Here is a 55,225-nt window from a genome sequence, read left to right as displayed (position 1 = left end):
CGGGCGGCGCGCTGGCCGTCGGCGGGCAGTACATGCCGGCCAAGACGGCCAAGGGCTCGACGGCGCTGGCGCACACCATGGGCTTCCGGCAGTACCTGTTCTCGGGCGAGCTGGGCGACGTGCCCGAGCAGCACAGGGTGGAGCTGTTCTCGCGCTACCTGCCGTACGCGGTGATCTTCGACGGGGTGGAGCACTGGTCGCGGGTGGTGGCCTCGGTCACCGGCAACGGCCACCAGGCCGACAACCTGTACTGGTACCACGGGCCCGCGGAGTGGGACCTGTCCAAGTTCGCCGGGTCGATGCGCACGTTCACCACCACGACCTCGGGCGCCATCTCCGCCACCCGCCAGTTCCGCACCCTCTAACGGAAGCGGAGCTCGCCCACTGGCCGCCCTCCTCCGAGCACCGGCGGGGCGGCCAGCTCGTCCAGCTCGGGCGCGTCCAGGCCCAGCGAGCGCAGGGCAGCGACCGTGACGGGGACGCGGGCGCGCTGCGACCCGTCCTCGATCTTGACGGTGCCCGCGCGCCCGTCCTCGAACGCGAACGCGTCGAACGCCTCGGCCCCCGCCTTCAGCATGAGACCGGGCAGCGCGCGCATGAGCTTGGCCTCCGGCCGGTCGGTCCCCGAGGTCCACTCGGGGTAGGTGCTCATGGCGTCGAAGATCTTGCGCTCGTACGAGTCGGGCGAGGACATGGGGAACGCCCTGAACGCCTTGGTCACCCCGAGCATCGACACGAAGAACAGCGGCGCCCCGCACCCGTCCACCCCGGAGGCCGCGATCCGCTCCCCTGTCAGGTCCTCCACCGTCTCGCGGATCGCGCGCTGGAGCGGGTGCTTGGGCTCGAGATAAGAGTCCGTGGGCCAGTCGTTCAGCACGCAGGTGGCCAGCATGGCGGCGTGCTTGCCGGAGCAGTTCATGTAGACGCGCCCGCGTTCGGTCACCGTACGGTCGGACGGGTAGTCCTCGGGGCACCCCAGCGCCGACTCCTCCAGGCCGGCGCCCGCGAGGATCTTCCTGACGCCGTCCACGTGGAACGGCTCGCCCGAATGGGAGGCGCAGGCCAGCGCCAGCAACTCATGCTCCAGTCCCAGGCCGGCGCGGAGCATGCCGAGCGCCTGAAGCGGCTTCATCGACGACCGTGGGGACGCGGGGACGTGCACCGCGCCCCTCGCCGCGACCGGGCGTCCTTCCGCGTCCACGGTCAGCATGCGAGCCTGATGCGTGGACTCCACGAACCCCGACCGGACAACTTCCACAATCATCGACATATAAATCCCCTTTCGGCATGAGTCTACGGATCGTCGCCGCTGGTCCAGAATGGATTGCCATGCGAGCAGTGGTGCAGAGAGTGAGTTCGGCGTCGGTCGTGGTCGACGGGCGCACGGTCGGGGCGATCGAGGAGCCCGGGCTGCTGGTGCTGGTGGGCGTCACGCACACGGACACGCGGGCCTCGTCCGCCAAGCTCGCCGCGAAGCTGTGGGGGCTGCGCATCCTGCACGGCGAGAAGTCCTGCTCGGACGTGTCGGCGCCGCTCCTGGTGATCAGTCAGTTCACCCTGTACGGCGACGCCCGCAAGGGGCGACGGCCCACGTGGCAGGCCGCCGCCCCTGGGCCCGTCGCCGAGCCGCTGGTGGACGCGGTGGTGGAGGAGCTGCGCGCGTTGGGCGCGCACGTGGAGACGGGCGTCTTCGGTGCGGACATGAAGGTGTCGCTGGTCAACGACGGCCCGATCACCCTCATCGTCGAGGTCTAGGCGGCCCTCAGCGGATGCGGCGGCGAAGCGATGGGTCGATGCTGACGTTGCGGCCCGCGTCCGGCGGCACGACGACCTCCTGCGCCGCCGCCACCCCGCCGGCCAGCAGCGGCGCGTCCAGCGGCACCGTGCGCTTGATCACGGCCAGCGCGATCGGGCCCAGCTCGTGGTGCCTGGCGGCCGAGCCGACCTCGCCGACCTCCTGGCCCTCGAAGACCACCGGGGCACCGTGCGGGGGCAGCGTGTCGACGCTGCCGTCGAGGTGCAGGAACACCAGGCGGCGCGGTGGATGCCCAAGATTGTGCACCCTGGCGACGGTCTCCTGGCCCCGGTAGCAGCCCTTGCTCAGGTGCACGGCCGAGCCGATCCATCCCACCTCGTGAGGGATCGTCTTGTGGTCGGTGTCGAGCCCCAGCCGCGGCCGGTGCGCCTCGATCCGCAGCGCCTCGTACGCCCACAGCCCCGCCAGCGGCCTGCCCAGGTGCTCGGGCAGCTCGTCGCGCGGCACCAGGAAGTCTTCTGTGGCCGTGGACAGCACCGCCAGCTCGTCGGCCCGCGACACCTCCACACGGAGCATGAACCGCATCCGGTCGAGATAGTCGATCAGGCTCTGCGCGCTGCCCGGCTCGACGTGAGCCAGCACGCTCTCGCCGTCGTCGACCAGCGTCAGGTGGTGCTGCACGTGACCTTGGAGGTCGAGGTCGAGCGTCTGGGTCCACTCGCCGGGCCGCAACGCGTCGAGCTTCTGCGAGGTCAGGTCGTTGAGCCATTTGAGCCGGTCGGTGCCGGAGACGCGGACCACCTCGCGGTTGCTGCGGTCGACGACCGCCTCACCCTTGGCCAGCGCGCGCTGCTCGGCGAACAGGTCACCGTAGTGCGCGGCTACGTCGGAGTCCGGCACGTCGGCGGCGACGGCACCGGGGAGGTCGAGCAGAGGGCTACGCATGCCATCCAGGCTATCGGCAGTCGCGACAGTGCCCGAAGACGGGAGGCCGGGCACCTATCGGCAGTTGCGGCACCTGCCGAAGACCGTCAGGTGATGCACGTCCGCGATGAACCCCAGCTCCTCGTCCAGACCCTTGACCAGCCCCTCCGCCAGCTCGGGTCGCACCTCGAACACCTCGTCGCAGCCCCGGCACACCAGGTGCACGTGATCGGCCTCGGCGGCCAGGTGGTAGGTCGGCGCGCCGTGCCCGAGGTGGGTGTGGGTGACCATGCCGAGCTCTTCGAGCAGCTCCAGCGTGCGGTAGACCGTCGAGATGTTGACGCCGCGGGCGGTTTCGCGGACCTTGACGCAGATCTCCTCCGGCGTGGCGTGCTCCAACGACTTGACCGCCTCAAGGACAAGCTGACGCTGGGGGGTGACCCGGTAGCCCTTGGCGCGGAGTTCCTCATGCCACTGCGTCTCGGTCATGTCCTGAGTTTAGGCGCATCGTCCGCACCTTGCGCTGGGGCCGCCGGCCGGTCCACCGATATTCACTTGCCCCCTCCGAGCAGGAGCGCATAGCTTCTTTGGTACGCGGAAAGGAGGTGGTCCAAACAATGGTGATTCATAGTTGGACTAGCGAGGTGGTTGTCCGCTAACGCCGCGGACTGTTGTCTCGTCTCGTGACGTACGGCGAATTCGAGGCAACCACCGGGGCCCCTGGCAGCCGGAGGGCGGGATCCTATCCCGGCCTTGGTCCATCCGGCCCGCCTGCTCGGCAGGCGGAGTAAGCCTGGGGCCCTTCTTCATGTTCGCGGGTCAGTGCTCGCCTCGTGCCGCGATGCCGAGCTTGCCGCACGCGTCCCGGTAGAGCCGCACGACGGCCTTACGCACCTGGGCCCGCTCTGTGAGCGTCTCTCCCCAGGGCACCCGCACCCGCTCCCCGCCGTCGACGGTGAACTCGATCGCCTCGGCGTCCACGCCGCTCGTCACCGCCGAGGTGGCGGCCGGGCGGCCGCCGAGCCCTCGCACGATGATCAGCGCGTCTTCGGCATGGTCGTCGTTCATGTGGCGTTTGATCGCCTCGACGACGTCAGCGGTGAAGGGCGTGCTCATAACGGGTCAAGCTACCTTCTTCAGCTCCGCCGACATATGGTCCGTGAGCGGGTGACCCATGGCCGCCATCTCGTACGCCCACATGAGGTTGCCGTTGACCAGCCCGTACAGCCGGTGGCCCGCGGTGTATTCCTTGGCCGAGGCGGTGCGGGCGACGACGTCCGTGCGCAGCTCGATCTTGTGGAAGACCACCTCGCCGATGTAGATCTCGACGATCCCGGTCGGGTGCGCGAGCACCACCTCGATCTGCCTGTCGGGCTGGGCACGCCAGTATCCCGACTCGGTGGCCAGCGGCTTGACGCGGTTGCCGTCCTGGTCGAGCAGCCAGGTGCGGCTCACGTAGGTCAGGAACGGCTTTCCGTTGTGCCCGAACTCGATCTCCTGACCGAAGTTGAAGCTCTCGATCGTCGGGTAGCCGCCCACGCCGGCACCCTCCCACCGCCCGAGCAGGAACGCGATGTGCTCCAGGTCGGGGTGCACCTCAGGTTCTTCCATGCTCCCCAAGCGTAGTGGCCCCGGCCTGCCGTACGGCCTCGATCCGCGTGGTCCTCCTTCGCTCGATATCCATTCCGATATCGATGAAGAAGGCATATCGGTCTTGGACAGCAAGAATGGCCCTGTGCTGTCATGACGCCCATGTCCCCTTCGCGCCCTTTGTCGAGCCTTGCCCGTCTGATCGGAGCGGCCGTGTCCGCCGGCGCCGTGGTGGCCGCGCTCGCGCTGCCCGCAGTAGGCGGCACGGGCACGCTGGTCGTCTCGGCAGCCGAGACGCTGGATCTCAAGCCCGCCCAGCTCGAAGAGCCGCCCCTGACCCAGACCTCCGTCGTGTACGACGCCAAGGGCAACCGCATCGCCCAGTTCTACGCCGAGAACCGCAAGGTCGTACGCCTGGACCAGATCGCCGACGTGATGAGGACGGCGATCGTCGCCATCGAGGACTACCGCTTCTACGAGCACGGCGCGATCGACTTCGAGGGCACGATCCGGGCCTTGGCCAAGAACCTCAGCTCGGGCGGCATCGCCCAGGGCGGCTCGTCGATCACCCAGCAGTACGTCAAGCAGGTCCTGCTGAACTCGGCCGGCACCGAGGAGGGCAAGAACAAGGCGCTGGAGGCCAGCTACGCGCGCAAGCTCAAGGAGCTGCGGTACGCGATGGGCGTCGAGCAGAAATACACCAAGGACGAGATTCTCCGTAGATATCTGAACATCGCCTACTTCGGGGCGGGCGCCAATGGCGTGGAAGCTGCGGCGCGGCGCTTCTTCGGCGTCTCGGCGGCCGACCTGAGCCTGGCCCAGGCCGCGACCCTGGCCGGAGCCGTCCAGAACCCCAACAGCACCGACCCCGAGCTCGGCAAGCAGGCTCGCAAGCTGCTGCTCGAGCGCCGGAACGTGGTGCTGGACCGGATGGCGCAGCTCGGCCGGATCACGCCGAAGCAGGCGGCGCGGGCCAAGGCGGAGAAGCTCGGCTACAAGGGGGTCGACGCGCCCAATGGATGCCAGGCCAGCCCGTATCCCTACTTCTGCGAGTACGTACGCTATGAGCTGCTCACCAACCCCGCCTTCGGCAAGACGCAGCGGATGAGGGAGCAGCGGTTCCAGCGTGGCGGCCTGAAGATCTACACGACCCTGGACCCGAAGGCGCAGCGGGCGGCGGAGACGGCGATCAGCAGGCACGTGTTCGCGTCGGACCACCCCGTCGCCGCCGAGGCGCTGGTCGAGCCGGGCACGGGCAAGATCAAGGCGATGGCCGCCAGCCGGCCCTACGGCCGTTCGGCCAAGCGGAAGGAGATCTCCTACAACCCGGTGGCGGACAAGCGGCACGGCGGGCTGATCGGTTTCCAGGCGGGCTCGACCTTCAAGACGTTCACGCTGATTACGGCCCTCGAGCAGGGCATGAAGATCGACGACGGGATCAGCGTGACCAACGCCTACACCGCCCCCGGCTATGCCTCGTTCAAGAACTGCAAGGGCCAGAACATGGGCATTCCGTCCTGGACGGTCACCAACGACGAGGGCTCGCCCGGTTTCAAGACGCTGGCGACCGGCACATGGGGGTCGGTGAACACGTTCTTCATGGCGCTGGAGCAGCGGGTCGGCCTGTGCGAGACGGTGGAGACGGCCAAGTCGCTGGGCATCAGACGGGCGGACGGTGGCCCGCTGCAGGAGTACGAGACGTTCACGCTCGGGATCAACGAGATGGACCCTGTGACCGTGGCCACGGCGTACGCGGCCATCGCGGCGCGCGGGACGTACTGCGCGCCCATGGTCATCACCAAGGTGACCGACGCGAGCGCGGACACGGCGGGCTCTTACGAGCCGTCGTGCCGCAAGGCGCTGGACCCGGAGGTGGCCGACGCCACCGCGCACGTCCTGTCCGGAGTGTTCACCAAGGGCACGATGAGCGGGGTCGGCGGCATCGGCCGCCCGGCGGCGGGCAAGACGGGCACCACGGACGGGTACGCCACGGCCTGGTTCGCCGGGTTCACACCCGACCTCGCGGGGGCGGTCAGCCTGGGCGACCCACGTGGCTCCCAGCGGTACAAGCTGACCGGGGTCACGATCGGCGGCCGGTACTTCGGCGCGGTGGCCGGCGCCTCGGTGCCCGGGCCGATCTGGAAGGACACCATGGTGGCGGCGCTGCAGGACGTGCCGGCCTCGGACTTCACCCCGGTGAACGCGGCCCGCTTCAGCGGCTGTGACCAGAACTGCGCACCGGCCCGCGAAGACCGTCAGGAAACGGCGCAGGACCGGCCCGGCGCGCTTCCCGAGTGATCAGTGTTCCGCGGAGTCTCCGATCGGAGTCCTTCGTCGCGGGCCGGGGCGTTAGGGTGGCGGTATGGGACGATCACTGGTGATCAAGGTGACCGCCGGGGCGGATGCTCCTGAGCGGTGCAACCAGGCGTTCACGGTCGCGGCCGCCGCGCTCGCGAGCGGTGTGCCCGTTTCTCTCTGGCTGACCGGCGAGGCGTCGTGGTTCGCGCTGCCGGGGAGGGCCAAGGAGTTCAGCCTGCCGCATGCCGCGCCGCTCGCGGATCTGCTCGATGCCGTGCTGGCGGGAGGGCGGGTGACGCTCTGCACCCAGTGCGCGGCCCGCAGGAACATCACCGTGGACGACGTGGTCGAGGGGGTGCGCATCGCGGGCGCTCCGGCGTTCGTCGAGGAAGCGGTCAGCGAGGGCGCGCAGGCGCTGGTCTACTGACCCGTCACCAGATTGCCGGGGTGGGCGTCGCGTACGGCGTTCAGCTCGATGCCCCGCTCCAGCAGGGCCTTCGCCGCGCACAGCACGATGGTGAAGCCACCGACCGAGGCTGCCACGTGGGCGACGACCTCGTCGCCCGTCCCGCTGTGCCCGCTCTCGGTGACCTCGGCGAACGTGGCGTCCTCCCCGTACGGCGTGAAGCGGAACTCCACGGTCAGGGGCTTGTCGTCGTTCCACTGGAAGAGGATCCTGCGGCCCTCCTCCACCTCCTTGACCAGGACCTTCGTGGAGGCGCCGTACATCTCCCAGGTCCACTGGACCTGCGCGCCCGGCGTCAGCGTGCCGGTGCTCTTCGTGAACCAGAACCTGGTCGTGACGTCCGGGTCCGCGAACGCCTGGAACACCTCGGCGGGCGGCCGGCGGATCAGCATCTCCGCGTGCGCGACGGGGGCCTCGGTGAGGGTGAGTGCGTCAGTAGTCATGATCATGCTCCTTTCTCGTCTTGCGACTCCCAGCGAGCCGTCTCGGTGATGGTCGGCAGCGTCTTTCCGGTTTCCAGGAAGGTCTTGAGGTTGGAGATCAACTCGGGCCAGCCGCCGCTGACCGACTCCCGGATGAAGCTGCCGGGCTCGAACCCGCCGTGCACGATGGTCAGCTTGACCATCTCCCCCACCTGCTCGATGTCGAACGTCACCTTGGACCTGGGCTCGGCGGCCGCCCGGGCGAGCGCCTCGTCGCTCCAGCCGACGGACTTGGCGAACTCCGGCGTGAAGGTGTGCCAGGAGTAGGCCAGGCGGCGGTGGGGCTCGGACTCGAGCACGACCTGCTCGGGGTCCTCGATCGTGACGCCGCCCTGCTTCCAGACCATCGTCGAGCCCACCTTCCAGTCGGACTCGATCTCGACGCCCCAGTAGCTCCGGGTGAAGGCCGGCTCGGTCAACGCCTGCCACAACCGTTCCGGGGTGGTGTTGATGTACGTCGTGTAGACGAAATCGTTGCTGGTCATGGGACTCTCCAATGCCGTTTTGAGGTCGGCGAGCGCGCCGGCCCGCCGGCGGTCGTACTGGTTGATCCAGCGCTCGGCGATGGCGTTGATCGGCACGGCGTTGAGGTAGTGCAACTTCTCCCGGCCGCGCCACACCGTCGTCACCAGGTTGGCCGCCTCCAGCACGGCCAGATGCTTGCTGACCGACTGCCTGGCCATGTCCAGCCCGGCGCACAGGTCGCGCAGGGTTTGCCCGTTGCGGGCGTTAAGGCTGTCCAGCAGCCTGCGGCGGCTGGGGTCGGCCAGCGCCTTGAACACCTCGTCCATTTACCGCCGTCCCAATGTGCAGCCGTTTGGCTGCATGTTGAACGATAGGCAGCCAAACGGCTGCATGTCAACTGTTCGCTCTTTTGGTGGTGGGTTACACGTCTCGCCGCACACGTTGCGCCGAACTCCGCCGCACCACGTCCCACCGATCCGGCGCCGGGCTGGACGGTGGCGGGTTGGCGATGCCGGCCGTCCACTGCGGCGCGCGGCCACTCAAGCCGCGCGGCGGCGCTCGTCTGGCGCGGGCCGGGTCCACGCACGGCGGGGCACGCGGCACGCCTCTGAGCGCGGTGCGGGACCACGCACAATGCGCGTCCACGTGCGGCGTCCGGTCGGCGGACCGCTCCACGGCCAAGCCCCGAGAACGGGCAAACGACGCGCCACGGTCGACCCCGAGCCCAGGCCGGACGGGCGGCGCGCCACAACAGAGCCGGCCCCTGGGCCAGGTCGGACGGGCCGGGCGCCGCAACCGAGCCGACCCCTGGGTCGAGGCAGGGCGGGCCGTAACCAGCCGTCGGCGAGGGGTCAGCTGGGCAGGACGGCGGCCAGGCGTTCCTGGCGGAGGGCCTCGTAGCGGGAGTCGTCGAGCGGCACCAGCTCACCCACCCGCCACGACAGCAGCAGGTCGGCCAGCGCCGGGTTACGGGCCAGCGCGGGCCCGTGCAGGTACGTCCCCACGACGTGACCCGCGTAGCACCCCTCGAACCCGTCGCCGTTGCCCACGCCCACGACGGTCCTGGACAGGGGCTTGACGCCGGGGCCCAGGTGGGTGACGCCCATGTGGTTCTCGAAGCCGGTCAGCGTGGGAAGGTTGAGCCCGGCGTCCACCTCCGCCACCAGCTCGCCCACCGCGCGCGCCGGCCCGCGGGAGCTGGCGATGTCGAGGAGGCCGATGCCGTCCACCGGCTGGCCTTCCTCGCCGCCGAACGTGCTGCCCATGATCTGGTATCCGGCGCACACCGCCAGCATGGCGGCGCCGTGGGCGATCGCGCGGTGGAGGCCGCCGTCCCGGCGCAGGCGCTCGGCTGCCAGGATCTGCGGGCGGTCCTCGCCGCCGCCGATCAGGTAGATGTCGCCGGTCTCCGGCACCGGGTCCGCCGAACGTACGTGGATCGTCTCCGTCTCGATGCCCCTGCGGTGCGCACGCTGCTCCAGGACGAGCACGTTGCCCTGGTCGCCGTACGTGCTCAGCAGGTCGGGGTAGATCCAGACGATGCGCAGGGCGCTGTCAGACGGCACGGCCGAACTCCGATCGGATGTGCTGGAAGGCGGTGTAGTTGGCGATCACGTCGACGCGGCCGGGCGGCTGCATGGCGAGGGCTTCGGTGAACGTGCCGCACAGCGCGAACGGCACGTCCGCCACGTCGAGCCTGAGCGCCAGGTCGAGGCGGCGCTCGCCGGTCACGAACACGGGCCGCCCGCGCAGGATGCGGTAGTCGACGTCCCACAGCCACGAGGTGTCGCGGCCGTCGGGGCCCTGCGCGTTGACCGAGAGGATGATCGGCAGCTGCGGGTCGGCCACATCGAAGGCCTCCAGCCACCCCGCCGGGTTCTTCGCCAGCAGCAGCCGCGCGTGGCGGCCGTCGCGCTCGACGGTGGTGTAGCGGCCGGCCACCGAGGTGACCTCGCGCAGCCGGGGCAGCGCGCGCTCCACCGGCAACCCGAACGCTTCGGCCACCGCCAGCGCCATCACCGCGTTGGAACGGTTGGCCAGGCCGGGAAGCTGGATGTCGAGCAGCCAGCGCTGCCCGCGCGGGTCGACGGCCACGTCGTCGTCGAGCGCCCACTGCGGCTCCGGCCGGTGGAACGTGCACTCCCGGCACGCCCAGAAGGCGTCCTTGCGGTCGAGCGGGCCGCCGCACTCGGGGCAGCACCAGGAGTCTTCTTTCCACCGCTGTCCGCCGGCGACCCACGTGACCTTGGCGGCCGTGGAGGCGCCCCAGGTCACGAGCGGGTCGTCGCAGTTGGCGATGACGTGGGTGGGCTTGCCGGACAGCGCCCTGCGCCACTTCTGCGCGAGCAGCCAGATCTCGGCGGCACGGTCCATCTGGTCGCGGCTGAGGTTCATCAGGCACACGACGCTCGCGCCGGTCGTGTCGAGCACCTCCGGCAGATACTTCTCGTCCACCTCCAGCACGCCGTACGGGGCGGCCTTGTGCTGGGAGAGCGCCGAGACGTGACCGGCGGGCATGTTGGCGCCGAACGCGTTGGTGGCGACCTCACCGAGCTCGAGCAGCGCCGACGTGATCAGCCTGGTCGTGGTGGTCTTGCCGTTGGTGGCACTGACCAGGGCCAGCTTGCGGTCACGGGCCAGCTTGCGCAGGAGATCGGGCTCGAGCAGCAGGCCCACTCGCCCACCGATCACCGAACCGTCTCCGCGCCCGGTCATCCTGGACAGCGTGGCCGCGCTGCGGCCCAGGGCGCTGGCGAGCTGGGCCCGCAGAGGAAGCTGGGTCATGCCCAAGGATCCTAGTCGGCGTTGGCGGATAGTCTGGAGATGCACACGAAAACGCGGCCCGGTCGGTAGCCCGGGCGAAGCTTCACCGTATCCGCCCTTCCACGGGATGTCCGGTGTGCCGGAAGCGGCCTCGTCAGGCCGGCATTTCGGCATGCCGCATGGAGGGCATCGTGGTGACGCTGTCGGTGTATCTGGACGGGCCGTTCTGGGTCGGCGTCCTGGAGATCGTCGAGGACGGCACGGTCCGGGCGACACGCTTCACGCTCGGGTCCGAGCCGACCGACCCGGAGCTGTACGAATTCCTGCAGCGGCACGGGATCGCGCTCCTGGAGCGGGCGGCCTCCTCGCCCGCTGTACCGTCGGAGGGACGGGAGATCAAGCGCGTCAACCCCAAGCGCGCCGCCAAGCTGGCGGCCCGGGCCGCGGCCAAGGTGTCCAGCCGGAGCACGGCCTCCCAGGAGGCGCTGCGGCTGGAGCTGGAGAGCCGCAAGGCGGAGGCCGTGGACGACCGGCGGGCTCGGCGGCGCCAGGCGGCGGACCACAAGCGCGAGGTGGCCCGCCGCAAGCGCATCGAGCGCCGCCGCGACCGGTGAAGCCCGGCCGAGGAGTCAGGCGAGGCTCGGGGCGGAGTCCGCGAAGGCGATCTCCGGGGCACCGCCCTGGTCGAACGGCAGGACGAAACGCCGAGGCCAGGACAGCACGCCCTCCAGCCACCCGGCCCCCATCGTCTGCCCCACATGACGCACCCGAGCCGACGCCTCGATCCCGATCGCCACCGTGGTGATGTCCCGCTGGACCCCTTCGCTCTCGTCGTCCCCCAGGATCACCCGCCACGCGAGCGCCCGGTTCCGGTCTATCTCCATCGAGAGCGGGTGGTGCCGCAGCGCCTTGGCCCGGTGGCCCAGCAGCTCCGTATGGACGAGGTCCGGGGCGGAGCCGTTGCCGTTCGGCGGCTGGCGGAAGAGGGCGTACTCCATGGGAGGCGCCGGGCTGCGCAGGTTGGGGGCGGGCTGGCCGTACGGGAAGAGCCTGTCCACCTCGTGCAGCCACCGGACCTGCGGGATCACCCACGACGCCCCCGGCCGCTCCCCGCCGCCCTCGAGCCCGGCGAGCAGCCGTGTAGCGGTCTCGGCCGCCTTCTCCGTGAGCAGCGAAGGATCGAACCAGCTGCGCAGCGACCACGCGCGCCGCTGCACCGAGCGCTCGATCAGGGTCGCCAGCAGGCATTCCCTGCGCCGCGCCGGCAGGTCGGACCAGGCGGCCGCGAGGACGCGCGGCACCCCCGGCAGCGGCCGGTTGCTGACGAAGGCGAGCACGACCGTGTCGCACCAGATCCGCAACCAGGCCCAGTCAGGCGCGTCGGCGAGCACGTCGGCCTCGCGCAGCTCGACCAGCGTGCACGCCTGCCCGGTACGGCAGGCCGCGCCGCACGCCGCGGACCGGCGGCCGCGGATGGGCGGCGGCGGCCCCGGCAGCACCTTCTCCCTGGACTCCCCCAGCGGCACGCGAACCCGCAGCGGCCGGTCCATCCCGTCGGCGAAGACCGCGGCCGAGCCCGGCTGCAGGGAGACCACGTGGCGCGACTGCTCGTCGCTCAGGTTCATGGCGGCGCCGACGAGCTTCCTGTCGTCCTCCGCCGGGAGCCGGTGCACGACCTTCAGCGCGGTGTTCTTGACGACGTCGGAGACGAGCTTGGTCGGGATCTGCTCGGCCACCACGATGCCCTCGCCGTACGCGCGGACCTCCGCGAGCAGCCCGGCCAGCAGCTCCACCGCGTGCGTGGAGGCCCGGCCCTGGCCGCGGTCACGCAGCAGCCGGTGCGCCTCCTCGATCACGATGACGTGGCGCAGCTCGTGGGACTTCTCCCGGCGGGCCCGCATCCGCAGGTGCTCGACGATCCGGATGATCAGCGTTCCCATGAGGAACGCCTTGTCCTCGTCGTTGGCCACGTCCTCGATCGCCAGCACGACGTCCCGTTCGAGCAGGCCGCCGATGTCGGCGGGGTGGCCGCCCTCGAAGAAGCGCCCGGCCGAGCCGACCCGCAAAGAGCGGAGCCTGAGCGAGATGAAGCCCTCGACGTCCGCCTGCACCTCGCGGCCGTAGCCGATCTCCTTGATCACGTCCATGGCGTGCTGCTGGAGCTGTTCGAGGGTGGGGATGCTGGGCGGGACGTTCGAGCCGGGCACTGCGCCGCCCGTGACGACGTCCCAGCCGGTCGCCTCGTAGACGCGCTGCAGCGCGAGGGACATGATCTGCGGGAACGGCTCCTCGGCGTCGAACGCCGCCATGAACAGCGCCCTGACCATGTCGATGTGGGCCTGGACGGGGTAGCCGGGCTCGGGTTCGAGCGGGTTGATGCTGAACGGTACGCCGTCAGGGGCCGACGGGTTGATGACCGTGATCGGTTCGTCGAGGCGTCCGGCCATGGCGGCGTACTCGGACTTGGCGGGCTCGATGGCCAGCCACGGGATGCCGGCCCTGCTGAGCTGCTCCAGCAGGTGACGCACGGTCTGCGACTTGCCGGAGCCGGTCGCCCCCGTGACGAACGCGTGCCGGTTGAGCGTGGCCAGCGGCACCCGGAACGACCCGACCCCCCTGTCCTGCCCGTCGAGGATCTCCCCCAGCTCCAGCTCGCCCTCGTCCGCCTCGGACGTCACGTCGAAGAATCCCGACTCGAGCACGCGTACCCCGGGGACCTCCCGCCTGGGCAGCCCGGCCAGCGCGGCGAGCGCGCCGGCGGTGGCGGCGAACGGCGCGGCGGCCCCGTCGGCAGGGTCCTGCATGGTGATGGCGAGGGCCTCCGACAGCGAGTAGGCCGCGCCGTGCGAGCTACGCAGCCGGTACGGGTGCTGACTCATCTCGACCGACCCGACCAGCACGGGCGCGATCTGCCGCAGCTCCTCGGCGGTGGCGCCCCCGGCCAGCACGCGTACGTTCCAGAGCCCCGCCTCCCTGAACGCGTCCAGCTCCTGCATGCGCCGCTCGGCCCGCTCGGCGTCGAAGCGGGACCGCTCGGAGGCGTCGCCGTACTGCCTGAGCACGTTGAGCTGGGTTCGCAGGTGCGCCACCTCGGCGTCGAGCAGGTCGGTCGGCTCGGCCACCACCAGCCAGGCGAACGGCCGCGACATGAGCGTCACCAGCGTCGACTCGAACAAGGTCGGACGCCTGAGCTCGTCAGGGTCGAACTCGCGCCCCTTGCTCCCCAGCGGTGGCGCCTGCCGGCCCGGGCAAGGCGTCCACACCAGGTCCGCCAGGTCGGCGAGATACTCCTCGTCGAGCTGGACGCCGCGGGCCCCTCCGGGGAACAGCAGCGGCTGTGGCCCGTTCGGAAACTCAGGCGCGTCGGTGGACCTGCGTGGCTGGCGCGGCGGCGACAACGGCCCCGCGTTGGTGATGAGCTCGAGCGGCGCGCCGGATCCTCGTGACAGCCACCCGATCACGAACGGCCGGCCGCGCTGCGCGGCCGACAGCACCGCGGGCAGCACGGTGACGAAATCCCACTCCGCCGACGAGCTTCGCGAGGGTGCTGCGATCGACTGGATTCGGTACCAGGGCCCACTGAGCGAGACACTCGGCTGCATTTCATTCCCCCACAGACGGTTCTTTGTTAAATTCCGCCAACCGTCAGCTCGTCACCTTGACATTGACCATGTCATTGCCTGCCCTTGCGCCAGTCCAGGCGTGGCGGTGGTGGCCCGAGGTTCGGTGGGGGCTCTCCATCGCCGTCCTGCGCCTTGGGATCGAGCGCCAGCACGGCCTCGCGTACCTCCTCCAGCTCGCCGAGCGTGGTCTTGGGAAAGGTCAGAATGGCCGGGTTCGCGTCGGCCAGGCGTACGCGCCTGCCCTGGGCCGTGGCGTCCGTGACGATCACGGAGGTCGTGGGGAGCTGCTGGAGCTGGTGCGGCTCGACGAGGAACTCGCGCGAGCGCTGCAGCACCCGCTCCTTCTCCGAGATCTTGTCGGCGGTCCTGCCCCACTCGGTGGACTCGGTGATGTCGCCCGCCAGGTCGGCGTGGCTCTCGTCCCGGGTCTCCCTGCCGTCGTCCATCTGCGAGATCGTCGAGGTGTAGCCGCCGTCGAGCCCGGGCAGCGATTCGCTGATCGTCTCGGTGAGCTGGGCCAGCTCCAGCCGGTGCTCGGTGCCGACGTGCTCGCTGGCGACCCGCGCGTCCTCGGCGTTGCCCAGCCTCATGAACGCCACCGCCGCGTGCCCCCTGCCCAGCCGCTCCCGCACCGTAGGGGTCAAAGACCGATAAGTCAGGACCAGTCCGGTACGGGAGGTCTCGCAGGCGTCCATCAGCCGGTCGAGCACGTCGCCCCTGAGCTTGTCGGCGCCCGCCACGATGATCGTGTGGTACCAGGGCCGGTCGGAGGCGGCGGACTGGCGCAGGATGTGAGTGAGGGCCGTGGCCACGTACGTGCCGAGCACCCGGTTGCCGAACACGCCCGCCTGCCGGTCCATGCTCACCACCCGCAGCCTGGCCGGTGGCAGCCGCACGGCCTCGGTGCCCAGCGTCTCCAGCTTGCGCAGCTGCGACTCCAGCGCCCAGGCCCGCTCGATCACCACCCGGTCGCTCACCCCGCGCCCGAACAGCGTGCCGATGCGCTCCAGCTGGGTCGCCGTGATCAGCCCGAACCTCAGGTCGTCACGCGGGTCGCCCACCTGGGCCAGCGCCCGCAGCGCGGCCGTGACCTGACTGATCGTGGCGTTCTCGCCGAGCACCTCCAGCACCCGCTCCAGGATCGCGTTGTCGAAGCTGAGGTCGCGCGTGGTGCGGTGTTCCTCGCTCACGCTCACCACGTGCGCCAGCACGTCCGCGAACGCCTCAGGCTTGAGCGTGGCCCCCAGGTCGAGCCTCGGCAGATCGACCGGCAGCACCCAGACCAGCGGGTCGTCGCCACCCTTGCGGGCCAGCTCGATCAGGTCCTTCGCGATAGCGCCCTCGGACAGGTCGAGCACGGTCAGGTGGCCGCCGCTGTAGAGCCGCGTGGCCCCGAGCAGCGTGATCAGCGCCGACCAGCCGGGCAACGTGCCGCCCGCCACGTCGATGCGGTCGATCTCGTCGGGTACGGCTACCGCGTACCAGGTGAGCTGCCTGTCGTGGCGCTCCTTGGATTCCTGCCACTCGCGGTAGCGCTGAGCGTGCTCCTCCTGCGCGCGGAACAGCTCCTTGTCACGTTCCTCCCGCAGGCGCTCGTCCCTGGCCTGCTGCTCCAGCACGCGGTACTTGACCGCCCTGTCGCCCTGCAGCAGCGCGTAACTGCAGATGGCCGCCACACCTCCGGCGGCGGTGAGCCCCGCGAGCGCGAACGGCCACGCGAGGTAGCCCGCGACGGCCGCCGCGAGGATGAGCACGGCCAGCACCAGCATGAACGTCCGGAAGAACCGCACCGGCTGGTTGAGCATGTCCTCCTGGCGGCGCTCGCGGCGCAGCAGCTCCTGCTCGGCGGCATCGGGTGCGGCGGCGGGCGACGGCTCCTCTGCGGGCGAGGGGCGTTTGGGCGGCGGGCCTGGGTCGGGATGCAGCAGGATGTACTGCCAGCCCAGGTAGATGCGGTCCGCCTGTAGCTGGGCATGCTCGGGATGCACGTCCGTCACGTGACCCTCCGGCCGCCGATATGTCATTAGGGGGTAGGGGCCAGCCCTTTCCGCTCCGTGACAGCGTATGAGCTTCGAGCCCCACAGCGGCAGGGTTTCTCGGCAATTCTCCCTGCCCGATGGGAGCATTGCGGCAGATGGGACAGACGAGACCTACTACCATCCTTACCCATGACGGAACCCTCCGGCGCAAGCAGTGAAAGGCCCAGACGACCGGTAGTGGTGCCCGCAGTTGCCTTGGTGGCGTTCACCGCCGTCGGCATCACCGCTCTACTGGGCGGTCTGCGCGAGGCCCCTGACGAGCCGGAGCCTCTGGGCCAGGGCGCGGTGCTCGACCAGGGCCTCTACTCCACCAAGTTCGTCGAGTCGCACGTGACCGTGGAGAGGGCCAAGACGCAGTTCGACGAGGACAAGCGCTTCGTGGAGCTGGTCTTCGACGTCACCAACGAAGGTGATGAGACCGTTCCCGTCGGTCTCCCGGGGCAGAATCCGGCGCAGGCCGTCGGTTCCAACTTCTTCGCCACCTCGCTGCTGAAGATCACTCCCGCCTTCGACAAGGACGCGGGGCCGTTCGTCTTCGCACAGGGCAAGGGAGGCGGCGAGAGCCGCCAGCTCCACCCGGGGATGACCAGCCGGGTCATCGTGCGTTACCGGCTGAAGGACAACGAGCAGCCGCCCGAGAAGATGTCCATGGACGTGGCCGCCTTCGAGTACGAGGGCGGCTTCAACGACCCCACCCCGCGCTGGCAGATCGTCCCCAAGGATCCCGGCGACAAGCCGCTCGTCCCCGAGGTCAAGGCGCGGGTGACGCTTACCGTCAAAAAGGGTGACGCGGCGTGACCGTTACACAGCAACGTTCAGCGGTGGCGCCCGCTCGCCGCGGCAGGCGCGCCGGCCGGCGGCCCGGGATCGGCGCCAAACTCCTCAGCCTCGCCGCAGGGCTGGTGCTGCTGGGCGCGGCCGTGGCGCTGCAGACCCTGCACAGGGGAGAGGGCGAGATCACCGATCCGCTCACCTACACGGGCGGCAAGGGCGAGGTCGTGGACGCCAAACGGTTCTCCGTGCGGCTGGACTCGTTCGTCGCCGCCAAGTCGATCAAGCTCGGCGACCAGACGATCGGGACGGACAACCTCTTCCTCATCGTCAACGCCTCGGCCATGTCCAGTCTCAAGCCCTATCACCTGGCGCAGCCGGTGCTGCTGACCGCCGACGGCAAGAAGTTCGCCGCGACGGACCGGGTGACCGAGACCTACACGCTGGCCTTCCGGTGGGTGCAGCCGGGCCTGTGGACGAGCGGGCGGTTCTTCTTCGAGGTGCCGCCGTCCGAGCTGCCGGGGGCGCGTGTCGTGTTCAGGCTGCCCTCGGGTTTCGTGGTGGAGCCGTACCAGCCGGAGGCCGAAGTGGATCTCGGCCTGGACGAGGAGGGCGCGCGCAAGCTCGCGGCCTCGCCTCAGGACGTCTACTCGACCGACAAGAAGTGATCGCAGGATGAGCACGAACGAGCGCGACTGGTTCTCGCCCAGGAACGATCCGCGGCGCGAGGAGGAACCGCCCCCGCCCCCGCCCAGCCAGGAGCCGCCCCCCGGCCTCGGCTCCCACTCCGGCCGCGGCGCCCCACCGTCCGGCCGTGGGCGGCACTCCGGTCACGCCCTGCCTCCTGAGCACGGCACAGGATCCGGCCAAGGGCCGTATTCCGGGCCGGGCATGGAGTCCGGGGACGAGGTGCCGCCCGGCGCCGAGACGGCGCCGGTCCCTCGGGTGCCGTCAGGGGGCGAGCTGCCCGGCCGCGGAATGCCGCAGCGCCACGGCGGGCGTCGTGGCCGCGGAACGCCGCCTCCCGGCTATGACGCGCTGGAGGGGCAGCCGAGCGGGCCGCAGGACGCGCTGGGGTGGCCGAGTGCGCCACAGGACACGCCGCAGCGGCCCAGCGCGCCACAGGACGCGCTGGAATGGCCCAGCGCCTCACAGGAGGCGCCGGAATGGCCCAGCGCCCCGCAGGAGGCGCCGGGGCCGCCCAGCGCGCCGCGGCGCCCGATGCACGCACAAGGACAGGGCCAAGGGGTGGCTCCGCGCCATGGCGCGCCGCAGAGCCGGGCTCGACACGCCCAGTCCGACCAGCAGGTGTGGCCTCCGGCCCCCCGTGAACCCGTCGGCGGCGTCACCCAGCCACTACCGGCGGTCCAGGGCCCCCTGCCCTTCGAGCCGCAGCAGAGCGCACCACCGTCGGGGCCGCCCACGCAGGCCGCCGCCGCGGTGGCCGGGATGCCGCACCAACCTCCGGACGATGCCTCGCCCGACGCGCCGCAGGCCACAGAGCGGGGGTCGCGGCGGGCCGCCGCACCCGGGGCGCGGCGTAAGCGCATGTTGCTGATCGCCGCCGGCGCCGTGATCGTCTCGCTCCTCACCACGGCCGCCCACTCGTACGACGGCTACCTCTTCTACGAGAAGGTCTCCACGAAAGAGACCAAGGTGACCATCGTCCCCGCCGGCCAGGCGGCCAAGCTGAACAACATCGAGTACCGGGCCACGATCGCGCCCACCAAGGCCCCCGAGGGCAGCACGACCGGTCCCGAGGTGGCCTGGCTGAAGGTCGACATCACGAAGAAGGCCCTCGACGAGGGCAGCGCCACCAAGACCGCCAAACCCGACGACGTCAAGCTGGAGGACGGCACCGGCCGTAGCTGGGTCGTGGAGAACGATTGGGTGGGAGATCCGCCGATCGACCGGATGGTGGTGGGCAAGGAGTACAAGATCCTGGGGGTGGCCAAGGTGCCGGCCTCGGTGGCGAACGCGGTCGAGCTCTCCTTCAGGCCGAGCAACTACCGCTCGGACACCCCCACGGAGGACCTCTTCAAAAAGGAGACCGTGGCGAAGCTGGAGAAGGACATCGACGTCCTCCGGTTCAGGCGCCGCTGAGGGCGCTCAGACGTCGTTGAGGGACTCGCCGTTGAGGCGGGCCCTCGTGGCCGCGATGTCGTACGTCGCCGCCAGCAGCGCCATGGTCAGCACGGTCACGATCATCTCGTGCACGAACCCCAGCGGCGGCCCCTGGAAGTACCACACCCACTCTTCCCGCGTGCCGACGAGCGTCCGCAGCCCCCGCTCGGCGTACTGACCGGCCACGTCGAGGGCCACGTAGCACAGGCACATCATGCCGAACAGCGGCAGGCCGCTCTTGAAGATCATCCGCAGCGAGTTGGCCAGCGGCAGCCAGCGGTCCCTGAACCCGCCGGTGAGCTGGTCGAACGACTTCTGCGTGAGGTCGTGGCTGCCTTCCAGCCGGTCCACGCCCTTCTCCAGGCGGGTGCCCTTGACCAGGGCGCGGGTCTCGTCGGAGTAGGAGCCGAAGACCAGCATCGCCACGGTGAGCCAGGCCAGCGGGACGGCGACGCCGTCGAGGACGAACGGCCAGACATCGCCGAAGAAGCCGGTGACGGTCTCCCACAGCGGCACGCTCTTCTGCGCCTCGGCCCAGACCTCCTCCGTGCCGGCGACCACGTTGCGGTGCTGCAGCCAGTCGGAGCGGGCCTTGGCGATGAAGAAGGTGGCGTTCAGGCCGTAGAAGACGAAGGCGAACTCGGAGAAGGCGGCGAGGAAGCCGTAGAACCTGCCCTTGCCCTGCTCGACGAGCTTCGCGAAGAGCCACTTCAGCCCGAACATGACGACCATCGCCCCCAGCGACACCCGCCAGTCGAGATCGATGAGCCCCCGGCCGACGGTGGAGTCCTCGCCGAAGAAGGACTGATCCATCATCTTGTCGAAGTGGTGGAACAGGTCCATCTGGTAGACGTCCCTGGCGTCCTCCGTCTGGAATCCCCACGACAGGTAGAGCACCGCGAAAGCCGGGGCCACCCGGTCGAGCACCCGGAAGAAGCGCTCCTGCTGCACGCCCTCATCGACCCTCGCGCGCAGCTCCCACAGGGCGCCGCGCAGGGAGTACAGCATGCCGGTGGTGACCGTCATCGCCGTGAGGATGATGAACGTGAGCAGCGTCATCACGACGACGAGGCGGACCTGCCTGAAGTCGCCGTACGCGACCTCGGTGGCGCCGTACAGCAGGGCGAAACGCGCGAGCTGGCCGGCGGCGAACCAGAAGATCAGCGGCAGGGCACACTTGCCCGCCAGTCGTAGGGTGTGCAGGGGCAGCGAGTACGGCGACGGCACCCTCTGAGCCGGCACAGGCCCAGGTCGGGGAGGCGCCATCACACCTGTCGATCCGGACATCTGCAGAATCGTATCGGTCTGTCCCTTCTGCCGCAGCCGCAACTCCCGAAAGCGCTACGGCCTGCGGACCGGACACGGGTGGGTGACGTGCCTGTTCGGGCAGCAAATGAGGCTCACCGTGGCGAACCTGCCGCCGGTCAGCCACTCACCCCATTGCACGTCCACGCCGCGCGGCAGGGCGTCTCTGGCGGACGCGAGCCGCTCGTCCAGGCCGACCCTGTCAGGATGCGTGAACGCGCCTTCGAGCCGGCGGTAACGGGAGCTCAGCCAGTCGAGCGCCGCGTCGAGGTCGTCGAACGTGGCCGCGATGCGCGAGCGCGGCTTGGCCAGCCAGTCGCCGGTCCGCATGGGCGGCACGGCGGAGCTGGAGAAGTCGGGCGAGCCTGGACGACGCTCCGCTTCCCTGTCACGCTCTTCCGCGCTGCCGGTCCAGGTGTACGCGTGCCAGTGCATGTGCCATCCACGATTACGCGTGCCGGTGCGGGTGTCATCGCTGGGCGGTGACAAAAGAATTATCAGCGGGGAAATGGCGGCCACGAAGTGTGACGCGTGCACCATGACTGTATGGAGCCGCAGCCCGCAATCGACGCCGACCCTCGGGTGGTGGGAGATCGCCTGCGGCGGCTGCGTCAGGAGCGCGGCGTGTCGCTGTCGGAGCTCGCCAAACGCTCGGGCGTCGACACGGCCACCCTGGCCGGCGCCGAGACAGGCACGCACAACCCGACGCTGGAGACGCTCTGGGCGATCACCGCGCAGCTCGGCGTGCCGATCGGGGCGCTGCTCGCCGAGCCGCCCGAGCCGCAGATCATGCGGGGCACGGCGATGGAGGCGGAGCTGCTCGAGGTGTTCGAGGACGACCGCGTCACGTACGAGCTCTACAGGGTGACCGTCCCGCCCGGCCTCACGCAGACCTCGCCCGCGCATCACGAGGGCGTGAGCGAGCACGTCACCGTCTTCGCCGGCACGCTCAGCGCGGGGCCCATCCACGAGCCGCTCACGGCCGGACCGGGCGACCACATCTCGTGGCTCTCGGACGTGCCGCACGGCTACCGGGCGCGCGGCCCCGACGTCGTACGCGCCACGCTCCTCATGCGTTACCCGGCCAAACCCTGAGCGGCCTACGAGGCGGGCCTGCAGGTGCGGCACGGGCGGTAACCGGCCGCCCTGGCCTGGGCGACGCTGCGGAAGCCGTGCCGGTGCCGGGGGGTGATGCGCCTGGCGTTGTGGCACGTCGGGAAGCACACGACACCCGTGGTGTCGCTGGCCAGGTAGAACACTCTCTCCTCGGCCAGCTCCCGCAACCGTGCCAGATCGGTCCCCTCGGCCAGCAGCAGCCGTTCCTTGGCCGCCGAGCCGAACACGTAATCGCCCACGGCACCGTCCGACCTGGTCACGCGGTGGCACGGGATCAGCAGCGGCACGGGGTTGCGGCCGAGCGCCGTGCCCACCGCGCGCACGGCCCCTGGCCGGCCGATCCGCTCCGCGATCCACGAGTACGGCCTGACCTCGCCGCGCGGGATCGTACGGGCCGCCTCCAGCACGTCACGCTGGAAGTCGCTCAGCCCGCGCAGGTCCAGCCGGACCTTGGAGGGTCTGCCGGTGCGCAGCGCGGGCACCAGTCCGGCGGGCGGGCGTTCGGCGGGCAGCAGCGGCCGGGCGAACCGCTTCCTGAACGCCTCGGCGAACCCCTCGCCCGTGTGCACGTAGGCCACGCCCTGGTCGGTGAACGCGACCCGGAGCTCCCCGATCGGGCTCGGCACGCCTACCCAGCGGGCCGCGATCCGGTCGAGCAGCCCCTGGGGCGGGTCGGCGGACAGCGCCGCGAGCGCGGTAAGCAGCCCGTCCGGCGCGTCGGAGCCTGGCGTCTCCGGTGCGCCGGGCAGTGGGTCGTGGGTCATCGGGCACCTCCCAGTGCGCGTAGCCGCCGCAGCCCGCGTGACACGTGCGACTTGACCGTGCCCTGCGGGATCCTGAGCACGGTGGCGATCTCGCTGACCGGCAGGTCGACGACGTGCCTGAGCACCACCGCGACCCGCTGCTCCTCGGGCAGCAGGCCGAGCAGCTCGGCCAGCTCGTCGCCGGTCTCGCGACGCACCGCGGCCTCCTCGACGTCCTGGCCGGGATCGGGTTCCTCGACCGGCTGGTCCTGCAACTCCGGTGGCGGCTTGCGGGACTTGGCCCTGGCGCAGTTGCGCCAGATGTTCATCAGGATCGTCATCAGCCAGGCGCGCGGCTGGAGCGCGGCGATGCGGTCACGCTCGTAGCCGGCCAGCGCCCGGTACGCCCGCAGGAACGCCTCCGCGGTGAGATCCTCGGCATCGGCCCAGCGCCCGCTCAGCCGCAGCGCGGTCGAGAAGACCAAGCCGCGGTAGGCGCCGTACAGCTCGGCGAACCCCTGGTCGAGGTCGTCGAGCAGCGCCTTGCGCACCGGATCGAGGCAGTCGGATTCACTCACACCTGCTACAACACCGCCGTGCCCGGATCGGTTGCAACGAAAGAGCCCGCGTCCTCGAAAGGACGCGGGCCCCCTAGGCTGGACGGCTCAGACGGCGACCGCGAGCGAGGAGACCTCGCCCAGCTTGGCCTCCACCTTGATGTCCCTGGTGACGCCGCCGCCCGCGATGATGCGGACGGTCCAGTCGCCGGGAGCGGCGAAGAAGCGGAAGATGCCCTCGTCGGACACGACGACCTCGCCGGTGAACTCGCCGGAGTGGTCGAGCAGACGCGCGTACGCCGTGCCGGCGCCCGTCACGACGCCCTGGATCACGGCCTGGGTGGCCAGGTCGATCCCGGCGGGCAGCGTGATGGTCTGCTCCGGCGCTCCGCAACCCTGTGCAGTGGTCATCAGCGGGCCTCCCCCAGCTCGATCGGCACGCCCACGAGCGAGCCGTACTCGGTCCACGAACCGTCGTAGTTCTTCACGTTGTCCTGCTCGAGCAGCTCGTGCAGCACGAACCAGGTGTGCGCCGAGCGCTCACCGATGCGGCAGTAGGCGATGGTGTCCTTGCCGAAGTCGACCCCGGCCTCGCCGTAGAGCGCGCGCAGGTCGTCGTCGGCCTTGAACGTGCCGTCGTCGTTGGCGGCCTTGGACCACGGGATGTTACGGGCGGTGGGCACGTGGCCGGCGCGCTGCGCCTGCTCCTGCGGGAGGTGCGCGGGAGCGAGCAGCTTGCCGGTGAACTCGTCGGGCGAGCGCACGTCGACCAGGTTGAGCTTGCCGATCGCGCCGACCACGTCGTCGCGGAAGGCGCGGATCTTGGTGTCCTGCTCCTGGGCCGCGTACTGCGTCTTGGCCCGCTCGGGCACGTCACGCACCAGCTCGCGGGAGTCGAGCTCCCACTTCTTGCGCCCGCCGTCGAGCAGCTTGACGTTTTCGTGGCCGTAGAGCTTGAAGTACCAGTACGCGTAAGCCGCGAACCAGTTGTTGTTGCCGCCGTAGAGCACGACGGTGTCATCGTTGGAGATGCCGCGGTCGGACAGCAGGGCCTCGAAACCGGTCTTGTCCACGAAGTCGCGGCGCACCGGATCCTGCAGGTCCTGCCGCCAGTCGACCTTCACGGCGCCACGGATGTGGCCTTTGTCGTAGGCACTGACGTCTTCGTCGACTTCGACGAGGACGACTCCAGGGGTGTCGAGGTTGGCCTCGACCCAGTCGGCGTCCACCAGGGCGGCGGAGCGGCTCATTTGGGAACCTCCATGTTGGCGGCGGGCAGTAGACGGCGAATGAGCAGGTACATCTCGCAGCCAAGGCAGAATCCGAAGGCTGCGTTGAGGAAGGCGGCGAGGAGAGCCCCGGCCGTGGCCACGAGGGCCAGCGGCACGATCCCGGCGAGGTATCCGGCCAGGCCCACGACCGCGAAGACGAGCCCCACCCCCTGCGCGAAGCGCGGCGGACGGGCGTCCTCGGTATCCTTCGGTGCGCTCTTGACGAACGTCTTGAAGAGCATCGTGTACGGCGAGCGCCACACGACTCCGAGCGCGAAGACCACCACCTGGGCGGCCAGCAGCCAGGCACTCTCCGTCACCAGAACGAGGGCGAGTACCAGAGTGGTGATGGCCGCGCCGAAACGCAGCGCTCTAGGGTCGGCACGCATCGAAGGATGCTCCTGAAGGGTCGACGGGGCGGACCTGATGTCCGCGGGATCGTCCTCAGGCAGCGCGACAGAGCGCGGTGGTCACGCGGCAGAAATCCACCGCGCGCCGCTTCGTCAGCAGCTCTGTCGTTGGGTTCATGCCGACGACACTACTCGGCGTCTCGTCATCTGTCACATCTCGTCCGGTTGGTGAGACAACTCTTGAGACGGCGGCGGTGTCACGGCCGCGGCGAGAGCCGCCAGGACGTCGGCCTTCCTGGGCTGGCCCGCGGCCTTCTTCACGATCTTTCCGCGCGTGTCGAGCACGAGGACCGTCGGCGTGCGCATGATGTCCAGCCGCCGCACGAGGTCCAGCCGGGACTCGGCGTCGATCTCGACGTGGGTCACCCCCGGCACGAGCTCGCTCACCTCGGCGAGGATCCGCCTGGTAGCCCGGCACGGCTGGCAGAACGCCGTGGAGAACTGCACGAGCGTCGCCCGCTCCCCCAGCCCGGCGCCGAGATCGGCCTCGGACAGCCGGTCTCCAGCCGTGTCACGCACACGTCCGTCGCGGCGCAGGCGAACCACCCCGATCACAGTGCCGAGCGCCAGGGTCGCCAGCGCCACCCACAATCCAGTCATCGCCTGGTGCAACCACGCAGGCACGCGATTACTTCCGCACCGGGACCCTGACGAGAACCTTCCCCGCCTGATCGACGACGTCGAACCTGGTGATGTCGCTCATGGGCAGCGACGTCGTGCGCTTGAACACGGTGCTCTCCCGGTATGCCGCCTGGCTGACCATCCAGCTCTCCGTGAAGTCGCGCCGCCCGTCTCCGGCGACGACGAGCAGGCGGCAGGTCGTGCCCAAGGGCACGCCGCCGACCTGCACGCCCAGGTCCGTGCCGCCGTGCTCATCGGGCCAGGCCGACACGGTGGCGTTGTAGCCGCTCGCGGCGTTCCTGCCGGTGAACTCGCGGCCGTCCACCGCCTCTCGCGGCGCCCTGCTCGGCAGCATGCTCGGCTTCCGGCTCGCGGACGGCTCAGCATCACTGGCCAGTGCCTTCGCCCGGCTGTCCTCGGGCGCGTCGAGCACGCTCGCCTGCGGCTGGGTGGCCATGGGGGCCGCCGCGGTCGTCGGCTGCCCTCCGCTGTCGTTCGCGACCGTCCAGACCGTGCCACCGAGCGCCAGCACCGCGACAGAGGCGGCCGCCACCAGCAGCAGCCGGCCGCGCCTGGTCCGCTTGGCGCGGTCGTTCAGCAGCCGGTCGAGCACCTGCCGCGGGGGGCTGGCCACCAGTTCGACATCGCGCTCCGACACCTTGCCAAGAAAGGAGGCCACGCTTTCGAGGTCGAGCAGTTCGGCTCCGCACTCCTCGCAGGTCGCCAGGTGCTGGTCGATCTCCAGCGCCTCCTCAGGGTCCAGCGCGCCCAGGGCGTGAGCGCCCAGGGCCAGCCGTACCTCCTCGCATGTCATCATGGCGCCAACCCCCGCTCCTCGAGGGCGAGCTTGAGCGCCCGCAACGCGTAGTAGGTACGCGACTTGACGGTGCCCGGCGGAATGCCCAGCGTCGCCGACGCCTCCTTCACCGATCGCCCCCGGTAGTAGACCTCCAGGAGCACCTCACGGTGCTCCTGCCTGAGCGCGGCCAGCGCCTCGGCCACCGCCCACGACTCGACCGCGCGCTCCAGATGGTCGTCGGCCGGCATGACCGCCAGCGCCTCGTCGCCGGTCTCCTGCGGTCTGGCCTTCTTCGCTCGATGCTGGTCCACGACGAGGTTACGGGCCACCGTGAACAGCCACGCGCGGATCGGCTTGCCGGACAGAGCCTCGGGATGTCGCCAGGCCCGCAACAGGGTCTCCTGCACGACGTCCTCGGCCCGGCCGGAGTCACCGGTCAGTCGCAGAACGTAGCCGTAGAGCGGCCCGGCGTGCTCGTCGAAGAGGGTCCTCACGAGTTCCTCGTCGGCGGTACCGGCTGCTGCACTCACGCCCTCTTCACGTACGCCGGGCCGGGCCGGTTCAATGTCATCCACGGATCGGCACGTCAGAAGCTTCGGCCGAGAACTCCAACCCTTCGGCCACGCTCTTGACCCCGGTCACCTTCACGTCGAAGGGCAGCTTGCCCTTGAACTTGATGGTGTAGGAAACGAACTGCGCGAGCTGGTCGGGCACGCCCTCGATCTTCTCCGCCTGGAGCTTGATGCCCCCGTCGGCCACTTCGACGCGCATCTCGGCGTTGAACTTCACCTTGTTCACCCCCACCGTCACCTCGCCCGACGCCGTGAGCCGCTCGCCGTTGCCGCCGATCTTGACGCCGCTGGGGGCGTACTTGTCGATCGTCGCCCTGGTCAGAACGCCACTGACGGCCACGCGCCGGGCCTGGATGTTGGCTCGGTTCTGGAGGACGTCCGCCAGGGGTGCCGTCACGTCGTAGGCGGCGCCCCGCAGGTTCTTGACCGGCACGCCGCCGTAGGTCAACGTGCCGAGATCGAACCGTACCTCGGGGTAGTGCCCGGAGATGGCCTGCGTGAGAAATGGGATGCCCTCAATTGTCACGGTCGGCGTGCCGGAGAGGTCGGACGCGGCCGCGATCCTGTTCGCGAGATCTCGCTCCACCCCGGCCACGGCGACCCTGTCGAGGGCGACAAGGAGGATGACCAGCACGATCAGGGCGACGATCAGCTTGCGCATGGGGCTACCTGTCTATGGCGGGGGTCAAGAGCCTATCGACTGGCATCACTCATTCCCCCGCGAAGCGACCCATCACCCCCCGGCGAACGGCGGCAGCACCTCCACCGTCACCCCGTCAGCCAGAACGACCTCGTCATGGGGCCGCTTGCCGACCGGGTGACCGTCCACGAGGAACGAGCAGCGCCTCACCACCCGAGCCAGATCGGCACGATTTTGTGTGATTTTCGTCATGAGTTCACCAAGAGTGACCGCCTCGAACGGCTCCTCCGCCACACCGGCCGCATCCTTGGCCGCAGCCCAATAACGTACTTTTCCCGTGGCCATGGGTACCTCACAATCGGTTTGTGGTCTATTGTGCGTCGCCGTTAACGAGCTTGTTTCAGGAGACGCGCTGTTCACCTGCCGGACGCGTAATGGACGCGACTTACTCGTGGGATATCCTCACCTACAGGACCTGGGCGACGTAGCCCCCGGGTCCTTGCGTGTTTGAGGAGGCCGTAATGAGCAACCTGCTCCTGCTGACCAACGCCCTCGAGCCGTCCGCCGAGGTGCTTCCGGCGCTGGGCTTGCTGCTCCACTCGGTCCGGGTCTCGCCGGCGGAGGCGTCCGCACTGATCGACACGCCTCCCGCCGACGCGGTTCTCGTAGACGCGCGCAAGGAGCTCGTGCAGGCCAAGAGCCTGTGCCGGTTGATCCGCACGACCGGCATCGACTGCCCGCTCCTCGTGATCGTGACCGAGGGCGGGCTGGCGGCGATGACCGCCGAGTGGGGCGTCGACGACGTGCTGCTCGACAGCGCGGGGCCGGCCGAGGTGGAGGCGCGCCTGCGCATGGCCACGGGCCGCATCTCGCAGGCAGCCGCGGAGGACGTGCCCGACGAGATCCGCAGCGGAGACCTGTCGATCGACGAGGCCACCTACACCGCGCGGCTGCGCGGCCGGGTGCTCGACCTCACGTTCAAGGAGTTCGAGCTGCTGAAATACCTCGCCCAGCACCCCGGCAGGGTCTTCACCCGGGCCCAGCTGCTGCAGGAGGTCTGGGGTTACGACTACTTCGGCGGCACCAGGACGGTCGACGTCCACGTGCGGCGTCTGCGCGCCAAGCTCGGCACCGAGTACGAGTCCCTCATCGGGACCGTCCGCAACGTCGGCTACCGTTTCGTCCCCGACCGCCAGGACACCGCCGCCGTCTGAGCCGATTGACAGCGGAGCCCGCTGATGTGACAAATTGTCGTTGAGGCTGTTTCGCGTCTGTCATAAGAGGACACCGCCGTCCCCAGATTGGTGGTGTCGGGGTGGGTCTGTTCCGGTCATTGGCCGACGAGGGCGCGAGACCTCGCGTCTTCCGGCGTAACGAGACCATTTGCTCGCCGTTGCGGCCCGCCAACCGGGTTTATGTGATCGACTACGGCTACGCCCGCGAGTACACCCCCGTCGGCGAGCGCGAGGCCATTCACGACCTCCGCGGCGACGGCGACCTCATCGGCGAACTGGCCTTCTGGAGCCCGGCCGAGCGTGCCAAGATCGACGCGCTGACCGAGCTGCGCGCCTGGCCCATCGACCTGCGCCGGTTACGCGAGCACGCCGCCGCCAGCCCGGCCGTGGCCACCGCGCTGGTGCAGGAGCTGTTCGCCAGGAACGTGGCGGCCCGCAGGCACGAGGCGCTCGCCCGCGCCCCCGTCGCCGCCCGCCTGGCCGTATGGCTGCTGCACCTCGACGAGCGTTACGTGCTGGCCTCGGAGTCGGCGCCGCCGCTGTCGATGGAGACGCTGGCCGACCTCGTGGGCAGCTCTCCTGACGTGGTGCAGCGGCAGCTCACGCAGTGGGTCCGGCGAGGCTGGCTGGTACGGCCCGGCTACCGGCGCCTGCGGATCGCCGACCCGTCCGCGCTGCGTGACGCGGCGGGCGCCTGGGAACATCTGTCGGCGCCGTGGCAGGGGAACGTGACGCCGTTCCTGACCCGACCGGGCACGATGGAGCCGCTGCCGGTCGGCGGGGTGCCGAAGCCGCGCCAGCTCCCCGCGGACGTGCCCGACTTCACCGGGCGCCAGCAGAGCCTCGACCTGCTCACCGACTGGCTGGAGCGGCCCAGGCGGACGAACACCATGGTCGTGCAGGGCCTGCCGGGCGTGGGCAAGACCGCGCTGGTGACGCACTGGGGGCACCTGCACGCCGACCGGTTCCCCGACGGGCAGATCGTGATCGACCTGCGGGGACAGTCACCGAGCCAGCCGCCGATGACGCCGGCCGAGGCGCTGGGGCAGATCCTGCGTTCGCTCGGGGTGGGCGAGCACATGCCCGCCGACGACGGTGCCGAGCTGATGCTGCTCTACCGCAGCAGGATCGCCGGGCGCCGGCTGCTGCTCATCCTCGACAACGCCGCCGACCCCGCGCAGGTGCGGGCGCTGCTTCCGGGCGGCAAGGACTGCGTGGTGCTGGTGACCAGCCGCACGCGGATGGCGCCGCTGCGGGCCACCGGGCACGCCGACCTCATGGACCTGCCGGTGCTCGACCCGGGCAACGCGGTGGCGCTGCTGGTGGCGGTGCTCGGCGGGAACTCGCCGCGGGCCGCCGACAGGGACACGCTGGCCGAGCTGGCCGGGGTGTGCTCGTACCATCCGTTCGCGCTGCGGATCTCGGCGGCCAAGCTGGCCGAGAACCCCGGGCTGAGCGTGCGGGAGCGGGTCCAGGAGCTGCGCAGGCCGGGGCGGCTGCTGGTGGGCGACCCGGAGGAGGCGTTCAGGTCGGCGCTGGACCTGGCGTACGAGTCGCTGAGCCCGGGGCAGCGGCGGGCGTTCCGGCACGTGGGGCTGCTGCCCGGGCGGGACTTCACGCCCGAGGTGCTGGCCGCGGCGCTCGGCGTGCCGGTGAGCGAGGCCGTGGTGGCGGTGGAGGGGCTGCACCGGGCGTACCTGGTCGAGCCGCTGGCCGGGCCGCGCTACCGGGTGCATGACCTGGTCAAGCGGCTGGCCAGGGAACTGGGCAGGCACGCGGAGGCCGGCGTGCGGGAGGCCAGGGTGCGGCTGCTCGACCACTACCTGGCGAAGGCGACGGACCCCGCGACGCCGCCCGAGTGGTTCGAGGCGGAGCGGCGCTCGCTGGTGTCGGCCGTGCGGATGGCCGAGGAGAGCGGCGCGCAGGGGATGGCGTGGCGGCTGGCCGAGGCCGTGTTCGAGCCGTTCAGGGAGCTGCGTTACTACGAGATCAACCTGGAGGTCCAGCAGGCCGGGCTGACCTCGGCGATGCAGGTCAGCAACCGGCGGGCGATCGCGCTCATGCGCAGCAACCTCGGCTCGATCCACCGGGACATCGGTCCCTCGACGCTGGCTGCCAGGTTCATCGGGGAGGCACTGGACGACTTCGCCTCGCTCGGCGACGGCGAGGGACGGGCCCGCGCGCTCAACGACCTGGCGGAGGTGCACGGCATCGCGGGCAACAACGAGGAGGCGCTGAAGTGCGCCGGCGAGGCGCTCGACCTCTACCGGGAGATCGGCGACCTGGCCGGGGTGGCGAACTGTCTGCACACGCTCTCGCGGCTGCACCTGTCCCAGGAGCGGTACGAGCCGGCGCTGCAGCACGCCGGCCAGGCGCTGGAGGTGCGCGAGGAGCTCGGCGACCGGAGGGGCACGGCGCAGAGCCTGATCATCCTGGCCACGGTGCGGCGGGATCTGGGCGAGCCCAACGCGGCGCTGTCGGAGGGCCTGGAGGCGCTGTCGATCTGCCACCAACTGGGCGACGAGCACGCCGAGGCCGAGACGCTGCTCTGCCTGGCCGAGATCTACGACCTGCTGCGGCTGCCGCACGACGCCCGGCGGGACGCCGAACGGGCGCTGGCCGGGTACACGGCGACGGGCGACCAGCACGGCTGCGGGCGTGCCCTGTGCGCGCTCGGGCGGATCGCGCGCAACGGCTCACGGTACGACGAGGCGCTGGCGTACTACGAGCAGGCGCTGGCCGTCCAGGTCGAGCTCCACCACGAGCAGGGCAAGGCGGAGACGCTCGGGGACATCGGGCTGGTGCACTGGCGGCTGGCGGACTACCTCCGGGCCGACGACTACCTCAACCAGGCGCTCGCGATCAGCCGCGTGATCCGCGACGAGCCGGTGGAGGCCCGCATGCTCAACCGGCTCGCCAGGGTGCGACGGCGGCAGGGGCTGCCGCACGTGGCGTTCGTGTACGCCCTCGAGGCCCTGGACATCGTGCAGGGCCTGGGGAACCGGCGGGCGGAGGCGGACGTCCAGGAGACGCTGGCGAACACGTACCTGTCGCTGGGGCAGCACCAGCCTGCCCTGGCGGCGGCCAAGGCGTCGCTGGCGATCAGGGAGGAGCTGCGGGACAACCGGGCCAGCGCGCTGCTGTCGATGGCGCAGGCGCTGCACACGGCGGGCAAGCCGCAGGCGGCGCTGAAGCTCGCGTGGGAGACGGTCGAGCTGCAGAACGAGACCGGCACCAAGGACCGGTGGGCGGCGGCGCTCACGACACTGGCCATGGTGCTGCTGGACCTGGATCTGGCCGAGGAGGCGCTGGTCCACGCGGGCCAGGCCAGGGACGTCCACCTGGAGTGCGGGACCAGGCGGGACCTCGGGTGCGCCCTGCGGGCGCTCGGCCTGATCTCGGCCAGGCTGGGGAACCGGGGTACGGCGGCCGGGCATCTCCGGGAGGCTCTGCGGCTGCTCGAAGAGGTGGGGGACGTCTTGGAGGCTCGGCGGGTGTCGGTGGAGCTGCGCGAGCTCGGGGCGGTGCATGGGTCGCCCTGAAATATCGCTAAAAGTCGTGAAATCTCGGATGTGAGGTCGGAGATCTTATCCGGAAATTTCCGTTAGCTGGTGCCACCAGCTGCTCCAAACGGAGGTGATCCGGATGCTCAAGAACCATCTGCGTCGAGACCTTCAGTGGCTGAAGCGCCAGGCGCGTAAGGACAGGCGGATCACCACCGCCGTACTCGCCGGGGTGCTGGCCGCCTGGGTCCGTCAGCTGCCGCCGCCGGATCTCCTGAGCGGGTCCCCGGTCCTGCTGGCGCTGTCGCTGGGGCTGGTCGGGGGCTCGGGTGCGGCCTGGATGATGTCGGCGTACTTCGTCACCAGGTCCGTCAAGGCGCGGAAGGAGCCGGCGGAGCAGCTCCGGTGGATCTCCAGGATCAGCCGGGGGAAGGAGTGGGCGTTCTGCTCGCTCAGCGCCTATGTGGCCTGGCACCTGCTGCAGTTCGTCACCGCGCTGGTGCTGGGCTGACCCGGGACGGCGGCGGGGTGCCACCTTGGACTGGGGCCGGGTGGCACCCCGCCGTCTCAGGCCAGCCGGGCCTTTTCGAGTGCCTTGATCCGGATGCCCGTGGCCGTGAGGACGAACTGGACGATCTCCGCCGCGTCCAGCTCGGCCGTGCCCAGGTCGACGTCGGCGTGGGCGTCGCACCACTCGACGATCCGGAGGGGGTCGGCGAGCGGGGCGGCGAAGTGGACGAGGCTGACGTACCAGCGGTCGCGTACCCTGCCGTGCTCCAGGTCGCGTACGCCGCGGGACTCCATCGCGTGCGCGAAGCGCTTCCACAGCGTGGCCAGCGTGTCGTCCTCCGGGTGGCCGCAGACCAGGACACCGCCCGCATGGGGACTCACGCCGGCCAGGCGCACCCTCGCGGGCGCGAGCCCGGCTGCCGCCTCGGCCAGCGCGTCTCCGTAGACCCTGCGCAGGGAGTCGCCGGCGGGGATCCGGTCGCGATACGGCTCCAGGGACCTCAGCGTGACGTGCAAGGCCCGCCGGCCGTGCACCCAGTGCCCAGGCGCCTCTATGGTCCCGGCCAGCTCGGCCAGCCGGTCAAGCACCTCGCCCGAGGGGCGCAGCACGGCCGCCGCTCCCCACCGCCGCGCGCCCTCCACCATGGGAGAGTCGTGGGTCGCCTGGTCCGCCAGCAGGGCCGCCCGTCCTCTGGCCCGAAAGTCGGCGAAGTCGGACATCTCGGCAGTATATGGATCACGCCATGCGGTCGCAGTGGAAACGTGGCGCGAGAGGTGGCTGGGCGCGGGGTCAGGCGCGCAGGCCCAGGCGGACGATGGCCAGCATGCGGGCCCTGGCGACCGGGTCCGCGGCTCCCCGCTCCCGGTCTATGCAGCCCGTGAGCAACGCCTTCACGTCGGCCATGTCGGCGTCCGCGCGCACCGCGCCGGCGCCTTGCGCCCGCTCCAGCAGCCCGCGCCAGGCCCCCATCACGTCGTACTTGCCGTCCGCCGCCACGGCCTCGAAGTCGAACCCGGCGCCCGCGAGCGCGTCCACCAGACCGCGGTTGGCGGCTCCCTCCTCGACCATGGTGGCGAAGAACGCGAAGAACGCCTCCTCCTCCCCCTCATGCTCCGACAGCTCCGCCGCCTGCCGTACGAGCTGCTCCATCCGGTCGAGCAGGATCGCCTGGAACAGCGACTCCTTGGTCGGGAAGTGGCGGCTGACGGTCCCCGTGCCCACGCCCGCGCGGCGGGCGATCTCGTGAACGGGCACCGACAACCCCTCCGCAGCGAACGTCTCTGCCGCCACCTCCAGGACGCGTGCCCTGTTGCGCTGGGCGTCGGCACGCAATGGCCTGCTCATGCGGAAGACTCCTGGCTCGATAGACAACCGGGACGGCCGTCCCGTATATTTCCGAATAACCGGGACGTCCATCCCGATTCTATTCCCCTACAGGAGACACATCATGCGCATGGTCAAACTCGGCGGCGGCCTGGAGGTCTCCGCCCTCGGCCTCGGATGCATGGGGCTGAGCGAGTTCCTCGGCCCGACGGACAGGGACGAGTCGCTCGGCACGCTCAGGAAGGCCGCCGAGCTCGGCGTCACCTTCCTCGACACCTCCGACTACTACGGCGTCGACTTCGCCAATGAGCACCTGATCGGCGACTTCCTGGCCGAGCGGAAGCGGGAGGAGATCACGGTCGCCACGAAGTTCGCGGCCATCCGGGCTCCCGGGACCGGCGAGCTCATCGGGGTCCGCAGCGACCCCGAGTACGTGCGCAGTGCGTGCGACGCGAGCCTGCGCCGCCTGGGCACCGACCACATCGACCTCTACTACCTGCATCACCCCGACTACACCACGCCCATCGAGGAAACGGTGGGCGCCATGGCCGAACTGGTCGCCGCCGGCAAGGTTCGCCACCTCGGCCTGTCCAACGTGTCGGCGGAGCAGCTCCGCGCCGGGCACCAGGTGCATCCGATCACGGCGGTGCAGAACGAGTGGTCGCTGTTCACCCGCGAGTACGAGGACACGGTCGTGCCTGTCTGCGCCGAACTCGGCATCGCGTTCGTCGCTTACTCTCCCTTCAGCCGTGGCTTCCTGACCGGCCGCCACACGTCCACCGAAGGGCTGGCGGAGGACGACATGCGGCACGGCCTGCCCCGGTTCGACGCCTCGAACGCCGGGCACAACGCCGCCCTGCTCGCCCCCGTCCGGCGTGTCGCGGAGGCGCGCGGGGCGACGATGGCCCAGATCGCCCTCGCCTGGCTGCTGCAGCGGGAGGAGGTGCACGGCATCCCGGTCGTGCCCATCCCCGGCACCAAGAGCCCGGGGCGGCTCGTCGAGAACGCCGGCGCGGTCGGCATCGAGCTGACCGCCGAGGAGCTGGCCGCGCTCGACCCCATCGCCGCGCAGGTCGCCGGCGATCGTATGCCGCCGCCCGCCGAGCTCGAGTGAGCGGGCGATCGTGTGCCGCCGCCTGAACTCGGCTGAACCGGCGTCAGCCGGACGGGCGACGGGCCGAGCGGTCTCCGTTGATGAGGTCGAGCAGCGCCGGGACCCAGTGGTCGCCGTAACGTTCCCGAAGCTCCGGACGCCTCCAGTCCGCGCCGCTCACCCGGCCCCGGCAGAGCGCCGTGCCACACCGGCACTCCATGCTGAAGCCGGGTGCGGCGGTGCTGGTGGCGTAGTCGTTGGTGACCTCCTCACCGGCGCGGAGGTCGCGGCGGGCGGCCAGCGTGTACGGGCCTGCCCACCACAGGTTCGGGTCGCAACTGTGGTTGCTCTTGCCGATCGGCCGCCCTGGGGGCAGGACCAGGTGGAGGTTCCCGTAGGCGGCGATGGCGTCGACGTAAGGGACGGCGGGGTCGTCGAACAGCTCCTGGAGCCGCTCCCACGTCACCAGTCTTCCGCCCAGGTGGGCGACGACGGCGCCGGCGGGGATGGCGGCCGTGGCGAACAGCCCGTCGCCGGAGATGGGCGAGGGCCTCACCTCCAGGTGCGGGTGCAGCCGGCAGTCGGGCTCCGGATCTTCGAGCACACGCCCAGGATGGTGCAAGACGGAGCTTGCGGGGAAGTCGAAGGAAGAGGTTGAAAGGGAGGTGTGGCAGGTGGAGGGCGATCTGGTCATTCCTGACGCCGCTCAGGGAGTGGTGATATTCGCGCACGGCAGCGGCAGCAGCCGGCACAGCCCACGCAACCGTTACGTGGCCGAGGTGCTCAACAAGGCAGGGCTGGGCACGCTGCTGTTCGACCTGCTCACGCCCGGCGAGGAGGCCGACAGGGCGAACGTCTTCGACATCGGGCTCCTGGCCGAGCGGCTGCTGCAGAGCACCGCATGGGTACGCGAGCAGGACACGGCGGCGGGGCTGCCCATCGGATACTTCGGCGCCAGCACCGGCGCGGCGGCGGCGCTGTGGGCGGCGGCCGAGCCGGGCAACGACATCTCCGCGGTCGTCTCACGCGGCGGGCGGCCCGACCTGGCGGGGCCTCGGCTCGCGGCGGTACGCGCCCCTGCCCTGCTCATCGTGGGCGGCAGGGATCCGATCGTGGTGAAGCTGAACGAAGAGGCCCAGCGGCACCTGCGTGCCGAGAGCCGGATCACCATCGTTCCCGGGGCCACCCACCTGTTCGAGGAGCCCGGCGCCCTGGAGGCCGTGGCCGAGCACGCCAAAGACTGGTTCTCGACCCACTTCACCGGTCCCCGATGAGGCGCTCGACGTCCCGCCCTGCGGGACGGGGTCGTTGCCTGTCTCTGTGTGAGCACATAGCGAAATCACTTAATTACATTGCTGTGATCCACTGTTTGTGAAAACGTCGAGTGCGGAGGACATCCGACTCGACGGCGGTTGTGGACGTGCCACTTCTTGAGCTCTCCGGCCTCACCTGGGAGACGCGTGGGACTCGCCGCGGGCTCCCGCCCGGCCCCCTGACCGTCGACTCAGGGAGCACCGCCGTGGTGGTGGCCGCCGACTGCGCCGAGGCGGACACGTTCACCGACATCCTGCTCGGCCTGGAGATGCCCGACGACGGCCTGATCCGGGTCGGCGGCGAGGAGGTCACCATGCGGCTGCCGGTCGATCGCAAGATCGGGCTCGTCCCGGCCGGAGCGGGGCTGCTGCCGCACCTGACCGTGGAGCAGAACCTCTCGTTCGCCGCCGTCTCGCTCACCCGTGGCTCGGTCGCGTACATGGCCAAGCAAGCGAAGATCGAGGGCTTCCTGCGGTCCAGGCCGCACGAGCTGGCCCACGACGAGCGGCTGGACATCGCGGTGGCCCGCGCTCGGCTGCTGCCGATACGGGTGGTGGTGGTCGAGGACCGCACGGGCTACGGGCCCTGCCACGCGGCCGTGAGCGCGGCGCTGCGCACCAATCCCGACCTGGCCGTGCTGGTCGTCGCCGATGACAGGACCAGGGTGGCCAGCCTTGCTTCCCCTTCGCGTTTCTGGGAGATCGCCGATGTCCCTGAGCCGTAGAGCGTTCCTTGCGGCGATCCCGGCGGCGGCGCTGACCGGCTGCGCCCGCGAGCGGCCCCTGCAGGTGGCGGTGGTGTGGAGCGGCGAGGAGCTGAGGCGCTTCCACGAGGTGGTCAACGAGTACGGATCCGTCAGCGTCTATTCGGCGGGCGACAACATCGGCGCCCTGCTGCGCGGGCCGGCGCAGGAGGTCCTCCCCGACGTGGCCGTGATCCCCCGGCTGGGCCTGCTCTTCGATCCGTTGATCCGGCGCCGTGTCAGGCCGCTGAGTGGCAGGTCCGGCCAGCCGGAGTTCTGGCGCGGGCTCGTGACGCCGTCCGGCAGCGGCGGGCAGCTCGGGGCCTGGTTCAAGATCGCGAACAAGTCGCTCATCTGGCACCGGACCGGGCAGGCCACCCAGCCCGCGAACCTGGCCGACTGGCGGCCCACCCGGCTGGCGATCGGGGCGGCCGACGGGTGGGTGCTCAGCGACTGGCTCGAGAACGTGCTGCTGGCCTACGCCCCCGCGGTGTACCGGAGGCTGTATCCCTCACTGGACAATCCTGACGAGTGGCGCGCGCCGGAGATCACGGAGGCGCTCGCGCTGCTCGGCGAGATCTGGCATCAGGCGTTCACCCCCGAGCAGGGCAGGCGCGCGCTCACCATGCAGTTCCACGACTCCATACTCGACGTGTTCGTCTACCGCACCGCCGACCTGGTGGCCGCGCCCGACTTCGCCCTGCCGGTCATCAAGCGTTACGCCGGCGAGGGCGTCGCGGCGTCCTTACGATTCCCTGCCTACGCGGGGAACCCGCGCCCGCTGGTCGTCGGCGGCGACGTGGCGGTGGCGATGAACGACGGCGCCGAGAAGGCGGTCAACTTCGTCAACTGGCTGACCGACCCGCGCACGCAACCCGGCGCGCTGACCCGCTGGGTGCAGGACGGCGGTTTCCTGACCCCGTTCCCTGACGAGCTGAAGTCCGGCGCGAACCTCCAGTACGACCTGTCCGACCGGCTCATCGGCGGGCTGGAGGGCGGCGACGGGCGCGGGCTGTGGCGGGTGCTCACCGAGTTGTTCACGGACGTCACCGTCAACGGGGTCGATCCGGCCACCGCAGCGGTCACGGCCCACGACAGACTCGTCGCCGGCAGCAGGGACGGTGCCCTGTGAACGCCTTCATGTTCGAGGTGGCGTCGCATCACGACGCCAGGATCCCGGTGGTCAGGCACGGGATAAGCCGCTGGCGGGCGACGCTCTACCTCCTGCTCGCGGTCCTGCTGTCGGCGGGCGTCATCCTGGTCCCGCTCTGCGCGACAGTGGTGCTCAGCCTCTCCCACGGGCTCGGCGCGTACGACGTGCTGTTCGACGGCAAGGTGCTCCAGGCGCTCGGCAACTCGTTCGTGTGGCTGGTGCTGGCCGTGGTCGTGTGCGCCGTGGGGCTCGGCCTGGCCTGGCTGGCCAGGAACGCGGGCCCGGTGCTCGGCGGCGTGCTGCGCTTCCTGCTGGTGCTGCCGGCCGCCGTCTCCCCGCTCACCACGGGCGCGATCTTCCGGCTGATGTTCGACACCAACCCGCGGCGTGGCCTGGTCAACGCGCTCTTCGGCACGGAGGTGGCCTTCCTCGGCCCCGTGTGGATCTGGCTGGTGTTCGGGCTGGCGCTGATCTGGCAGTGGGCGGGGGTCGCGTTCCTGGTCTTCCACGAGGCGCTGGCCCGGATGCCCACCAACCTGCTCCGGATGGCCAGGGCGTTCGGCGTGGGGCGGCGGCGCAGGCTCTGGTCCGTCGTGCTGCCCGCGCTCGCCGGGCCGGCCGCGCTGGCGTACCTCTTCGCGCTGGTCGCGGCGGCCCGGGTGTTCGACGTCGTGCTGATGGGCGCGCCCGGGTCGATGCAGGCCGAGATCGAGGGCGGCGGGCTGTTCTGGTGGCGGCACCACGGCGACCTGGGCGACACGCGGGCCTCCGCGCTCTCCGTGGGGCTGTCCGTCCTCGTGGCGGTGATGGCGGTGCCCGCGCTGTCCGGGCTGCGCGGGCGGGTGAGCTGGGCCGAGCCGGTGGCCGCCGCGCCTGCGCGGAAGGGCTGGCGGGTGTGGGTGCCGTGCGTGGCGGTGTCGGTGCTGTGGGTGCTGCCGTTCGCGGTGCTCGTGCTGACCTCGCTGCGCGACCCGGTCGCCGCGGCGCTGTCCGGGTGGTGGAGCGGCGGTCCGTGGACGCTGGGCTCGTACGCGGAGGCGCTGGCCGACGGTGGATTCGTCGGAGCGCTCGGCACCACGTTCCTGCGGGCCTTCGTGGTCGTTTGCCTGGTGCTGCTGGCCGCCGTGCCGGCCGCGTACGTGCTGGCGCACGAGCACCTGCTGCCGCGCCGCGCCTGGCGGCCGGTGCTGCTGGTCGCGGTGGCCCTGGCCGTGCTGCCGCCGCAGGCGTTCGCGGTGCCGCTGCAGCGGTGGCTCAGCCCGGTCGTCGGCACCGCTCCCGCGCTGGCCATCGTGCACGCGGCCCTGGTGATCCCGCTGGCGGTGCTCGTGCTGCACAACGCGTTCGTCCGCGTGCCCGCGCCCATGCTGGCACGCGACCGCTGGGAGCTGTTCCACGTCGTACGCGAGGCGCGCCCGGCCGTGGTGCTGGCCGGAGTCCTGGCGTTCGTCCTGGTGTGGAATGACACGGTCGTCGGGCTGCTGCTCAACTGGCCGGCGGGCGACCACCTGCAGCTGATCCTGCTGGAGCAGTCGCGCCACTTCATGAGCGCCGCGAGCGAGCTGGCCGCGGAGTCGCTGATCGCGACCGCGGTGCCCGTGCTGGTGGTCATCGCCACTGCGCGGTGGCTGTACCGGGGGCTGACGCGAGGGGTGCGCCGATGACGGATATCTCGCGAAAGGACCGCCTGCACTTCCGCCTGTCCCAGCTCTCCCGGCAGGCCGGGGCGCACCTGCCCGAGCTGGGACTGGGCGGCCTGGTGACGGTGGGCGGCACGGTCCTGCTGCTGCAGGAGAAGCTGATCGAGCGGGTGGCGGAGTGGCTCCCGCCCTGGCTGATCGTCATCCTGGTCCTTTCCCTGCCGGTCGCGGCGGGCTGGCTCACCCACCTCGTACGCCGCCGCAAGACCCCGCCCCCGCCGATCTCCCCACGCCAGTCGTTCCCCGGCGAGATCGACGGGCCCGTCGGCAGGGACGCCGAGATCCAGCAGGTCAAGGAGCGGGCGCAGGAGCACGGGATCGTCGTCGTGCAGGGCGCGATGGGGGTGGGCACGTCCGCGGTGGCGATCCTGGCCGCATGGGGGCTGACCGCCGACACCCGCAAGCAGCGCTACGCCGACCTCCGCGGGCCTGACAGGGAGGATCCGGAGACGCCGCTGAGCGTGGCCCAGCGCGTGCTGCGTACCCTCGGCCTGCCGCCCGGTGCCATCCAGGAGCCGCAGGACGCGACCGCGCAGGTGGTCAACGCGCTCACCGGCACGGACCGGGTGCTCCTGCTCGACAACGTCAGCACGTGGAGCCAGGTCGCCTGGCTGCCGCTCAGCGTGCCGGGCGCGCGCATCGTGGTGGCGGGGACGTTCACCGACGAGCTGCCTCAGCACATCCAGCCCATCCGGCTCGGCCCGCTCGCCCCGGAGGACGGGCGGCGGCTGCTGGCCCGCCACGTCGGCGACGAGCGCGTCAACCACGACCCCAAGGCGCTGGGGCTGCTGGTGGACGCCTGCCTCGGCAGCCCGCTGGAGATCGTCAGGATCGGCCGCTGGCTGGCCCGCAACCCGAAGGTCACCCTCCAGTCCCTGGTCGACGACCTGCGGAGCGTGCCCGTCGACAAGATGCTCGACTTCGTGCTCGAGCGGAGCGTCACACAGCTCAGGCCGATGGCCAAGCAGCTGTTCGTCCTGCTGGCGGGGCTGCCGATCGCCGAGGTGGACCACCTGGCGGCCGCCGCGCTGCTCGGCGTGCCCTCCGCCGAGGACACGATCCGGGAGCTGGCCGACCTGGGCCTCGTGGAGACCGTACGGATGACACGTGTCAGGGTGGCCGGCGCGTTCCGCGGCGGCGGCACGCCGCTGGAGGCCGCGGCCTGGCGGCGCCTCGTCGAGCACTTCGCCGACGAGGCCGACTCGTACGCCGCCCTGCTGCCCCGCGACGAGGCCCGCGCCTGGTTCGCGATCGAGGACAGGGTCCTGCTGCAGGTGCTGGCGCTCGGGAACCCCGTACCCAAGACCGCGCGGGCGCTGGCGCGGATCGCGGACGGGCTGGAGACGTGGTTCCGGCTCGAACAGCGGCACGAGGACCGGCTGCGGGCGGCGGAGGCGCTGGCCAAGGCGGCCAAGGCGCTGCGCGACGAGCACGTTCAGGCAACGGCCGAGCTGCGGCAGTGCGCGATCCTGCTCACCTGGGGAGACCCGCAAAAGGCGCGCCAGCACTTCAATCAGGCGGCCGCGCTGCGCGTCACGTGGCCTGCTGAGCTCCACCTGCAGCACGCGGCCATCCTGCTGGCCGGCGGCGACGAGTTCACCGCCGTCGAGTCGGCGCTCGTGCTCTACGGGCAGGCGCTGTCCGGTGGCGACCTCGCGGGTCACTCACTCCGGCTGACGAACGTGGCCGCGCTGCTCCTGCGCAAGGGGCAGACGCTCGAGCACGACAGGCACGGCCCCGAGGCGCACCGCCTGTACGCCGACGCCCGCGCCGTGCTGTTCGAGTCGCTGGACCTGGCGGGGCGGGCCTCGGACCCCAGCGCGGCGGCGCACGCGCAGGAGCTGCTCGCGCTCGCGCATCACTACCTGGGGCTGTCCTTCGACGCGAAGTCCCATCTGAAGGAGGCCGAGCGGCTCTACGCGGAGACCGCGGATGAGGTCGGGCGGGCCCGCTGCCTCGTGCAGCGGGCCGGGGCGCTGCTGGACGAGCCCGATCACCAGCCGGATGAGGTGGTGGCGCTGCTGGAGGAGGCGGAGCCGCGGCTGCCCCCGGCGGGGGTGAGCATGGCGCTGACCCACCTCCACCTGGCCCGGCTGCGGCCCGAACGGGCCGCGGAGCACCGGGCGGCAGGGCTGGCGGCGCTCGCCCCCTGGGACGGGATCGCGGAGCCGCGGCAGGTCAGCGAGCTGCGGGCGAGCTTATCGGCTCTCTGATCTCATACTTGGACGGTGGCCAGGGTGCGGCCGTCGGAGGTCTCGATCGTGAAGTGGTTCAGCTCGGACTGCGGGAGGCTGGTGCCGCCGTGCAGCACCAGGGGGTCGGGAGAGCCGGGCACGCCGTACCCCTTGGCGGGGACGCCCCAGCTCGCCACCGCCTCGGAGCGGCCGTCATTGCCCACCGCCATGAGCCGGCACTGCAGCGGGCCCTTGACGCCCTTGAGCTGCAGCGCGACGTGGGTGCCCCAGCCCTTGTCCTCCAGGCCGACGAGGGCGGACACGCCGGTGGTGGGGTCGGTGGCGGAGTACGTGCGGCCGGTCATGAGGAGCGCGGCGGCCGGGCTGTGGATGCTGTCGGGGTTCGGGCCGCTGGTCATCGAGTTGACCGCCAGGAACACACCGGCCGCGACGACGAGGCAGGCGGCGGCGGACATGAACGTGCGGTGCAGCCGCCGGCGACGGCGCTCGGTGGCGGCACGGCGTACCAGGAGCGATTCGACCTGGGGGTCCTGCGGCTGGGGCAGGAGATCGTCCGGGTGCACGCCCTTGATCAGCTCCCCCATCGCCGCGAACGCCCCGGCCTCCTCCGCGCAGCTGGCACAGCCGTGCAGGTGGCGTTCGAACTCGGCGCGTTCTTCCTCGCCGAGCAGGCCGAGCGCGTACGCGGCCACGTCCTCGTGACGCACCTCGGTCATGAGCGCGTCACCCCCTTTCCCCGTGACTTTCGTCGTGACGCGGCTCAATGGTCATGGCGGCGTCACCCCCCTTTCCTCCAGCGCCACACGTAACGCGCGCATGGCGTAGTACACGCGGGACTTCACGGTGCCCACGGGCACGCCGATGATCTCCGCGGCCTCCTGGACCGTGCGATCCAGCAGGAACGTCTCCGTGAGCACCTGGCGGTGGGCCGGCGAGAGCGAGAGCATCGCGTCCGTCACGACGATCTCGCGGAGCAGCCGCTCGTCCTCCGCCGCCACGGCGTTGGCGCGTTCCGGAACGTCCTCGACGGTGTCGAGCGGGCGCGAGCCGGAGCGCCGCCGGTTGTCGATCACCACCCGGCGGGCCACGGTCGCCAGCCAGGGCATGAGCGAGCCGGACTCGGTACGCAGGTCGTGGATGTTGCGCCAGGCGCGTACCAGGGTCTCTTGCACGACGTCCTCGGCCCAGCGCCGATCGCCCCCCGTCAGGCGGACGGCGAAGGCCATCAGGGGAGCGCCATATTCGCGGTAGAGGGCTCGGACCATGGCCTCGTCGGTCACGCGGTGGTTCACCCCGTGGCTCCTCGCGCTGCGGATATCCCGAAATATCCCGCCGATATTGGAATTCTCACTTTAGCCACCAGAAGGAGCAGAGGGCTGGCACTTTGCGCTTCTTGCTGTACGTGAGCCGGGTGCGTGACCTAGGACCATCGGCGTAGAGCGTCTAGGGCCGGCAGCCGATCCGGAACGGCCCCGCGCCTGCCGATACTCCTCGTCATGTCGATCGTCTCCACGGAGCGCCAGTCGGGCGTGCGGCCGTTTCTCGTCGGGATGTTCGTGGACGCCCTGGGCAATGGCCTGTACGTCCCGCTCACCCTGCTGTTCATCCACACGGTCACCGGCCTGCCCATGACCGTGGTCGGGCTGGGGGTGACGGCGGCGGCCGCGGCGGGACTGGCCGCCAATCCGGTGGCCGGCGTGCTCATCGACCGGTTCGACGCACGGCGTGTGCTGATGGGCACGTACGTGCTGCGCGGAGTGGGCTTCGCCGCGTACCCGTTCGTGGACGGCTTCGCCGGGCTGATCGTCGTCGCCGCGCTGGTCGCGATCGGGGATCGGGCCTACTATCCCGCCTCCGGCGGCTACATCTCGGTCCTGGCCACGGGCGCGGACCGGGACCGGCTGTACGCGCTGATGTCGACCGCCAGGAACGTCGCGTTCGGCCTGGGCGGGCTGCTGTCGGCGGGGGTGGTGTCGCTGGGCGGCACGACCGGCTTCGTGATCATCGCGTCGGTCAACGCGGCCAGCTTCGTCGTGGCCACCGGGTGTCTGGTTCTGTCGGGGCGGCGCGCACCGGTGGATCCGGCGCCCCGGGAGCGGGGTGGGTATCGGCGGGTGCTGGCGGACCGGCCCTTCGTCGGGCTGGTGGCGGCCGAGCAGGCGTTCACGTTGACGTGCATGGTCCTCCCCGTCGCGCTGCCGGTGTACGCCGTCACGGTGCTCGGCGCCCCCGCCTGGCTGCTGGGCCTGCTGTACACGCTCAACACGATCCTGGTGGCGGTGGGGCAGCTCGCGGTCCGGCGGCGGCAGCGCGCCGCACGCCGTACGCACGCCATGGCCCTCGGCGGGGCGGTCCTGATCGTGTCGTGCGGCGCGTACGCCGCGGCGGCCGCGTTTCCCCCCGGACCGCCACGCGTCATCGCCCTGGTCGCGGCCACACTCGTCTTCACCGCGGGCGAGCTGATGCACGCCACCCCGTCGTGGGCCCTGGCCGCGGCGACGGCACCACCCGCCCTCCGCGGTCGCTACCTGGCGATCCACCAGCAGACCTGGGCGATCGGGGCCGTCGTCGCCCCGGCCGCGTTCTCGGCCCTGCTGGCTGCCGCGCCCTCGCTGCTGTGGGCCACGCTCACCGTCCTGCTCGCGCCGGCGAGCGTCGCCCTCCTGCGCCTGTCACGTCGCCTGCCACCCGACGCGGTCGCAGCACCGGGCGCATGACCCGTCACCGCGCTTCGGGCACTTCCGCGCGAGCTGTCTCGTTGCACAGCTTGTCGAGACAAGATCACACGGGGGCAGAGGATGTCGGAGACGATGCAGATCTGGTGGGACGCGGAAGGCGTGGCGCGGGGCGTCAAGGTCAGCGGCGACTTCTCTCCCACCTTTCATTACACGATCCACTACGACCGGCGCGGCGCCCAAGTGCACATCAACGGCAGGAAGCTGATCGGGACTGCCGGATACGTCGCCGAGTTGGGCTGCTACCGGTTCACCGCCGTGGGCTTCAGGCCCGACCACGACCTGAGTGAATGGCGCTGGCCGACACTGGCGGACGCGGCGGCCGGAACCGCCCATGCACACGCGAGACATATGAACGAGGAATCGGCAGCGGTGACAGCCGCCGTCCTCGGGGCCATCGCCGCGGCCGCGGTCGTGTGAGGTAGAACGACCGTCGTCACGTCGACCCGTCTTCCCACCGCGCTAGATCCAGCCGCGCTCCCGGGCCGCCAGCCCCGCCTGGAAGCGGGTGATGGCGTTCAGGTCGCGCATGACGGCGTGGATGCGGCGCTGCACCGTGCGCAGCCCGAGCCCCAGTGCCCGCGCGATGGCCTCGTCCGTCAGGCCGCCCGCGAGCAGGGCGAGCAGATCTCTGGTCAGCTCGCCGGGCTCGTCGGAGGACGCGGTGGCCCGGGCCGCCGCACGTAAGGGCAGCCCCCGCTGCCACTCCAGTTCGAACAGCGCGATCAGCGCGTCGAGCAGGGCGGACTGGTGCAGGATGAACGCCGCGTCGATGGAGTAGGACCCGTTGCGGATGGGGATCAGCGCGAGCGCGTCGTCGGCGATCCACATCTTGGCCGCCGCCCCGGCCACCACGCGGGCCTTTTCCCCGTGTGCCATGGAGTCCTGGACGAGGCGCAGCTTGCCGGGGAGCGCCAGGGATTCCCGGTCGTACACGCTGCGGTAGTCGATGCCCGCCTTGAGCATCCGCCGCTCGCGCTCGACGTTGTCGGCGTGGCCGCGCATGACGTACGGGGGCTTGTCGATGTTACGGAACATGGTCTGGGCGCTGTCCTGCAGCGCGTACGCCCTGCTGATGATGTTGTCGGTCCCGGTGATGACCTCCACCTGCTCGGCCGGATGCGTCGCGTAGCGGGAGGCCAGATGGAACGACATGGTGAGCTCGTGGATGGCCGTGCGCACCTGCTGGAGCTCCTCCTCCTGGCGGGTGAGCAGCGGCCTGATGGCGATGTCGGGGGCGACGGCGACGTAGCGGGCGCGGCGGCCCGGCAGCCTGCTGGCGAGGCCGCGCCGCGCGAAGGCCGCCAGCGTGCGGGCCGCGAGGAGCGTGGAGACGCCGCAGTGCGTGGCGAGCTCGTCGGCGGATGATCGTGGGTTCTCGACGAGCGTCGCGTACAGGCGGCTCTCGGCCGGTGAGAGGCCGATCGCTTCGAGCATCGACGACACCCCTTCTCCCGGGGGACAGGGGCGGCGGATTACCGCCACCTGGCGGGTTTTGGCCCATTCGGCGGACTTGTGCCCTGACTGATTCCCAGATTAGGTCAGCAAAGAAACGATCTCCATCGCGCGCGGGCGCCGATGGCCGGTGTTTCTCACATCTGGAGAAAGTTGTGCGCATGCTGTCCACCCCCCAGCGCCGCAGACTCGTGGCCTTACTCGCAGCCGTACTCGCCGTCCCGCTGATCGCGGTCCCGGCAACGGCCACCGCGACGACCACAGCCATCAAAGCGGATGCGCCGGTAGCCGGCACGCCTCCGGTCAAGGTCACGCTGATCACCGGGGACACCGTCATCTACGCCAAGGACGGTGCGGGTCGCGCGTCGGCCACGCTGGAGCCCGGCGATGGCCGGGAGGTGCGGACGTTCCAAGCCCAGCAGGACGACCACGGCTACTACGTGATCCCCGCTGACGCCGGGCCCTACGTCAGCAAGGGACTGCTGGACAAGGAGCTGTTCAACGTCGACTACCTGGCGGCCAACGGGTACGGCGACGCCAAGGCCGCGCAGATCCCGCTCATCGTTCAGTACCAGCCGCAGACCAAGGCCGGCGATCTGGCGGGCAAGGCGAGATCGCTGAAGGGCGGCGCGCAGCCGATGGTGCTGGAGAGCATCGACGGCGCCGCGATCAAGGTGGACAAGAAGCAGGCCACCACGTTCTGGCAGTCCCTTGGAGCAGGACAGGCCCTTGGAGAGGGACAGAACAGCGTCAAGGCCCTGACGGGCGGCCTGCGCAAGGTGTGGCTCGACGGCAAGGTCAAGGCGCTCGATGATGTCAGCAACCCGCAGATAGGCGCCCCCACGGCCTGGACGGCCGGCTATGACGGCACGGGCGCGAAGGTGGGCATCATCGACTCCGGCATCGACACCGGGCATCCCGACCTGCAGGGCCGGATCGCCTCGGCCCGCAACTTCGTCCCCGCGGGCGCCCCGGGCGGCGGCAACCCTGAGGAGGTCACCGACCGGGTCGGCCACGGCACCCACGTGGCGTCCATCATCGCGGGCAGCGGCGCCGCCTCGAACGGCAAGTACAAGGGCGTCGCCCCCGGCACCCAGCTGAGCATCGCCAAGGCGCTGGACGACACGGGCAGCGGCAACAATTCCGAGATCATCGCGGCGATGCAGTGGCAGGCGGCCACCGAGCATGTCCGGGTGGTCAACATGAGCCTGGGCAGCAGGAACCCGACCGATGGCACCGACCCGCTGAGCCAGGCGGCCAACGAGCTGACCGCCCAGTACGGCACACTGTTCGTGGTCGCGGCGGGCAACTCTGGCCCCGGCCGGTACACCATCGCCTCTCCCGGCGCGGCGACCTCGGCGCTCACCGTCGGCGCGGTGGACTCGGCCGACAAGATCGCTTCGTTCTCCAGCCGCGGCCCGCGCCTGAGCGACGACTTCGCGATCAAGCCGGAGATCACCGCGCCCGGCGTGAACATCATCGCGGCGCGCGCGGCGGGCACCTCGCTGGGCGAGGGCAGCAGCGTCCCGGGCGGCGGCCCGATCGACGACTACTACACCGCGGCGTCCGGCACCTCGATGGCCGCCCCGCACGTGGCGGCCTCGGCGGGAATCCTCGCCGCGCAGCACCCCGACTGGACGCCCGAGCAGCTCAAGACCGCTCTGACGGGCACCGCGAAGCCGGGCGACGCCACGGTCTACGACCAGGGCTCGGGGCGCCTGGACATCGGGCAGGCCGTCACGCAACAGGTCTTCGACGACCTGGCGACGGTCTACGCCGGGTTCACCGACCCGTACACCGGCCAGACGCTGACCAGGAAGGTGACCTTCCGCAACACCGGCAAGGAGCCCGTCACGCTGGGCCTGTCCATGACGCTGAAGCGCGGCGACGCCCAGCCGCCCTCCGGGATGGCCACGCTCAGCCCCTCGTCGCTGACCGTCCCCGCGGGCGGGGCCGCGAGCGCGGACCTCACCATCGAGCCCACGCTCGGCGACCCCGGCTGGTACGAGGGACGCCTGACGGCCACCGCGGGCACGACCCGGTTGACCGCGCCGATCGCACTCCACAAGGGCGCCGAGATGGACACCGTGCGCGTCAGGTTCGTCGGCAGGCCGGAATGGACGCTGAACCCGGGCGTCCTGTCCGCCCTGCGGGTCAGCGACACCGACCCGCTTCTCCAAGGCGAGCCGATGACCACGGCCACCGAGGACTGGCGGACCACCGACACGCCCGGCACGCTGGAGACCGAGCTCAAGCTCGCTCACGGCGGCGTCTACTCCATCGGCGACATGCCCTGGTGGTACACCAAGCCGGACCGGCAGCTCCAGTACGCCGCGCTGCTCGCCCCCGAGATCAAGCTCGACGGCGACACCACGGTGACCCTGGACGCGACCGAGGTCGAGCCGATCCAGGTGAACACGCCGCGCACGTCGGAGCCGGTGTTCATGAACGTGATGGTCGTCCGCACGACCGCCTCGGGCCAGATGTACGCAGGCGCGTCCCTGCTGAGCTACGAGCCGGTCAACAGAGGCAAGTACTGGGTCACACCGATGCGGAAGGCGCCCACGGTGGGCACCTCCACGGTGCTGTTCGACCAGATCCGCCGCGCCCCCGAGGTCGAGCTGACCGTGCCGGGGCTTCAGCTCAACCCCCACTACGTCAGCGAGCACGACGCGCTGGCGCCGAAGTTCACCGCCGACCAGCGCCTGAGCCTGACCACGGGCGACGACATGCGCGGCGGCGCGGACGCGCGCGGCAAGCTCGTCTACCTCCCGGCCAGGGACTCGCTCCAGCTCCTCCTGGCCGACCTGAACCTGGCCATCAAGGCGGGGGCCGCGGGTGTGGTCACCAGTGACCGGTTCGCCTGGTTGCTCACCGCCTCGGCGTACACGGCCCAGAACAAGATCCCGGTGCTGTGGATCGACAGTGGCGAGGGCGACCGGCTCGGCAAGGCTCTGGCCCGCAAGCCGTACCCGAGCGCCGCCCTGCGCGCCACGCCCACCACCCCGTTCGAGTACAAACTGGCCTACTACGTGAAGGGGGCCACAGCGGGCCGCCTGAACTTCGCCCCCAAGGGCCGCGACCTCACCGAGATCGACACCGCCTACCACGCGCAGTTCTCCCCGCAGGCGGGCGCGTGGGGGCCGAACGCGAACTTCACCGAGGTCAACCACACCTACTCCCCCGAGCAGCGCCTCAGCGTCCGCGGCTCCCACGGCTTCACCGGGCCCACGGCCAGGACCGAGTACTACAACGCGCCCGGCCGGGACGTGCTGTGGGAGCGTGACTACGCCTTCATCGACCCGTCCACGGGTGGCGCCCGCTTCGCCTCCTCCGCCCGGGGCTTCACCCGCGCCGCCAAGGAGCGGGAGGACTGGAACGAGGCCATCGTTCCCGCGCAGTTCACGACCGGCCCCGACCTGCCGGGCTGGGTCAGCCCGGCCATCTACTGCGACGGCTGCCGCCAAGGCGACCGGCTGCGGCTGCGCGCGCTCAGCCCGCTCGGCTTCGGCTACTACTCCGACGCCTCCGACCCGAGCCACATGTACCAGGGCACGCCGGGGACCGAGGAGATCCGCCTGTTCAGCGGCGCCGCCGAGGTCGAGCCGCAGCACGACGACCTGGGCCTGCCCTACTACACCGTCCCCGCCGGGTCCGGCGCGTACCGGCTCACGGACTCGTGGAAGGACGCGTTCGCCGGCAAGCACTCCGGCACCAGCGTCGAAACCACCTGGACATTCCACTCCGCCCGCCCGACAGGCGACAGCGCCCCGTACGCCTGCCTGGACGCCGCGCTGTGGGATGACAAGCAGCCCTGCGAACAGGTGCCGCTGATCCGCCTCAAGTACGGGCTCAGGCTGCCGGAGAACGACACAGTCCAGGGCGGCAGGCCGTTCACCTTCACCGTCAAGCCCGAGGGCGGCAGGTCGCCGTCGCTGCGGGGAGTCTGGATCTCCGACGACAACGGCGCGCACTGGGCCCGTGCCACGGTGCTGCCCGGCGACAAGGTGCTCGTGCTCAACCCCAAGGGCCCGGGCAGAGTCTCGATCAAGGTCGAGGCGAAGGACAAGGACGGCAACTCCGTCCAGCAGATCCTCTCCGAGGCCTACCTCGTGAAGTAGCCGCCGTGGCGGGGGCAGGACGCCGCCCCCCCCACGGCCGGGTTGACCTTGACGCGACGTCAACGTTTCTAATCGGGGTCATCGCGCCGAGAGAGAGGAACCCGATGACCCCGATGGTCAGAGCCGTACTGCGGATCGTGGGATTCGAGTTGAAAGGCCTGGCTGCCATCGGGCAGTGGATGGTGCGGCACCGTCATGGCGTGCCGGACGGGGCCGTCGTCGCGACCTACACGAAGGCGCAGACGTTCATGCTGTCGCTGATGTTGTTCGCGATGGCGGTCGAGACCGTGGTGATCGATCTGCTGCTGGTCGCGCTCGGCGTGCCGGCGTGGGTGCGCTTCGGGGTGCTCTACGCCGACGTGTACGGGCTGCTGTTCGGGGTCATGCTGGCCGCCGCCTGCGTCACCAGGCCCCACGTCATCACCTCGAGCGAGTTGCGCATCCGGTACGGCGTGTACTTGGACCTGCGCGTACCCGTCGATCGGATCGCCGCCGTACGGACGAGCCGCAACTACAACGAGAGCAGCATGGTCTCGTTCAAGGACGGACGGCTCGGCGTGGCGGTCTCCTCGCAGACGAACATGACGATCGAGCTGACCGGGCCGATCTCCTTCGTGCGCCCGTTCGGCGGCCGTGCCGAGGCCACCTCGATCCGTTTCTTCGCCGACCAGCCCGAGGCTGTCCTGGCGGCGCTGCGGCCCGTCCTGAGCCTCCATTCGTAGGCCCAGGCGATCCCGTTTTGGCGGGTATGAGCACCATCTAGCGGTCCGCCACGCCGCACCCAGTGGGGCGCGGCATGCCCTGCGGAAAGCCATACCCCGGCCGGGGAGCCGTCCGTTCCGGCGGGAGCCGGAGCGGCGGGTGTCAGCCGGCGGACTTCGCGGTCAGAGTCGCCGCCGTGGGAGCCGTTCTCGATGGGATGGATCGGAGGTTGAAGGCGTACCGGGCGATCGAGTCCGCGATCGCGTCGGCGTCCACGTCCAGCGCCGTGTCGTTGATGTTGGCGATCGTGTCGCACGCCGCGTGGTAGCAGACGTCGTACGCGACCCCCGCCGTGCCGCCGAACAGCGCCGCCTCCTCGGCCGTCTTGATCCCCTCGGCGCCCGTGAAGATCCCACCCGACGGGATCCCCACCGCGATGAAGGGGCCGTAATCGGAGCGCCCGTCGAAGTCGGTGCCGACGGTGGGCAGCCGGCGCGAGCCGTAGAAGGCCTCGAGCTGCTTCTCGATCTCGGCGGATCCGGGCGGCCCTGCCGGGGAACCGACGTTGTCGGAGTTGTCCCCGTCATACAGCTTGTACGCGTAGTTCGGCGAGGCCACCATGTCGAAGTTCAGATACACCCTGATCCGGTCGCGCTCCGCCTCCGACAGGGACTCGACGTACTGGTCGGACCCGAGCAGGCCGATCTCCTCGGCGGCCCAGAAGGCGAAGCGGACCTTGTTCTTGACCGGGAGGTGCGCCATCTCCTCGGCGACCTCCAGGATCGACGCGCTGCCCGACCCGTCGTCGTTGATGCCGGGGCCGGCGGTGACGCTGTCGAGGTGGGCACCGGTCATCACGACGTTGCGCGGGTCGCCGAAGCGGGACTCCGCGATCACGTTGTCGTTCGTGCCGAGCACGAGCTTGGAGTCGACCTTGAGGCGGACGGTCGCCCCGGCCATGGCCGCCAGCTCGTCGCCGACGGCGAAGTCGGCGAACACCATCGGGAGCCCGGCCCGCCACTCGCCGATGTCCAGCGGAAACGCCTCCTTCCGCCCCGCCTGGCCCTCGTTGAACACGATGATCCCGGACGCTCCCGCGCGCCCCGCGTTGCGGATCTTCTCGGCGAAGGCGCAGGTGCCGCGCTGGATGAGCGCGATCCGGCCGGGAACGAAGCCCGCGAAGTCGGACTCCTCACAGCCGCTGGTCGAGGTGGGCGCCGGGGTCGGCGGCAGCGTCAGATCCACGCCCTGGACCTGCGCGGTCACGTCACCGGCCGGGGAGGGCTGGAAGGAGTAGAAGTCCTCGTTCGGCACGTACGCCTTCGAGCCGGGCGCGGTCAGGGCGAGCGTGGGCGGGGAGTTCTCGGTCCAGCTCTCGACGTAGTCGATCGGCTGGAGCGTGACCTTGTATCCGGCCCTACGCAGCTTGCCCGCCACGTAGTCGCGGGAGGCGTTGTAGCCGGAGGTGCCTGCGGCGCGGGTGCCGCCATTGGCGGTGGCGATCACCTGCAGGGCCTCGAGGTGCTTCTTGACGTTCGCGCCCTTGACCTGCTTGACGAGCAGCTTGGCGAAGACGTCGTCCAGGCCGACGGCGTTGGCCGGCGCGGCCATGGCGAGTGGCAAGGCGAGCGCGGTGATCAGTGCGATGGCGATTCGGCGCATGAAGATCCCCCTGCTGGACGGGGTACGGTCACTCGCCGCGACGGGCGCGGGCGCGGCGTTTGCCCTCGTGCATCGCCTGTACGCGGGCGATCGGGATCGTGTGACCCTCCTCGACCAGGTCGGCGGGCAGCCGTTGCGGCTCGGGCATGAGATCGGCCCACGGGTCGGCGTCCTTGAGCAGCTCCGCCGCGGTGTGAATGGTGAAGTCGGCGGGCGCGACCCGGTCGAGCGACTCCCAGTCCACGGGGAAGGACACGGGCGCGCCGGGGCGTATGCGCGGGCTGTACGCGGCCGCCACCGTGGCCCCGCCCGCCCTGGTCGAGTCGATGAACACCTTGCCCGTGCGGTCCTCGCGGATGAACGCCGTGGTCGCCGCCGCCGGATCGATCCGCTCCGCGCGGGCGCCCACCGCCCGGGTGGCCGCCGCCAGATCCTCAACGCCGGTCCCCTCCACCACGGGCACGAACACGTGCACGCCCTTGGCCCCGCTGGTCTTCACCGCGCCCGCCAGGCCGGCGTCCTCCAGCGCCTGGCGTACCAGGAAGGCCCCGCGCACGGCCAGCTCGAAGGCGTCGCTGCCGTCGGGCGGGTCGAGGTCGAGCACCATGTGCGTGGGATGGGAGCCCACGAACAGACCCGGGTGGTACTCCACCGCCCGCTGGTTGGCGAACCAGAGCAGCGTCCGGCGGTCGTTGCAGAGCGCGTACGTCACCTGCCTGCGCGACGCCTCGGCCCACACGGAGACCGACTTCACCCAGTCGGGGGCGTACTTGGGCAGGTTCTTCTGCATGAACGGCTCCTGCCCGGGACGCACTCGGATGACCGAGAGCGCCCGGTCGCGCAGCGCCGGGACGATGCGGTCGCTCACGGCGTCGAGGTAGTCGACCAAGTCACGCTTGGTCGCCCCCGCCCCCTCGAAGAGCGGCTGGTCGAGGTTGGTGAGCGCAATCCCGTCGCGCGTCTCGTCGCTGGCCACGCCCTACCATGCCCATGACGTGCACCCGAGGTCAACAAAGGAGCCCGATGACTCGCTACCTCTACCTCACCCGCCACGGCGAGGCCACGCCGGACGAGAGCGGTCTGACGGAGAACGGCCGCCGCCAGGCCACACTGCTCGGCGAACGTCTGAAGGGCGTCCCCTTCGCCGCCATCCACCACGGCCCGCTCCCCAGGGCCGCCCAGACCGCCCGCCTGATCGCCGAGCAGCTCCCGGACATCCCTGTGCGGGTCTCCGAGGCCGCCGGAGACTTCGTCCCGTACGTACCGGAAAGGGAGGAGCTGCCACCACAGCACGCGGACCGGCTCCTCGGCTTCGTCGGCCAGTTCCCGGAGGACGGCGGCGCGCGGCTCGTCCGCGAGGCCGAAGAGCTGTTCACCGGCCCGGTGGAAGGCACCCGCCACGAGCTGGTCGTCACGCACAACTTCCTGATCGGCTGGCTCGTCCGCGCCGCGCTGGACACCCCCGCCTGGCGCTGGCTCGGCCTCAACCACTGCAACGCCGCCCTGACCGTCATCAGGTACGCGCACGACCGGCCGTCCTCGGTGCTCTTCTACAACGACATGGCACACCTGCCGCCCGAGCTCAGATGGACCGGATTCCCGCCCGAACTCCGCCTATAGGCGCTCCGCGCCCGCCCCTCTCAGGCTGGGCACCGCCGCCGGCCGTCCGCTCAGCAGCAGGAGCAGGGCCTGTACGGGCCCCTCCACCACATCCCCTTCGCCGACCGCCCAGTCCACGTCCGTGGCCACGAGCCGGAGCCCGTTCAGGCGCCGCTGCGGGTAGAAGGGGAAGCCGCGCTCCCAGATGTGGGTGGCGCAGGCGCGGGCGACGTCGAGCGGCATGGCCCGGTCGATGCCCAGCGGCACGGTGATGTCCTGGGCGTGGACGAGCACGTCGAACAGCGGGTCCAGCGGTTTGGTCGCCGGCGCCCTGCGGTGCGAGGTGGCCGACTCGCGTATCTGCCCGACGATCTCGCCTGTCGGCAGCCAGGCGTGCCGTATCGCCATGTCCCGAATGAAGCGGTCGAAGTTCCCACCCGCCCGGATGAACTCCACCATCGCCCGCGGGACGCTCGCCCTGGTGGCGAGCGCCAGGTGGGCGGCCACGTCGCGCACCCGCCAGCCCTCACAGAGCGAAGGCCGCTCCCAGTCGGCCACCGGCAACGAGCCGAGCAGGTCGGCCAGGCTCCGCCGCTCGATCTCGAGGGCAGCCCAGATCTCTTCCTGATTCATCGCACGCCCCAATTTGCTAAGGTGTCATTAATATAAGCCTTCCTTAGCAATTGGAGAAGGGGCATTGGCCGCCACGCACCCACCGCATGTCGTCGCGCTGCTCTACGAGGCGTACCTGCGGCTCCAGGACGTCGTGCTCGAGGCGGGCCGGGCGTACGACGCCCGCGTCCGGCCCGCGCACTCCGCGGTGTTCTTTCACATGGAGCACGACGGC

56 protein-coding genes (2 of these 56 running past the window's edge) are annotated in these 55,225 nt (G+C 70.7%); 24 read left to right on the top strand and 32 right to left on the bottom strand.

Going from position 1 to position 55,225, the window contains the following annotated elements; translation table 11 throughout:
- A protein-coding gene (locus tag ACQPWU_RS04560; RefSeq protein WP_433437107.1) for a DUF2207 domain-containing protein crosses the window boundary here: on the top strand, window positions 1-365 show its final stretch. Its footprint begins 1,243 nt before the window's first position; only the last 365 of its 1,608 coding nucleotides appear in the window; its start codon lies off the left edge, out of view; it ends in the stop codon at window positions 363-365.
- Here ACQPWU_RS04560 and ACQPWU_RS04555 read toward each other — a convergent pair.
- Window positions 362-1,270 carry an asparaginase gene (locus tag ACQPWU_RS04555; RefSeq protein ID WP_433437105.1) on the bottom strand — a complete coding sequence of 303 codons (909 nt, stop codon included), beginning with the start codon at window positions 1,268-1,270 and terminating at the stop codon, window positions 362-364. The genes ACQPWU_RS04560 and ACQPWU_RS04555 overlap by 4 nt on opposite strands.
- Window positions 1,271-1,329: 59 nt before the next feature.
- Between ACQPWU_RS04555 and dtd the strand changes: the two genes are divergently transcribed.
- Window positions 1,330-1,755 (top strand): D-aminoacyl-tRNA deacylase, encoded by a 426-nt coding sequence (dtd, locus tag ACQPWU_RS04550; protein WP_433437104.1) that lies wholly within the window; start codon window positions 1,330-1,332, stop codon window positions 1,753-1,755.
- 7 nt (window positions 1,756-1,762) lie between these two features.
- Here the strand turns inward: dtd and ACQPWU_RS04545 are convergent, their stop codons facing one another.
- The 4 genes from ACQPWU_RS04545 to ACQPWU_RS04530 form a co-directional block, all read right to left on the bottom strand.
- Window positions 1,763-2,701 carry a YgfZ/GcvT domain-containing protein gene (locus ACQPWU_RS04545; protein ID WP_433437102.1) on the bottom strand — a complete coding sequence of 313 codons (939 nt, stop codon included), beginning with the start codon at window positions 2,699-2,701 and terminating at the stop codon, window positions 1,763-1,765.
- A gap of 54 nt (window positions 2,702-2,755) precedes the next feature.
- Window positions 2,756-3,169: a Fur family transcriptional regulator gene (locus ACQPWU_RS04540; protein ID WP_360685707.1), complete on the bottom strand. Its 414-nt coding sequence runs from the start codon at window positions 3,167-3,169 to the stop codon at window positions 2,756-2,758.
- A 330-nt stretch (window positions 3,170-3,499) separates the two neighbouring features.
- Entirely contained in the window at window positions 3,500-3,796 is a 297-nt protein-coding gene (locus ACQPWU_RS04535) for a DUF2470 domain-containing protein (RefSeq protein WP_433437100.1), read from the bottom strand.
- Between the two features lie 6 nt (window positions 3,797-3,802).
- Complete coding sequence (locus ACQPWU_RS04530; protein WP_433437098.1) at window positions 3,803-4,291, bottom strand: FABP family protein; 489 nt, start codon at window positions 4,289-4,291, stop codon at window positions 3,803-3,805.
- A 141-nt stretch (window positions 4,292-4,432) separates the two neighbouring features.
- On the opposite strand from ACQPWU_RS04530, the gene ACQPWU_RS04525 reads away from it, so the two are divergent.
- The gene (locus ACQPWU_RS04525; RefSeq protein ID WP_433437096.1) at window positions 4,433-6,568 is read left to right on the top strand and encodes a transglycosylase domain-containing protein; all 2,136 of its coding nucleotides are present in this window, start codon (window positions 4,433-4,435) and stop codon (window positions 6,566-6,568) included.
- A 64-nt stretch (window positions 6,569-6,632) separates the two neighbouring features.
- Window positions 6,633-6,995, top strand: coding sequence for a DsrE family protein (locus ACQPWU_RS04520; protein ID WP_433437094.1), 363 nt, complete (start codon window positions 6,633-6,635; stop codon window positions 6,993-6,995).
- Here the strand turns inward: ACQPWU_RS04520 and ACQPWU_RS04515 are convergent.
- The 4 genes from ACQPWU_RS04515 to ACQPWU_RS04500 all read right to left on the bottom strand — a co-directional run bounded on the left by ACQPWU_RS04515 (window position 6,989) and on the right by ACQPWU_RS04500 (window position 10,765).
- On the bottom strand, window positions 6,989-7,477 hold the full coding sequence (locus ACQPWU_RS04515; RefSeq protein WP_433437092.1) for an SRPBCC family protein: 489 nt from the start codon (window positions 7,475-7,477) through the stop codon (window positions 6,989-6,991). The two genes, ACQPWU_RS04520 and ACQPWU_RS04515, sit on opposite strands and share 7 nt — an antisense overlap.
- A 2-nt stretch (window positions 7,478-7,479) precedes the next feature.
- The gene (locus ACQPWU_RS04510) at window positions 7,480-8,307 is read right to left on the bottom strand and encodes an ArsR/SmtB family transcription factor (protein WP_433437090.1); all 828 of its coding nucleotides are present in this window, start codon (window positions 8,305-8,307) and stop codon (window positions 7,480-7,482) included.
- Window positions 8,308-8,832: 525 nt separating this feature from the next.
- Window positions 8,833-9,546, bottom strand: a complete 714-nt coding sequence (locus ACQPWU_RS04505) for a type 1 glutamine amidotransferase (RefSeq protein WP_433437088.1) — start codon at window positions 9,544-9,546, stop codon at window positions 8,833-8,835.
- Window positions 9,536-10,765, bottom strand: a complete 1,230-nt coding sequence (locus ACQPWU_RS04500) for a MurT ligase domain-containing protein (protein WP_433437086.1) — start codon at window positions 10,763-10,765, stop codon at window positions 9,536-9,538. The genes ACQPWU_RS04505 and ACQPWU_RS04500 overlap by 11 nt, the downstream gene beginning before the upstream one ends.
- A 170-nt stretch (window positions 10,766-10,935) precedes the next feature.
- Between ACQPWU_RS04500 and ACQPWU_RS04495 the strand changes: the two genes are divergently transcribed.
- Window positions 10,936-11,358 carry a YjdF family protein gene (locus tag ACQPWU_RS04495; RefSeq protein WP_433437084.1) on the top strand — a complete coding sequence of 141 codons (423 nt, stop codon included), beginning with the start codon at window positions 10,936-10,938 and terminating at the stop codon, window positions 11,356-11,358.
- A 15-nt stretch (window positions 11,359-11,373) separates the two neighbouring features.
- Here the strand turns inward: ACQPWU_RS04495 and ACQPWU_RS04490 are convergent, their stop codons facing one another.
- Window positions 11,374-14,346, bottom strand: a complete 2,973-nt coding sequence (locus tag ACQPWU_RS04490; RefSeq protein ID WP_433437082.1) for an ATP-binding protein — start codon at window positions 14,344-14,346, stop codon at window positions 11,374-11,376.
- 71 nt (window positions 14,347-14,417) lie between these two features.
- On the bottom strand, window positions 14,418-16,364 hold the full coding sequence (locus ACQPWU_RS04485; RefSeq protein WP_433437081.1) for a hypothetical protein: 1,947 nt from the start codon (window positions 16,362-16,364) through the stop codon (window positions 14,418-14,420).
- Between the two features lie 222 nt (window positions 16,365-16,586).
- On the opposite strand from ACQPWU_RS04485, the gene ACQPWU_RS04480 reads away from it, so the two are divergent.
- From ACQPWU_RS04480 to ACQPWU_RS04470, 3 genes are read left to right on the top strand one after another with little or no spacing between them, the layout of a single operon-like run.
- Entirely contained in the window at window positions 16,587-17,204 is a 618-nt protein-coding gene (locus ACQPWU_RS04480) for a hypothetical protein (protein ID WP_433437080.1), read from the top strand.
- Entirely contained in the window at window positions 17,201-17,845 is a 645-nt protein-coding gene (locus ACQPWU_RS04475; RefSeq protein ID WP_433437078.1) for a hypothetical protein, read from the top strand. Before ACQPWU_RS04480 ends, ACQPWU_RS04475 begins: the two co-directional genes overlap by 4 nt.
- 7 nt (window positions 17,846-17,852) lie before the next feature.
- Window positions 17,853-19,280 carry a hypothetical protein gene (locus tag ACQPWU_RS04470; RefSeq protein ID WP_433437076.1) on the top strand — a complete coding sequence of 476 codons (1,428 nt, stop codon included), beginning with the start codon at window positions 17,853-17,855 and terminating at the stop codon, window positions 19,278-19,280.
- A 6-nt stretch (window positions 19,281-19,286) separates the two neighbouring features.
- Here ACQPWU_RS04470 and ACQPWU_RS04465 read toward each other — a convergent pair whose 3' ends face one another.
- The gene (locus tag ACQPWU_RS04465) at window positions 19,287-20,543 is read right to left on the bottom strand and encodes a hypothetical protein (RefSeq protein ID WP_433437074.1); all 1,257 of its coding nucleotides are present in this window, start codon (window positions 20,541-20,543) and stop codon (window positions 19,287-19,289) included.
- Window positions 20,544-20,642: 99 nt separating this feature from the next.
- Window positions 20,643-21,041, bottom strand: a complete 399-nt coding sequence (locus ACQPWU_RS04460; RefSeq protein WP_433437073.1) for a hypothetical protein — start codon at window positions 21,039-21,041, stop codon at window positions 20,643-20,645.
- Window positions 21,042-21,152: 111 nt separating this feature from the next.
- Between ACQPWU_RS04460 and ACQPWU_RS04455 the strand changes: the two genes are divergently transcribed.
- Window positions 21,153-21,701 (top strand): helix-turn-helix domain-containing protein, encoded by a 549-nt coding sequence (locus ACQPWU_RS04455; RefSeq protein WP_433437072.1) that lies wholly within the window; start codon window positions 21,153-21,155, stop codon window positions 21,699-21,701.
- A 5-nt stretch (window positions 21,702-21,706) separates the two neighbouring features.
- Here ACQPWU_RS04455 and ACQPWU_RS04450 read toward each other — a convergent pair whose 3' ends face one another.
- The 10 genes from ACQPWU_RS04450 to ACQPWU_RS04405 form a co-directional block, all read right to left on the bottom strand.
- A complete protein-coding gene (locus tag ACQPWU_RS04450; protein WP_433437071.1) occupies window positions 21,707-22,486 on the bottom strand; it encodes a methylated-DNA--[protein]-cysteine S-methyltransferase in 780 nt (259 codons plus the stop codon).
- Window positions 22,483-23,043, bottom strand: a complete 561-nt coding sequence (locus ACQPWU_RS04445; protein ID WP_433437070.1) for an RNA polymerase sigma factor — start codon at window positions 23,041-23,043, stop codon at window positions 22,483-22,485. The genes ACQPWU_RS04450 and ACQPWU_RS04445 overlap by 4 nt, the downstream gene beginning before the upstream one ends.
- Window positions 23,044-23,130: 87 nt before the next feature.
- Window positions 23,131-23,433, bottom strand: coding sequence for a DUF1416 domain-containing protein (locus ACQPWU_RS04440; protein WP_349446544.1), 303 nt, complete (start codon window positions 23,431-23,433; stop codon window positions 23,131-23,133).
- Window positions 23,433-24,272: a sulfurtransferase gene (locus ACQPWU_RS04435; RefSeq protein ID WP_360685773.1), complete on the bottom strand. Its 840-nt coding sequence runs from the start codon at window positions 24,270-24,272 to the stop codon at window positions 23,433-23,435. Before ACQPWU_RS04435 ends, ACQPWU_RS04440 begins: the two co-directional genes overlap by 1 nt.
- A complete protein-coding gene (locus ACQPWU_RS04430; protein WP_433437069.1) occupies window positions 24,269-24,682 on the bottom strand; it encodes a DUF4395 domain-containing protein in 414 nt (137 codons plus the stop codon). Before ACQPWU_RS04430 ends, ACQPWU_RS04435 begins: the two co-directional genes overlap by 4 nt.
- A 171-nt stretch (window positions 24,683-24,853) precedes the next feature.
- Entirely contained in the window at window positions 24,854-25,303 is a 450-nt protein-coding gene (locus tag ACQPWU_RS04425) for a thioredoxin family protein (protein WP_433437067.1), read from the bottom strand.
- A 28-nt stretch (window positions 25,304-25,331) separates the two neighbouring features.
- Window positions 25,332-26,141: an anti-sigma factor family protein gene (locus ACQPWU_RS04420; RefSeq protein WP_433437066.1), complete on the bottom strand. Its 810-nt coding sequence runs from the start codon at window positions 26,139-26,141 to the stop codon at window positions 25,332-25,334.
- Window positions 26,138-26,653: a sigma-70 family RNA polymerase sigma factor gene (locus ACQPWU_RS04415; RefSeq protein WP_360685785.1), complete on the bottom strand. Its 516-nt coding sequence runs from the start codon at window positions 26,651-26,653 to the stop codon at window positions 26,138-26,140. The genes ACQPWU_RS04420 and ACQPWU_RS04415 overlap by 4 nt, the downstream gene beginning before the upstream one ends.
- 37 nt (window positions 26,654-26,690) lie before the next feature.
- Complete coding sequence (locus ACQPWU_RS04410) at window positions 26,691-27,356, bottom strand: LmeA family phospholipid-binding protein (protein ID WP_433437064.1); 666 nt, start codon at window positions 27,354-27,356, stop codon at window positions 26,691-26,693.
- A 72-nt stretch (window positions 27,357-27,428) separates the two neighbouring features.
- On the bottom strand, window positions 27,429-27,680 hold the full coding sequence (locus ACQPWU_RS04405) for a MoaD/ThiS family protein (RefSeq protein WP_433437062.1): 252 nt from the start codon (window positions 27,678-27,680) through the stop codon (window positions 27,429-27,431).
- 176 nt (window positions 27,681-27,856) lie between these two features.
- On the opposite strand from ACQPWU_RS04405, the gene ACQPWU_RS04400 reads away from it, so the two are divergent.
- The 3 genes from ACQPWU_RS04400 to ACQPWU_RS04390 all read left to right on the top strand — a co-directional run bounded on the left by ACQPWU_RS04400 (window position 27,857) and on the right by ACQPWU_RS04390 (window position 32,584).
- Entirely contained in the window at window positions 27,857-28,549 is a 693-nt protein-coding gene (locus tag ACQPWU_RS04400) for a response regulator transcription factor (RefSeq protein ID WP_433437061.1), read from the top strand.
- 179 nt (window positions 28,550-28,728) lie between these two features.
- Window positions 28,729-32,112: a tetratricopeptide repeat protein gene (locus tag ACQPWU_RS04395; RefSeq protein ID WP_433437060.1), complete on the top strand. Its 3,384-nt coding sequence runs from the start codon at window positions 28,729-28,731 to the stop codon at window positions 32,110-32,112.
- A 103-nt stretch (window positions 32,113-32,215) separates the two neighbouring features.
- Entirely contained in the window at window positions 32,216-32,584 is a 369-nt protein-coding gene (locus ACQPWU_RS04390; RefSeq protein ID WP_433437058.1) for a hypothetical protein, read from the top strand.
- Window positions 32,585-32,640: 56 nt separating this feature from the next.
- Here ACQPWU_RS04390 and ACQPWU_RS04385 read toward each other — a convergent pair whose 3' ends face one another.
- A complete protein-coding gene (locus ACQPWU_RS04385) occupies window positions 32,641-33,303 on the bottom strand; it encodes a hypothetical protein (RefSeq protein ID WP_433437056.1) in 663 nt (220 codons plus the stop codon).
- A gap of 70 nt (window positions 33,304-33,373) precedes the next feature.
- Window positions 33,374-33,928 carry a TetR/AcrR family transcriptional regulator gene (locus ACQPWU_RS04380; RefSeq protein ID WP_433437055.1) on the bottom strand — a complete coding sequence of 185 codons (555 nt, stop codon included), beginning with the start codon at window positions 33,926-33,928 and terminating at the stop codon, window positions 33,374-33,376.
- A gap of 103 nt (window positions 33,929-34,031) precedes the next feature.
- Here ACQPWU_RS04380 and ACQPWU_RS04375 point away from each other — a divergent pair, with 103 nt between their 5' ends.
- On the top strand, window positions 34,032-35,021 hold the full coding sequence (locus ACQPWU_RS04375) for an aldo/keto reductase (RefSeq protein ID WP_433437053.1): 990 nt from the start codon (window positions 34,032-34,034) through the stop codon (window positions 35,019-35,021).
- A 43-nt stretch (window positions 35,022-35,064) separates the two neighbouring features.
- On the opposite strand, the gene ACQPWU_RS04370 is transcribed toward ACQPWU_RS04375, so the two are convergent.
- A complete protein-coding gene (locus ACQPWU_RS04370) occupies window positions 35,065-35,604 on the bottom strand; it encodes an SET domain-containing protein (RefSeq protein WP_433437051.1) in 540 nt (179 codons plus the stop codon).
- Between the two features lie 70 nt (window positions 35,605-35,674).
- Here ACQPWU_RS04370 and ACQPWU_RS04365 point away from each other — a divergent pair, with 70 nt between their 5' ends.
- The 5 genes from ACQPWU_RS04365 (at window position 35,675) to ACQPWU_RS04345 (ending at window position 42,122) form a co-directional block, all read left to right on the top strand.
- A complete protein-coding gene (locus ACQPWU_RS04365; RefSeq protein WP_360685816.1) occupies window positions 35,675-36,274 on the top strand; it encodes a dienelactone hydrolase family protein in 600 nt (199 codons plus the stop codon).
- Between the two features lie 146 nt (window positions 36,275-36,420).
- Window positions 36,421-37,038, top strand: coding sequence for an ATP-binding cassette domain-containing protein (locus tag ACQPWU_RS04360; RefSeq protein WP_433437050.1), 618 nt, complete (start codon window positions 36,421-36,423; stop codon window positions 37,036-37,038).
- Window positions 37,022-38,188 carry a hypothetical protein gene (locus ACQPWU_RS04355; protein ID WP_433437049.1) on the top strand — a complete coding sequence of 389 codons (1,167 nt, stop codon included), beginning with the start codon at window positions 37,022-37,024 and terminating at the stop codon, window positions 38,186-38,188. Before ACQPWU_RS04360 ends, ACQPWU_RS04355 begins: the two co-directional genes overlap by 17 nt.
- Complete coding sequence (locus ACQPWU_RS04350; protein ID WP_433437047.1) at window positions 38,185-39,873, top strand: ABC transporter permease subunit; 1,689 nt, start codon at window positions 38,185-38,187, stop codon at window positions 39,871-39,873. The genes ACQPWU_RS04355 and ACQPWU_RS04350 overlap by 4 nt, the downstream gene beginning before the upstream one ends.
- Window positions 39,870-42,122 (top strand): hypothetical protein, encoded by a 2,253-nt coding sequence (locus tag ACQPWU_RS04345; protein WP_433437045.1) that lies wholly within the window; start codon window positions 39,870-39,872, stop codon window positions 42,120-42,122. The genes ACQPWU_RS04350 and ACQPWU_RS04345 overlap by 4 nt, the downstream gene beginning before the upstream one ends.
- 2 nt (window positions 42,123-42,124) lie before the next feature.
- Here ACQPWU_RS04345 and ACQPWU_RS04340 read toward each other — a convergent pair whose 3' ends face one another.
- Complete coding sequence (locus ACQPWU_RS04340) at window positions 42,125-42,820, bottom strand: anti-sigma factor family protein (RefSeq protein WP_433437044.1); 696 nt, start codon at window positions 42,818-42,820, stop codon at window positions 42,125-42,127.
- Between the two features lie 51 nt (window positions 42,821-42,871).
- Window positions 42,872-43,396, bottom strand: a complete 525-nt coding sequence (locus tag ACQPWU_RS04335; protein WP_433437042.1) for a sigma-70 family RNA polymerase sigma factor — start codon at window positions 43,394-43,396, stop codon at window positions 42,872-42,874.
- A 204-nt stretch (window positions 43,397-43,600) separates the two neighbouring features.
- On the opposite strand from ACQPWU_RS04335, the gene ACQPWU_RS04330 reads away from it, so the two are divergent.
- Window positions 43,601-44,821 (top strand): MFS transporter, encoded by a 1,221-nt coding sequence (locus ACQPWU_RS04330; protein ID WP_433437040.1) that lies wholly within the window; start codon window positions 43,601-43,603, stop codon window positions 44,819-44,821.
- Window positions 44,822-44,902: 81 nt separating this feature from the next.
- On the top strand, window positions 44,903-45,259 hold the full coding sequence (locus tag ACQPWU_RS04325) for a hypothetical protein (RefSeq protein WP_433437039.1): 357 nt from the start codon (window positions 44,903-44,905) through the stop codon (window positions 45,257-45,259).
- 42 nt (window positions 45,260-45,301) lie between these two features.
- Here ACQPWU_RS04325 and ACQPWU_RS04320 read toward each other — a convergent pair whose 3' ends face one another.
- Window positions 45,302-46,276 carry a helix-turn-helix domain-containing protein gene (locus ACQPWU_RS04320; protein ID WP_433437038.1) on the bottom strand — a complete coding sequence of 325 codons (975 nt, stop codon included), beginning with the start codon at window positions 46,274-46,276 and terminating at the stop codon, window positions 45,302-45,304.
- Between the two features lie 179 nt (window positions 46,277-46,455).
- Here ACQPWU_RS04320 and ACQPWU_RS04315 point away from each other — a divergent pair, with 179 nt between their 5' ends.
- Together ACQPWU_RS04315 and ACQPWU_RS04310 are read left to right on the top strand one after the other, a co-directional pair.
- A complete protein-coding gene (locus ACQPWU_RS04315; protein WP_433437037.1) occupies window positions 46,456-50,415 on the top strand; it encodes a S8 family peptidase in 3,960 nt (1,319 codons plus the stop codon).
- A 104-nt stretch (window positions 50,416-50,519) separates the two neighbouring features.
- Window positions 50,520-51,137 carry a hypothetical protein gene (locus ACQPWU_RS04310; protein WP_433437035.1) on the top strand — a complete coding sequence of 206 codons (618 nt, stop codon included), beginning with the start codon at window positions 50,520-50,522 and terminating at the stop codon, window positions 51,135-51,137.
- Window positions 51,138-51,279: 142 nt separating this feature from the next.
- Here the strand turns inward: ACQPWU_RS04310 and ACQPWU_RS04305 are convergent, their stop codons facing one another.
- Both ACQPWU_RS04305 and ACQPWU_RS04300 read right to left on the bottom strand, forming a co-directional pair.
- Window positions 51,280-52,779 carry a M20/M25/M40 family metallo-hydrolase gene (locus ACQPWU_RS04305; RefSeq protein ID WP_433437033.1) on the bottom strand — a complete coding sequence of 500 codons (1,500 nt, stop codon included), beginning with the start codon at window positions 52,777-52,779 and terminating at the stop codon, window positions 51,280-51,282.
- A gap of 28 nt (window positions 52,780-52,807) precedes the next feature.
- Entirely contained in the window at window positions 52,808-53,755 is a 948-nt protein-coding gene (locus ACQPWU_RS04300; RefSeq protein ID WP_433437031.1) for a DNA polymerase domain-containing protein, read from the bottom strand.
- Between the two features lie 47 nt (window positions 53,756-53,802).
- Between ACQPWU_RS04300 and ACQPWU_RS04295 the strand changes: the two genes are divergently transcribed.
- The gene (locus ACQPWU_RS04295; protein WP_433437029.1) at window positions 53,803-54,399 is read left to right on the top strand and encodes a histidine phosphatase family protein; all 597 of its coding nucleotides are present in this window, start codon (window positions 53,803-53,805) and stop codon (window positions 54,397-54,399) included.
- Here the strand turns inward: ACQPWU_RS04295 and ACQPWU_RS04290 are convergent.
- Window positions 54,394-55,011 (bottom strand): maleylpyruvate isomerase family mycothiol-dependent enzyme, encoded by a 618-nt coding sequence (locus ACQPWU_RS04290; RefSeq protein ID WP_433437027.1) that lies wholly within the window; start codon window positions 55,009-55,011, stop codon window positions 54,394-54,396. The two genes, ACQPWU_RS04295 and ACQPWU_RS04290, sit on opposite strands and share 6 nt — an antisense overlap.
- Before the next feature lie 64 nt (window positions 55,012-55,075).
- Between ACQPWU_RS04290 and ACQPWU_RS04285 the strand changes: the two genes are divergently transcribed.
- Window positions 55,076-55,225 carry the beginning of a MarR family winged helix-turn-helix transcriptional regulator gene (locus ACQPWU_RS04285; RefSeq protein ID WP_360685873.1) on the top strand. Its footprint extends 276 nt past the window's final position, so the window shows 150 of its 426 coding nt (coding positions 1-150); its start codon is at window positions 55,076-55,078; its stop codon lies beyond the right edge, outside the window.

The sequence above is a fragment of the Nonomuraea sp. CA-141351 genome (assembly GCF_050944675.1).
In the GTDB taxonomy this organism is placed as follows: domain Bacteria; phylum Actinomycetota; class Actinomycetes; order Streptosporangiales; family Streptosporangiaceae; genus Nonomuraea.
Note: the sequence above shows the minus strand (reverse complement) of the source record. Positions and strands in the feature narration are given on the sequence as shown.

Coding starts and splice junctions, on each gene's coding strand:
- ACQPWU_RS04510 (WP_433437090.1), bottom strand. CDS start 8,307: ATGGACGAGGTGTTCAAGGCGCTGGCCGACCCCAGCCGCCGCAGGCTG.
- ACQPWU_RS04440 (WP_349446544.1), bottom strand. CDS start 23,433: ATGACCACTGCACAGGGTTGCGGAGCGCCGGAGCAGACCATCACGCTG.
- ACQPWU_RS04290 (WP_433437027.1), bottom strand. CDS start 55,011: ATGAATCAGGAAGAGATCTGGGCTGCCCTCGAGATCGAGCGGCGGAGC.
- ACQPWU_RS04540 (WP_360685707.1), bottom strand. CDS start 3,169: ATGACCGAGACGCAGTGGCATGAGGAACTCCGCGCCAAGGGCTACCGG.
- ACQPWU_RS04310 (WP_433437035.1), top strand. CDS start 50,520: ATGACCCCGATGGTCAGAGCCGTACTGCGGATCGTGGGATTCGAGTTG.
- ACQPWU_RS04355 (WP_433437049.1), top strand. CDS start 37,022: ATGTCCCTGAGCCGTAGAGCGTTCCTTGCGGCGATCCCGGCGGCGGCG.
- ACQPWU_RS04325 (WP_433437039.1), top strand. CDS start 44,903: ATGTCGGAGACGATGCAGATCTGGTGGGACGCGGAAGGCGTGGCGCGG.
- ACQPWU_RS04460 (WP_433437073.1), bottom strand. CDS start 21,041: ATGCACTGGCACGCGTACACCTGGACCGGCAGCGCGGAAGAGCGTGAC.
- ACQPWU_RS04295 (WP_433437029.1), top strand. CDS start 53,803: ATGACTCGCTACCTCTACCTCACCCGCCACGGCGAGGCCACGCCGGAC.
- ACQPWU_RS04535 (WP_433437100.1), bottom strand. CDS start 3,796: ATGAGCACGCCCTTCACCGCTGACGTCGTCGAGGCGATCAAACGCCAC.
- ACQPWU_RS04315 (WP_433437037.1), top strand. CDS start 46,456: ATGCTGTCCACCCCCCAGCGCCGCAGACTCGTGGCCTTACTCGCAGCC.
- ACQPWU_RS04410 (WP_433437064.1), bottom strand. CDS start 27,356: ATGCGCAAGCTGATCGTCGCCCTGATCGTGCTGGTCATCCTCCTTGTC.
- ACQPWU_RS04450 (WP_433437071.1), bottom strand. CDS start 22,486: ATGACCCACGACCCACTGCCCGGCGCACCGGAGACGCCAGGCTCCGAC.
- ACQPWU_RS04330 (WP_433437040.1), top strand. CDS start 43,601: ATGTCGATCGTCTCCACGGAGCGCCAGTCGGGCGTGCGGCCGTTTCTC.
- ACQPWU_RS04500 (WP_433437086.1), bottom strand. CDS start 10,765: ATGACCCAGCTTCCTCTGCGGGCCCAGCTCGCCAGCGCCCTGGGCCGC.
- ACQPWU_RS04405 (WP_433437062.1), bottom strand. CDS start 27,680: ATGGCCACGGGAAAAGTACGTTATTGGGCTGCGGCCAAGGATGCGGCC.
- ACQPWU_RS04455 (WP_433437072.1), top strand. CDS start 21,153: ATGGAGCCGCAGCCCGCAATCGACGCCGACCCTCGGGTGGTGGGAGAT.
- ACQPWU_RS04345 (WP_433437045.1), top strand. CDS start 39,870: ATGACGGATATCTCGCGAAAGGACCGCCTGCACTTCCGCCTGTCCCAG.
- ACQPWU_RS04490 (WP_433437082.1), bottom strand. CDS start 14,346: ATGCAGCCGAGTGTCTCGCTCAGTGGGCCCTGGTACCGAATCCAGTCG.
- ACQPWU_RS04515 (WP_433437092.1), bottom strand. CDS start 7,477: ATGACTACTGACGCACTCACCCTCACCGAGGCCCCCGTCGCGCACGCG.
- ACQPWU_RS04435 (WP_360685773.1), bottom strand. CDS start 24,272: ATGAGCCGCTCCGCCGCCCTGGTGGACGCCGACTGGGTCGAGGCCAAC.
- ACQPWU_RS04545 (WP_433437102.1), bottom strand. CDS start 2,701: ATGCGTAGCCCTCTGCTCGACCTCCCCGGTGCCGTCGCCGCCGACGTG.
- ACQPWU_RS04530 (WP_433437098.1), bottom strand. CDS start 4,291: ATGGAAGAACCTGAGGTGCACCCCGACCTGGAGCACATCGCGTTCCTG.
- ACQPWU_RS04425 (WP_433437067.1), bottom strand. CDS start 25,303: ATGACTGGATTGTGGGTGGCGCTGGCGACCCTGGCGCTCGGCACTGTG.
- ACQPWU_RS04555 (WP_433437105.1), bottom strand. CDS start 1,270: ATGTCGATGATTGTGGAAGTTGTCCGGTCGGGGTTCGTGGAGTCCACG.
- ACQPWU_RS04470 (WP_433437076.1), top strand. CDS start 17,853: ATGAGCACGAACGAGCGCGACTGGTTCTCGCCCAGGAACGATCCGCGG.
- ACQPWU_RS04385 (WP_433437056.1), bottom strand. CDS start 33,303: ATGTCCGACTTCGCCGACTTTCGGGCCAGAGGACGGGCGGCCCTGCTG.
- ACQPWU_RS04390 (WP_433437058.1), top strand. CDS start 32,216: ATGCTCAAGAACCATCTGCGTCGAGACCTTCAGTGGCTGAAGCGCCAG.
- ACQPWU_RS04520 (WP_433437094.1), top strand. CDS start 6,633: ATGGGACGATCACTGGTGATCAAGGTGACCGCCGGGGCGGATGCTCCT.
- ACQPWU_RS04430 (WP_433437069.1), bottom strand. CDS start 24,682: ATGCGTGCCGACCCTAGAGCGCTGCGTTTCGGCGCGGCCATCACCACT.
- ACQPWU_RS04400 (WP_433437061.1), top strand. CDS start 27,857: ATGAGCAACCTGCTCCTGCTGACCAACGCCCTCGAGCCGTCCGCCGAG.
- ACQPWU_RS04380 (WP_433437055.1), bottom strand. CDS start 33,928: ATGAGCAGGCCATTGCGTGCCGACGCCCAGCGCAACAGGGCACGCGTC.
- ACQPWU_RS04420 (WP_433437066.1), bottom strand. CDS start 26,141: ATGATGACATGCGAGGAGGTACGGCTGGCCCTGGGCGCTCACGCCCTG.
- ACQPWU_RS04375 (WP_433437053.1), top strand. CDS start 34,032: ATGCGCATGGTCAAACTCGGCGGCGGCCTGGAGGTCTCCGCCCTCGGC.
- ACQPWU_RS04525 (WP_433437096.1), top strand. CDS start 4,433: ATGTCCCCTTCGCGCCCTTTGTCGAGCCTTGCCCGTCTGATCGGAGCG.
- ACQPWU_RS04340 (WP_433437044.1), bottom strand. CDS start 42,820: ATGACCGAGGTGCGTCACGAGGACGTGGCCGCGTACGCGCTCGGCCTG.
- ACQPWU_RS04320 (WP_433437038.1), bottom strand. CDS start 46,276: ATGCTCGAAGCGATCGGCCTCTCACCGGCCGAGAGCCGCCTGTACGCG.
- dtd (WP_433437104.1), top strand. CDS start 1,330: ATGCGAGCAGTGGTGCAGAGAGTGAGTTCGGCGTCGGTCGTGGTCGAC.
- ACQPWU_RS04305 (WP_433437033.1), bottom strand. CDS start 52,779: ATGCGCCGAATCGCCATCGCACTGATCACCGCGCTCGCCTTGCCACTC.